Source organism: Candidatus Rokuibacteriota bacterium (assembly GCA_030647435.1).
GTDB lineage: Bacteria > Methylomirabilota > Methylomirabilia > Rokubacteriales > CSP1-6 > AR37.
This window is the reverse complement of sequence record JAUSJX010000041.1, coordinates 1-47,036: the sequence shown is the minus strand read 5'-3', so window position 1 is coordinate 47,036 and position 47,036 is coordinate 1. Positions and strand designations below refer to the sequence as shown.

Here is a 47,036-nt window from a genome sequence, read left to right as displayed (position 1 = left end):
GACCGTAGTCAACATGAAGGCCCTATGCGCCCTGGCTCCCCCGTGCCCGCACCCCCGTCCCCAGGCCATCAGGCCCCCAGCCCCGCACGCCGCAGCCCCGCTGGAGCAGCCGCAGGCACAGCGCACATGAGCCTCCTGGCGCGCCGACCGCGTCCGCCCGGCTGTGAGCGGGATGCTATGCGCCCCCACCGCCGCCGTCAACCGGCAAATGGACCGGCAAATGGACCGCCCGGATCAGCACCCATGACGCGGCGCGCCGACGGCACGACGCCCTCCGCGGCGCCCCCAATCGATCAGGGCGCGCCGGCGCCGGACTCGGGTGAGGCGGGGCCGGGGCTCTGCCGTGAGCGGGCCATCCCCAGGTGCGCGAGGAGCTTCTGGATCACGGCGGGATCGTGCAGCGTCGCGATCAGGCGCAGCCGGTCCCCACGATGGGGACACGTCAGGACGTCAATGGCAAAGAACGACACGTCCTCACGGCGGGGGACTCGGCGGGCGTCCTGCCGAGAAAGCGGCCCGCGCGGGAGTTCGACTAGCGACGTGGTAACCGTCGAGCCGGATCGCGTCACCGCCGATTCGCGGCGCCATCGCCCGCGGTCGCCTCCGCGATCATCGCGAGCAGCCTCTGGGCCGCGGCGTGCTGCCCGCCGCTCAGCGCATGCAGCCGCGTGGCTACCTCGGCCGCCAGCTCGTCCCGCTTCCGATCGAGCGGGCGCACGACGCGCTCGTACCGCTCCTCGCGCTTCCGACGCACCGCTTCGAGCGCCACGACAGCCTTCACGTAGCCGTTCACCTTCCGGCTTCCCGATCTCGGGATCACCTGTGTCATCGCGATCACCTTCCCTCGACACTGACGGTCTCGTGCCACGCCCAGCACCGGCTCCGGTACTGGCAGTCTTTGCATTGCCACCCCGGGTTCGGATGGAACACGCCGGCCTCGATCGCGTGCAACACCTCGGCCACCAGCCGGAAGAGCCGGAGGTTTGCGGCGCGATCCCGCTGCGTCCAGTAGCGGCAGAGCTCCGGCTGCTTCGTCTTGGTCAGCACGTCGAACCGGAGCCGCAGGTCCTCCTGGTCGGCCAGGCCGTTCATCGCCGTCGCGTAGCTGTAGACCGAGAGCTGAAGGGACGCGTCGGCCTGGAGGTCGGTGTACTTTCTGGCTGACGTCTTGAGATCCACGACGACGATGCGCCCCCCGGCGTCGCGCTCGATCAGGTCGAGCGTGCCGACGAGCGCGCGGTCGAGCAGCTCGCCGGTGTCGAGGTCGATCAGCGGCACGTCGAACGGCTGCTCGACGCCGACGATATCGATCCCGGGCTCCTGGTTCCGGTGGAGCACCGCGAGCATCCGGCCGGCCAGGTCGAGCAGGCTCTCCTTCGTGTCTTTCTCGCCGAAGCGGATCGGCCGGTTGCCGGTCTCGAGCTGCCAGTACGCTTCGAAGAACGCCTGGACGTCGGCGAGGCTCGGCGGCGCGCCATCGGCCGTGCCGCGGAAGAGGAAGGCCGCGGCCCCGTGGATCCCGGAGCCGAAGGCCAGCGCCGCAGGCACGAACTCGGGCTGCAGGCGGTCCACGTAGGTGAACTTGTACTTGAGCGGACAGCGGAGGTACTGATCGATTTGCGTGAACGAGACATGCGGCTGCTTGCGCATCTCGGGTGGCACCATGACGAATCCTCCCTTGAAGACACGGCAGGGGAGAGAGCGTGCGCTCCCTCCCCTGTCCGTCGGTGATGCCGGCGGCCATCAGGCCACGCGGCGCTTGAGGTTCGACAACTCCTTGATGAGCGCGGCCCCCTCCTCGTGAGTGAGGGCCTCGGGCTTGCGGTTGAACACGCGCAGGCTCATGTGTTCCACCGCGTTCGGGTCGAGCCCCTTGGCCTGGCCCACCTTCCAGATCGCGTCGAGCTGGCGGGGCGTGATGCTCGCGTTGGCGTGGCCGTTGGTCGGCCGGCCGTTGCCGGGCTGGCCGCCGTTGCCCGGCCGTGTGCCGTTGACCTGGGCCTTGGCCGGTGGCCTCGGTGCCGACATGGGCGTGGGCGGCGCGGGCACGCTGCGCGCGGCGGGCCCGCGGCCACCGATCGGCTTCTCCGCGTAGAGGTGCAAGCCCACGCCGAAGAACGTCGCGCACTTCTTGAGCGCGTCCGTGCCGGCGGCCTTCAGGTCGTCGCCGAGCGACACGAGCGCGCCTGATTCCCGCTCGCGTGTCACCTGGCTCACGCCGAAGTTCATCTTGGTGATGCCCTCGGCGGTGAGCTTGGCGAGCACGAGCACCTCGTCCTCACGGATCTCGTGCTGCATGATCTCGAAGGACCACGCGCCGTCGAGCGCCTCGTTGAGACGGTGGATGACACTGTGGCCCTCCACGTAGTCGAGCATGCCGTTGCGCCCCTTGCGCTGGCGGATCTGCGCGGGCTCGAACGGCTTCTCCAGCAGTTGCCGGTTCATGGGATCCTCCCTCCGTTGTGAGTGGTCTCGAAGGCTCGGAGCGCCTGGGCCGCGAGCTTGGTCAACTCCAGGAGCTCACCCTCGGCAAGCTCACCGGTGAGCCGGTCCACGCGGTCGGCGAGCACCTGGATGGCGGTCGTGAGGTCGCGCGCTTCCCGGAGCGCGCTCCGGATCATGCGCATGATCTCGAGCGCGGACACGCTGGCGCCGCCGGCAATCACCGCTCGGCCTCTTCGGTGACCCAGTCCGGCGCAGTCTCCCCCGCGGGCGCGGGCTGGCCGTGCGCCGAGGAGAGGAAGGTCACTCGCTGGCCCACCACCTTGAGGCGCGAGCGGCGCTCGCCCGCCTCCGTCTCCCAGGTGTCCTGCTGGAGCCGGCCCTCGACCGCGACGGCGCGGCCCTTCGTGAGATACGCGGATACCGATTCGGCCTGCTTGCCCCAGACGGTCACTTCCACGAAGGTCGTCTCCTGCTGCGCCTCGCCGGCCTGGTCCTTCCAGCGGCGATTGAGCGCCACGCCGACGTCGCACACCGCGGTCCCCGCGGGCGTGTAGCGGAGCTCCGGATCGCGGGTCAAGTTCCCAAGCAACAGCACGTGATTCACGCAGTTCATCGTTCGCTTCCTCCTCGTGTGGCGGTGATAGGTGTGGCCCGCGCCGCGCTTCGCTCGGCAGGGGCGTCATGCTGGTCCAGGTACTCGTCGACGGCGCGGCGGAGCTGGCGGGCCACGGGCACGCCCGTGCGATCCCGGACACGCGCCAGCCGGCGCGCGAGCACCTTCGGCACCTCCCAGCGGTACATGTGCCTCACCTCCTTTCCATGCTGGTCACCAACCACACCAGACCCGATCAGATCGCGGCGAGCGGAGCGAGCCGAGGGAGTGGACACACGGGAAGAAGGAACCGGAAGCCGTGGATACGGCACGCGGTGCGGGTGATCGCGGCCGAGGCGTGCGGGGTTGGTTGCACGCCGATGGCCGCGGCGCGCGTGTGGGCGTCACGTTCCGCGCGCGTGACCGGGGCCGAGCCGTGCGCTGCACCCTGCACGGCGAAGGCCCCGCCGGCGACCGATGGACCGGTCGCGCGCGCACCACCTGCGATGGCGAGCGCCTGTGCGCGCCTGACCTACGCGCGGGCCGGGGCGCGCCGCGCTTGGTAGACCGACCAGATCCGCCGCCACTCGGTGGTGGACACGGACACGGCGCTGGCGTGCTGGAGCCGGTAGAGCCGCCCGCCGAGCTGCCCGAGCGATCGCGGCGTGGCGCGCTCGACTTGCGCGAGGAGGGCTCGCGCGGGCTGCCGGAGCGTCACGGCGTGCTCGAGCGCGGCCCTGCGCAGGTGGTAGTGTGACCACGCCACGCCCGCCTGATCGTGCGTGAGCTGGAGCGCGTAGAGCCGCTTGCCGAGCGCCGCCAGCTCTTCGAGCGACGGGCACGCGTCGATCGCGCCCACGATGCCGCGGAAGCGGCCGCCCTGCCGCGCTTCCCAGGTGTCCCGCGTGCCGCACCCGGGACAGGTCGGCAGCTCGCCCGAGTCCTCATCGGCGTCGGAGACTGCCCTGCACACTGGGCAGGTCACCCGCTCGGGGTGCAGCGTTCCCAGGGCATGCCACTGCACGGTGGACTGGGCAGCCTCGCCCCGTGACTGCCCTGCGGCCTGTGCAACCCGCCCGGCCTCGTCAACCCACTCGACGCCGTCGCCGAGGGCCTCAGCGTGCTCGAGTGCGTCGGTCTCGGGCGCCTGCTCGACGAGCGCGAGGCGCGTGACCAGGTGGACCAAGTCTTCGATGACGCGCGCGACGCCAACGCGCCGCGCCTCGTCTTCGTAGTGGGCGACCACATCCGCGCCGGCATCGAGGGCCAGGAAAAGCTCGGCGAGTCCCGCGGCGTCGCGGACCTCGCACCGGAAGCGCCGCATCAGCCGGCGTGTGGCCAAGAAAGCGGGCGTGTCGGACAGCGCTTCGTGCGGCACCAGCACCGTGTCGCCGGCGAGGACGCCGCGCTCGAACCACAGCCGCTCGCCGCCGCTCAGCGAGGCGATGTGCTCGAGCTGGGCGTGGATGGGCTCGCCCTCTGGCACCTGGAACACGCGCGCAAGCCAGGAAGGCTGCGCGCGCTCCAGCGGCTCCAGTTGCCACCGGAACCCTTCAACCGCGCCGAAGCGGCACGGCGCCCACCGGCCACCCGTGAACACCGGCAGCACAGCGCCACCGCCGGCGAGGACCACTGCGGCGGGCTTCCCCGCCCGGGCTGCTTCCCGCACCGTGAACACCGAGCCCCGCGACGGACCCCAGAGGAAGGCGACCACCCCAGCCGATTCCCGCGCGAGCCGCCGGGAGCGCGCGAGGAGAGCACGCCGACCCGCCCCGGCGCCCGGGACGACACGCCCGCCCCGCGCCACAAACGCGTGAAGGGTGTGTGATTCCCTGGGTACCGCACCCGGCAGGAACACCGCCGAGCGCGCGCACGCCGACGGCCCCGCGGCCAGCACCGCGCTGAGGGCGTAGTGATCCGCACCCCGCGCGCCGCCCGACCCGATGCCCCAGCCCCGCGAGAGAAAACACCGCACCGCCTCCGCCACCTGGGGTGCCGCCGTCTCCGGCAACACCCGCGCCCCGACCACCGCCACGAAACCCAGTGCTCCAGCCATGACGCACCTCCCTGGAAGGTTGAGCCGGCACCAACGCCGGCCCCCTGCGAGCCCCGCCCGCAGACGCTCATCTGCGAGCGCCCCAGGCGGGAGGCGACCCCACATCCAGGCGAGGGCGCGCGCGCAATCGCGAAGGCGCGCGCGTGAGAGGAACGCACGGACCGAGAAGAGGCCAGAGCGCCACGTGGACCCAGTCGGGCCGCCTCCCGCCGGTTTCGCCTCCGTCACCCGCAGGGCCGGAGCGAAGCGGAGGACCCCGGAGGGCGAAGCCCGGAGGGGTTGAGGGAGGTGAAAGGGGCGATACGATTGACAGTGCTGCGGACGGGAATGTACTTGACTGGACGCGGGCCCGCGGGCCCGTCTGCTGGCGGGTGGACGCTACCGCGCTACGGGATGATCAACCTCGCGTGTGACCGCGGCCGAGGCGTGCGCTTCATCCTGCACGCCGAAGGCCGCGGCGCCAACCGTGCCAGGAACCGCGCGTGCGATCCCGCGGCCAAGGCGTGCGCAGGAGCGAGCGCGGCGGATCTATCGCTCGGCGTGCACGCCGCAGGCCGCGCCGCCGAGCATCGCTTGTCGCACGCACTTGGCGCGCGAGTTCGCGGGCCGTCCATACGAACCCGAAATGCTGGACCCGGCTCAGAGTGCCGGTGCTCGTCGAGACAATGGTGGGCAACATCAACGGTGGGCAACATCAACTTCATCGCCAAGCTAATGCAAGTAACTACTTGTTTCCAGCTGCTCTCTCGTGTACTGTGTTGCCACCCATGGCTCCTCGTCCCATGATGACAAGCATGAGCGAATCTCCTCATCCCGCGTGGACAGTCCGGCAGCTGGCCGAGTACTTGAGCGTAAATCAGCGCACCGTGTACCGGATGGCGGAACGCGGCGAACTACCGGCGTTCAAGGTGGGCGACGCCTGGCGTTTCCGGCGCCACGACATCGACGAGTGGATCGAGCGCCAGCAACAGGAGCGCGGCGGGAATGTCACCTCCACGAGGAGAAGGCGGAGCAAGTCATGAGCACCCACGCTGCGAAAAAGGCTGGCGGAAGCGATGGTGCTCTTGCTCTCGACGTGTTCTCCCTCCGCGACAGCGTCGTCGAGGAGTACAAGCGTTTCGCAACCTCTTTCACGACGATCTACGCGCAGGATATCCGCGACCAGGTCGAAGCGATCTACGCCGAGCAGCGGTACTGGCCGGAGCCACTGATTCAGATCAACCCGAGCTATAAGCGTACGGCGGACGTGAGCGCGCTCGTGAACAGCGGCGTGCTCGACCCGGGCTGTGCCGACATTTTCCAGGCAGACGGGCGGCCGCTGTCCCTCTATAAGCACCAGGAGCAGGCGATCGCACTCGCCACTGAAGGGGAGAGCTTCGTCGTCACGACCGGCACCGGTTCGGGTAAGTCGCTCTGCTTCTTCATCCCGATTGTCAGCCACGTGTTAAGCGCACGACGTTCGAGCGCGCAACGTCGTACGCGCGCCATCGTGGTCTATCCGATGAACGCGCTCGCAAACTCCCAGATGGAGGAGCTCGGGAAGTTCGTTGGAAACGTCCCGGGACGACCGCCGATCACGTTTGCCCGCTACACGGGGCAGGAGGACGCCGACGAGCGCAAGCGGGTCGCTGAGGAGCCCCCCGACATCCTGCTCACGAACTTCATGATGCTCGAGCTCCTCATGACGAGGCAAGAAGGCATCGATCGCCGGGTCATCGGCAACTGCGCAGGTCTCCGGTTCCTCGTCTTGGACGAGTTCCACACCTACCGGGGGCGCCAGGGTGCAGATGTGGCCTTGCTGGTGCGCCGCGTCCGCGAGAGGCTCCAGCCCGAGAAGCTCCTCTGCATCGGCACCTCCGCCACGATGGCCAGCGAGGGCTCGGTGGAGGATAAGAGCCGGGTGGTTGCTCGCGTGGCCTCGAAGCTCTTTGCGAACTCCATCGGCGAGAGCAACGTCATCGTGGAAACTCTGGAACGCATCACGGACTCTGCGGCAACGGCGGAGTCTGTTCGCCCACTGCTGGGCAAGGCCATTGACGCCGGCGTCCCGCAGGACATTCCGGACGCGGCGCTGCGGGAGCACCCGCTCGCGGTCTGGGTGGAGACTCGTCTCGGGATTTCCTTCTCCCAGGTCGACCAGCGCTGGGTCCGCGCGAAGCCCATGACGGAGACGGAGGCGGTCATGACCCTCTCGGCCGAAGCGGGTCGCGACGCGCCCGCGTGCCGAAGGGCGCTCCGAGATCTCCTCCTCGTCTCCAGTGTCCCCGAGCAACTTCGGACTTCAGTTCCAGGAGCGAGCGAGAAGAGTTTTTTCGCTTTCAAGCTCCATCAGTTCATCTCTGGTGCCGGCCACGCCTACGCGACCATGGAGCCAGACGGCACGCGGAAGGTGACCGTCGAAGGGCAGCAATTTTTCCCTGAACAACCTGACAAGCGCCTCTACGCTCTGCACTTCTGCCGCGAGTGCGGTCACGAGTATCACCCGGTGAGGTTGGTGAAGGAGGAAGGCGCACCGATCCTCCTCGCCCGTGACATCGACGACGCTCCTCCGGCCAAGAGTGACGAGACCGATGGCCAGGACGAACAGCCCGAGGGCGAAACCTTCGGCTTCCTAACGCCACACCCGTCCCACGATACCGGATTTACCTTCGATGACCGGGACGAAGACTATCCGGAGACTTGGCTGGAGTTCGACACCAGCGGTAACCCGCGCCTCAAGCCGAGCTACCGGGGAGCGCGCGCGCGGCGCTTCACCGTCGCTCCGGACGGCCGCATCGGTTCTGGGACGAAAGCATGGTTTCTTCCGGGCAAGTTCCGGCTCTGCCTTCGCTGCGGAGGCACGCAGGGCGGCGCAGCACGTGATAGGACACGTCTCGCGTCCCTCTCTGCCGAAGGTCGCAGCTCGGCGACCACCGTTCTGGTTTCCAGCGTGTTGCATTGGATGCACGGCGCCCAGTCGGGCATGGCACTTTACACGCGGAAACTTCTTGGCTTCTCCGACAACCGCCAGGACGCCGCCCTCCAGGCCGGCCATTTCAACGACTTCTTGTTCGTGAGCCTTATCCGCGCGGGCTTTCTCGGCGCGCTCCAGGATGCGGGCTCGAGGGGGCTCCGCAGCGACGAGCTGGGTGCGGCGCAGCAGAGCACGCTCGGTTTTAATCGGCCTGACCCACAGATCCGCGCCGAGTGGTTACTCGAGGCTTCGCTACGCGGGTTCAATCTCCAGGAGGCCGAAGGCACCCTTCGCCAGGTACTCGCCTACCGCGTCTGGTTCGATCAGCGACGCGGATGGCGATACACGAATCCCAACCTCGAGCAGCTTGGCTTGGTCCGCGTCGAATATCTAGGGCTCGCGGAGCTGGCGGCGGACGATGAACTCTTCGCCGGATCGCACCCCGTGCTTAAACAATCTAGGCCCGAAGTCCGCACGGGAGTCTATCGCGAGCTGCTCGATCATCTGCGCAAGTGGCTGGCGATCCGCAGCCAGGTGCTCGACGCTGCGGTGCTCGAGCAGTTGGTTGCGAAGTCGCACAGTCGGATCCGTCCACCCTGGGGCTTCGGAATGGATGAAAGCCCGCGCGGGGCACGCTGGCTCATGATCGTCCCGCCCACTCGCCGGGCGAGCACGCTGCGCGACATGGATCTCATCGTGCGCGGCGGTTCGCGCAGCGGGCTCGGCAAAACGTTGCGCTCCGCGAACCTCTGGGGAGGAGACACTTCCATCCGCGACGTGAAGTCCAAGGACTTCGACCAGCTCGTGAGCGACCTGCTCCGCGCGGCGGCGATACATGGCCTCGTGTCCGAGGAGAGCACGCCTTTCGACCAGCCGGGTTGGCGACTCAACGATGCGTGCGTCGTGTTCCGGTTGGGCGATCCATCGACCGACGCCAGTGCCTCCACACAGAACGTGTTCTTTCGAGACCTCTACGGGAACCTCGCCACGATGCTCCGCGCCCCGATGCACCCGCTCTTTGGCTTCGAGGCGCGCGAGCACACCGCACAGGTCGATCCCGACAATCGTGAGATCCGGGAGAAACGGTTCCGCTTCGGCGACAGAGAACGCCAAGAGCTGGCGTTAGAAGAGAAGCGGCTCCGGGACATTGGCGAGGCGAACCGTTTCCTGCCGGTCCTCTTCTGTTCTCCCACGATGGAGCTTGGCGTCGACATCTCGGCTCTGAATGCGGTTCACATGCGCAACGTCCCGCCCACGCCGGCGAACTACGCACAGCGCAGCGGACGGGCTGGCCGCAGCGGCCAGGCAGCGTTGGTCATCACCTACGCTTCCTCTCAGAGCCCACACGATCAGTACTTCTTCCGTGATCCCAAGGCGATGGTACACGGCGAGGTGCGCGCACCGCTGCTCGAGCTCGCGAACCGCGACCTGATCGAGAGCCATCTGCAGGCAATCTGGCTCTCTTGCGTCGATCAGCCACTCGACCCCTGCATCGCGGAGCTGCTCGTTCTTAACGACACGATCCGCCCGCTCAAGCCCGAGATCATCGCATCCATGAAAGAACGGCGTGTCGCAGAGCTGGCGAGCGAACGTATCAAGCGTGTCCTCGATCTTGTGGCGGACGATCTCACCTCCGAGCTCGCGCCCTGGTACACCGGGCGTGCGGACTACGCCGATGCCATTGTGGTCTCCGCGCTGGAGCGCTTCGACAAGGCGTTCGATCGCTGGAGAGACCTCTTCGCCGCCGCGGAGGAGCAACGGGACGCCGCTCGACGAACGATGGACGATTATTCTGCCCCTTACCAGGAGAAGCGGGCGGCCCAAAGCCGGCACGCACAGGCCATCGACCAGCTCAACTTGCTCCAGCGCGGGACGAATGCCCTCTCGAGCGACTTCTACACGTACCGCTACCTTGCCACGGAAGGATTCCTGCCTGGGTACAACTTTCCCAGGCTGCCCCTTCTGGCTTACATCCCAGCGACTCGGGATGGTCGCGGACGGCAGACCTACCTGCAGCGTCCGCGCTTCCTGGCGCTCGCCGAGTTCGGTCCCCGCAGCCTCGTCTATCACGAAGGGCGCGCGTACCGGGTCGTGCGCGCGCTCCTCTCTCTCGGCCACCGAGAATCCGCGACGCCGGACGCCCAGCTGCCCACGAAGGCCGTCCGGATCTGCTCGAATTGCGGAGCTGGACACTTCGGAGACGACCTGTCGATGTGTCGCGCCTGCGGTACTTCGCTCGGCACCGCCGAGGTCGTCAACCACGTCTACCGCATCGAGAATGTCGCCACGCAGCCGGCAGAGCGGATCACCGCTAACGACGAGGAGCGAACGCGACAGGGCTTCGACTTGCAGACGACCTTCGAGTGGGCCATCCGTGACCAGGAGATCGATGTGCGGCGCGCCTCGGCTTGCGACGAGGAGGGCGAGATCGTGCGCATGGCCTACGGCGCCGGTGCGACGATCACCCGGCTCAACAAAGGTCTGCGCCGTCGAGCCGACAAGAAGGTGCTCGGCTTCCGCATCGATCCGGTGTCCGGATACTGGGCAAAGAACAGGGACGAGGACGAGGGCGATGGTGGGATCGATCCCACGGCGTCGCCTCGGCAGTGGATCGTCCCCAGCGTCCAGGATCGCAAGAACGCTCTCCTCTTTCGGCCCGTCGGTGACGCCTTCTCCGAGGTTACGCTGGCCACTGTGCAGCACGCCCTCCTGCGAGGCATCGAGGCGGTGTTCCAACTCGAGGAGGGCGAGATGCTCGCCGAGCCGATGCCCACGCGTGACGTCCGCAACGGCTTTCTGCTCTACGAGGCGACCGAGGGGGGCGCCGGCGTGCTCACGCGGCTGGTCAGCGAAAAGAGCAGCCTCGCCACCGTCGCGCGCAAAGCCCTGCAGGTAATGCACCTCGCAGTCGGCGACGGCCCCCTGCCCGCGGCTCGGTCGGCACTCGTCGACCAGCCCGGCACGGCTTGCGTGGCCGCCTGCTATCGCTGCCTGATGTCCTACTACAACCAGCCGGACCACGAGATCCTCGACCGTCGCGACGAGGCCACCCGCGAGATCCTGCTTCGTCTCTCAAGCGCAGAGACGGCGTGCCTCGGTCTCCCTCCTTTGCAGGTATCGGTTCCGGTGAACGGTGCCGATGCGGGGGAGGACCGCTGGCTCGCCGAGGCAACTCGTCGCGGGATCCCAGCGCCCGATCCGGACCCACTCATCTTTGGAGAGCGGAGGCTGAACCTCGTTTGGCGCAGGCACTACGTCGCGGCCGTGGTCGACGAGGCCGACCGTCCAGGCCTGCAAGCAATAGAGAACCTCGGCTTCGACGTCATCTTGTTTGAGGACCCAGCGACCTGGAATGGGGCCTTCGCACGCCTGGCGACCGCTCTGGGGCGCGTACCGTGACCGACCTCGTCTACTCTCCCGGAAGCCTTGTCAGCGCCCGAGGACGAGAGTGGATCGTCCTGACCGGCAGCACAGCAGAGACGCTCCGGGTTCGTCCGATGACCGGCTCCGACGACGACCAGACGCTGATTCACTTGCCACTTGAGGCAGAGCCGGTCCGCGAAGCTCGTTTCCCGCTACCCGATCCACGTCAACTCGGGGGGCACGACGCCGCGCTCTTGCTGCGAGACGCGTTGCTCCTCTCGCTGCGCCGGGGGGCTGGGCCGTTTCGGAGTTTCGGGCAGATCTCGGTGGAACCGCGCGCCTATCAACTCGTGCCGCTGCTCATGGCGCTCAAGCTCGATCCGGTGCGCCTTCTCATCGCCGACGACGTTGGCGTCGGCAAGACGATCGAGGCGCTGCTCATTGCGCGCGAGCTTCTCGACCGCGGCGACATCGACCGGACGGCGGTCCTTTGCCCGCCGCACCTGGTGGACCAGTGGGTGACCGAGCTCGAAGTTCGATTTCACATCCGCGCCGTGGCTGTGACGTCGCAGAGCGCGCGCCGCTTAGAGCGGGGAATCCCCCCTGGCGTAAGCATCTTCTCGGTGTATCCCCACACGGTCGTGAGCCTCGATTACATCAAAAGCCGAGAACGACGGGACCACTTTCTCCACGCATGTCCCGACTTCGTGATCGTCGATGAGGCTCATACATGCGCCGCTGTCGGCCGGGGTCACCATCAGCGCCACGAGCTGCTCGAGGACCTGGCGAGGAGCGCGTCTCGTCACCTCGTCCTGCTCACCGCCACCCCGCACAGCGGGAACGATGCGGCCTTCTACCGGCTGCTCGGGCTCCTCGCCCCGGACTTTGAGCGCCTGTCTGAGCTCGTCGGCTCGGAGCGCGAACGCGTGCGCGAGCGCCTCGCACACCATTTTGTACAGCGGAGGCGGGCGGACATTGCCGACTGGCATGAGGGCGACATCTTTCCGCGCCGCGAGACGAAGGAGGTCACCTACAGGCTGAGCGGGGCCTGGGAGGACTTCTTCAGCAAGGTCCTCGACTATTGCGCCGAGGTCGTCGAGGCAGGGGCGGGAGATGAGCAGCGGCAGCGCCTCAACTTCTGGGGCACTTTGGCGCTGTTGCGGTGTGCAGCCTCGAGCCCTCTCGCCGCCGTACTCGCCTTGCGGACCCGTACCGGCGAAAACCTCGGAGACGAGGCTCGCGAGGATCTGCTTGATCGCATCTTCGATGGCGATATCGATGCCCTCGTCGAAGACGACGTGGAGCCCCCTGTCGGCAGCGATGATCTGGCGCTGGCGGGACTCATCGCACAGGCCCAGCAGCTCGCAGGCCAGAGCGGCGATCCGAAGCTCAAGGCGGCATCGGACCACGTCGCGGAGCTGGTCCAAGCTGGCTTCAACGTCGTGGTCTTCTGCCGGTTCATCGCGACGGCCCATTACGTGGCCCGCCACCTTCGCAAGCATCTCGGCGGCGCAACCGTCGACGTCATCACCGGCGAGATGCCTCCCGAGGACCGCGCGGAGCATGTCGCACGCATCGGTGCGGCCGAGCGCTCTCGGGTGCTGGTCGCCACTGACTGCCTGTCGGAGGGAATCAACCTGCAGGAGTACTTCGATGCGGTAGTTCACTACGACCTTTCTTGGAACCCGACACGCCACGAACAGCGGGAGGGCCGCGTCGACCGCTTCGGCCAGACGAGCAAGACGGTGCGTGCTACGCTGCTTTACGGGGTGAACAATCCGGTCGACGGAGCCGTGCTCCAGGTCATCCTGCGCAAGGCCGCCCGCATCCGCGAGGAGCTGGGCGTGCCCGTTCCGGTGCCGGATGAGGGCCACACGCTGACCCAGGCGCTGCTCAAGGCGGTGCTGCTCCGGCGGCGCGGCGGTTCCGGCGCCCTGGAGGGTCACCAGCTCGAGCTCTTCGAGACCCAATGGGAAGACGCGAAGACGAAGGCGAAGAGGAACCGGACGGTGTTCGCCCAGCGGCGCATCAAGCCCGACGAGGTCCTGCCGGAGTGGCACAAGAGCCTTGCAGCGATTGGTGGCCGCGAAGATGTCCAGCGCTTTGCCGGCCGTGCTCTCGCCCGGCTCGGCTCGGGGCTCGAGCCTCTGCGGCGCGGATTCAAGGTCGCCACAGCGCCGCTGCCGGTGGAGGTCCGGGAGCGCCTCGAGACCGAGGGCATCGCGGGCACAGTCGCCATCGACTTCACCTATCCATCGGCGCCTGGATGCCGTCCCGTCCAGCGCAGTCATCCCCTGATTGCCGTTCTCGCCGAGACGCTGCTCGGCCGTACGCTGTCGGTGGAGAACAACGACGTCTCCAGCAACGACCCCTCGATCCTGGGGCGTGTGGGCTGCTGGATCTCAGACGGGGTGCGGGTCCGCACGACGATCGCGCTCCTGCGCCTACGGCACCAGCTCCTTTCGCGCAGGCAGCGGCAGGAGACCACGCTCATGGTCGAGGAGGCCACAGCCCTCGCTTGGGTTGGCGCCGGAACCGAGGAGCAGGTCACGGGCTCGGAGGCGCTCTCGCTTCTCACGCTCCCGCCCGTTGACGATCCCCCGCGCCACGTCCGCGAGCGCGAGGCGGCGCGGGCGGTCGCCCTGATCGAAGAGCGGACCTCGGACCTCGAGGCGTTCGCCGCCGCGCGCGCCCGCGCGCTCCTCGAGGACCACGTGCGCGTGCGCGAGGCCGGCCGGGGCGTCGGAAGCACCTCCGTCCAAGCCCTCCCGCGCCCCGATGTCATCGGTGTATACGTGCTCCTCCCGAGGGTAGGCTGACGATGGCGCCCCAGCGGGGCGCCGTGCGCGAGGCGCAGCTCGCATTCGATGCCCTCTCCATCGAGGGCGGACTTCTCGGCGCGGAGTGGCTGGGCAAACTTGCTCAGCTCGAGGCCAGCGCGCAGGCCTTGGCCGACTATCGCATTCCGAAGGGCCTTCACCTGCGCGACGAGATCGCCCGGAGCTGGCGAATCGCTCAGGCGTGCTTTCAGGAGCTGGAAGCCGGTCGTGCGTCGGGCGGCAACGCTCTCGCGCTGGCCGAGCGCTTCGTCGAAGGACTCCTGCGCGACGCGTTCGGCTTCACGTCAATCGTACGCGCCGATCCAACGGTGCTGGGCGAGCGGGTGTACCCGGTCCGGTTCTTCGCACTCGGCGATCGGGTACCCATCGTCGTCGCCCCGGCAGGCGCGGGGCTGGACGCTCCGTTGCCCGAACTCGGCGACGGCAGGAGAAGACGGAGCGCATTCGGCCTGCTACAGGAGGTCCTCAACGCCCTCAGCGCTGCACGCTGGGGGCTGACGTCGGACGGGCTCGTGCTTCGGCTCGCACGCGACAACGCCAGCCTAACCCGGCCCGCGTGGATCGAGGCCGACCTCGCCCGGATCTTCACCGAGAGCCTGTACCCGGACTTTGCCGCGCTCTGGCTCCTCGTGCATGAGTCGCGCTTCGGCCGTGCCGAGGAGTCCGCCGACACGTGCCCGCTGGAGGCCTGGCGCGAGGCGGGGCGGCAGGAAGGGACTCGGGCACGGGAGAAGCTGAGCGTCGGTTTCGAGCGGGCGCTCGAGATCCTCGGTCACGGTTTTCTCTCGCATCCGGCGAACACCGGCCTCCGCTCCGCGCTGCACGCCGGCGATCTCACGAGGGACAACTACTTCGGGCAGCTTCTCCGGCTCGTCTATCGGCTCATCTTCCTGCTCACAGTCGAGGAGCGGAACCTCCTCCACCCGAAGAGCGCGCCCGACGCAGCCCGTCACCTGTACGCCGAGGGGTACACGCTCCGGCGCCTTCGCGATCGGGCCATCCGCAGGAGCGCCCATGATCGCCAGGGCGATCTCTGGGAGGTGGTGAAGATCGTCTTCCGTGGGCTCGCCACCGGCGAGCCGCGCCTCGGCCTGCCTGCGCTCGCCGGCCTATTCGCGTCGGAAGAATGCCCGGAACTCGACGGAGCGATGCTCGAGAACCGCGCGCTGCTCGGAGCACTCTTTCACCTCGCCTGGCTGCGTGAGCCCTCAGGGCTGGTGCGCGTGAACTGGCGCGACATGGGCCCTGACGAGCTCGGCTACGTATACGAGGGGCTTCTCGAGCTGGTCCCCCAGATCACCAAGGATGGGCGCTCCTTCTCCTTTGCCAGCGCGGACGAGAGCCGCGGGCACGCGCGCAAGACCACGGGCAGTTACTACACGCCCGACGAGCTCGTGCAGCTACTGCTCGCGAGCGCCCTCGATCCCGTCGTGAAGCGCGCCGTGGACGCCCATCCGGACCGGCCCGTCGATGCACTCCTCGACCTAGCGGTCGTCGATCCGGCGTGTGGCTCGGGGCACTTTCTTCTCGCGGCGGCGCGCCGTCTCGCCGATCACGTCGCGCGCATCCGCGCAGCGGGAACCCCGACGCCGGACGACTACCAGCGCGCGCTGCGCGACGTGGTACGACGGTGCATCTACGGGGTGGACATGAACCCCCTGGCCGTCGAGCTATGCAAGGTAAGCCTGTGGATGGAGTCCATCGATCCCGGCCTGCCGCTTACCTTCCTCGAGAGCCATATTCGCCGCGGCAACGCGCTGCTCGGCACCACGCGCGGGTTGATGGGCGATCAGGTGCCGGATGCCGCCTGGATCGTCCTCGAAGGGGACGACAAGAACGTCACAACATCGCTCAAGAGACGCAACAAGGAAGAAATCGCAGGACAGCGGCTCCTTCGCCTTGAGCGACGAAACGGGACGGGCGCCTTGCGTGACGCCATGCGCGCCATCGAACAGGCCCCCGACGCCGATGTCGCGGCGCTGGCCGAGAAGGAGTGCCAATGGAAGGCGCTCCTCGGCTCGCAAGCCTACGAGCACGAGAAGCTCGTGGCCGACGCTTGGTGCGCCGCCTTCCTCTGGCCCAAGGACAAGCCCGGCCCGGTTGTCGAGACCGCGCCGACCACGGCCACGTGGCTCGCGCTCCGCGACAAAGAGGCGCCGCCGTCCGAAGTGCTTGTCGAAACGACGCGACATATCGCCGAGGACTACGTGCTCTTCCATTGGGAACTTGCGTTTCCGCACGTGTTCGCGCGGGGCGGTTTCGACGTCGTGCTGGGGAACCCTCCATGGGAACACATCGAGTTGAAGGAACAAGAATTCTTCGCTAGGCGAGAGCCATCAATCGCCGATGCTCAAAACGCCGCAATACGCAAGGATCTGATCGCAGCGCTTCCGGTAACAAGTCCCCAACTCTGGGAGGAATGGCAACTCGCGAAGCGAAAGGCCCAGGGCGAGATGCACTTCGCCCGCAGCAGTGGCCGCTTTCCGCTTTGCGCTCGCGGGCGCATCAATACCTACCCGCTATTTGCGGAGCACAACTGGGGTGTGCTTGCGCCGCACGGCCGGGCCGGCTTCATCGTGCCGAGCGGCATTGCAACCGACGATATGACCAAGGAGTACTTCCAGGCCCTCCTAGACCGTAGGGTCCTCGCTAGCATCTACCACTTCGAGAACGAAGGCCTCGTGTTCAAGGGGCTTCATCACGCGTACCGCTTCGTGCTGCTAACAATCGGCGAGGCCGAGCGCGCTGACCTTGTGTTCTACGCGCGACGCGTTCTCGATCTCGACGATGAAGAACGCCACTTTGCTCTTGCTCCCGCCGACTTCGCGACGCTCAACCCCAATACGCACACCTGTCCCACTTTCAGGTGGCGCCGCGACGCCGAGATGAATCTTGCGCTCTACAGCCGCACGAACGTGCTTTGGCGTGAGGGCGATCCAGACGGCAATCCTTGGGGTCTGCGTTTCATGCAAGGACTTTTCAACATGGCGTCCGACGCAGCCCTCTTCCGCACGCGGGGAGAGCTTGTCGCTGCCGGCTGGACGCCCCAGGGCAACCGCTTCGTCAAGGACCGTGAGGTCATGCTGCCGCTTTACGAAGCGAAGATGATCCACAATTTCGACCACCGTTTTGGCACCTACGAGGGGCAAACGGAAGCACAGTCGAACCAGGGAAAGCTCCCCGAACTCGACGATGCGGCCCACGCAAACCCCCGGCGAGTGACGCTCGCGAGGTACTGGGTCACGCAGACCGAGATTGAGTCGAGGCTGGAGGGTGTCTCGGATCGGGGGTGGCTGCTCGGGTGGCGAGACATCACGGGTACCGAAAAGGTCCGGACAGTCATCGCGTGCGTGATCCCGCGGGTTGGAGTTGGGCATACATTGCCGCTCATGTTTCCGACACCTGACGCGCACACCGTTGCATGCCTCTGCGCGAACTTGGCGAGCCTTTGCTTCGACTATGCTGCGCGTCAGAAGGTCGGGGGTACCCACCTCACCTACAGCTACCTGAAGCAACTACCTGTGTTGCCGCCTTCCATCTATCCCACATGCTGCCCCTGGAATGTTGCCCAGGCGCTCCGCGACTGGTTCCTTCCTCGCGTCCTTGAACTCACCTACACCGCCTGGGACCTCAAGCCGTTCGCCGAGGACTGCGGCGACGACGGGCCACCCTACATCTGGGACCCCGAGCGCCGCTTCCAACTCCAGTGCGAGCTCGACGCGGCCTTCTTCCACCTCTACAGCATCCCGCCGGACGATGCCGGCTACATCCTCGACACCTTTCCCGTCCTCGCCCGATCCGATGAACGCGCCTACGGCGAGTACCGAACGAAGCGGATGGTCCTCGACGTTTACGACGCCTTGGCAGGGGCAGCGGCCGCGGGCAGGTCTTACGTCTCGCCGCTCGGACCGCCGACGAGGGCCTCATGACCCAGTTTCGGCTCAGCCATCTCCGGGTCGAGAACTACCGCTGCTTCGAGACGCTCGAGCTTCCGCTGGAAGAGGACGTCACCGTCTTCTTCGCCGAGAACGGTGGCGGCAAGACCGCACTGCTCACGGCCCTGGCGATGGGCCTTGCCGTGGTCCAGAAGGGGTCGCCGAAGACGCTCAAGCTCGATGCCCGCCGCGATCCCAGGAAGCGCACGCTCGATGAGAAGGGCCGGCGCGAACCGGTCGGCCGCTGCACGGTGACATGGACGGCGGCCGTGGGCGAGGTCGAATCCGTTGAGTGGTCCACCACCGTCCAGCCTGCGTCGGGTCGGAGCACGAATCGGCACCGTCCGATTCTTGAGGCCATAGAGAAGGTCCGCGTCCCCGGAGACCGGTGGCCCCTGTTCGCCTGGTACGGCGTCGATCGCATGCAGCGCAGCCGCGGGCGACCCCTCCGGGACGAGCGCGTACGGGACCGCTGGGAAGCCTACGCCTCCTCGCTCGACCCGAGGCTTGACGAGGCGCAGCTGCTCCAGTGGCTCCAGGACGAGATGCTTGGGGACGTGGCCCGGCAGCGACAAGGAGAACCGGAGCGCTTCTTCGATAAGGCTGTGATGGAGGCAGCGGTCCGAGCCACGCCGGGCGTGGTCAACGCCTGGTACGACCCGGTGGAGCAGAGCCCGATGGTGCGCTTCGAAGCCGGCCACGTGGCCCCATGGTCCGAGCTTTCCGATGGGTACCACGCATTCATCGCCCTCGTGGCCGATATCGCCCGACGGGCCGTCATGCTGAACGAGATCGACGGCGCCGACGCGCCGCAGCGCTTGGAAGGCGTAGTGCTCATCGACGAGATCGATCTCCACCTCCACCCGCGGTGGCAGCGCGTGGCGCTCGCCGGCCTGCGCACGGCCTTCCCGAGGCTGCAGCTCGTCGTGACCACGCATTCGCCGCAGGTCTTAAGCAGTGCGGAGAACCGTCAGGTGCGCCGGCTCGTCGACGGGACGCTGCAAGACCACGACGTGTTCGTGCAGGGTCGGGACAGCAACGCCATCCTCCGAGACCTAATGCGCACCGACGACCGAGGCGAGGAGGGCACTCGCGCGCTCCGCGATCTCCACGATGCCATCGACCGCGGCGACCGCGCCGAGGCCGAGCGGCTCTATGCAATCCTCGCGGCTCGTTGGGGCGAGACTGACCCTACGCTCATTCGGGTCAGGGGCTTCATGGGCTGGGGGGAGTAGATGCGAGGCGTCTCCAAGCCCTGGCCTCCGGCCGACGTCTCTCAGGATGGTCACACGCCGTGCAGCCTCCGCGATGCCGAACGCAACTACCTTGCCGCCCTTCCACCAGAAGCCGAGCGCTCCGCGCGCGCGCGCGCGAGATTCGACCAACTCGACAAGCGGAAGCTCCGCGTGGTCATGTACCACGAGCAGCGCTCCATCTGCGTCTTCTGCGAGCGCCCGATCGACGAGGGCAACCCGACGCCGCGCATCGACCACTGGCGCCCGCTGAGCGTTCATCCGGAGCATGCGCTCCACTGGAGGAACCTCTATCTGTCCTGTCCATCGGCCGAAACCTGCGACGCCGCCAAGGGTGAGCGAGCGCTTCGGTGGGGCGACACCGATCCACATCTGCCATGGCCGACCGACCTCCGGTACGAGGATCTCGTCGGCTTCACGAGCCGCGGCGACATCTACGTCAGGAAAGATCTTGCCTTAGACGACGCAGTTCGGAGGGCCCTCGAGCTTGCGCTCGACGACCGCCAGAATGGCAACCGAACGCGGCGGGCGATCCTGAACCTGAACCACCCGACACTCGTCGCCGCGCGCGCTGCGGCGCTCGATAGGGAGCGGTCGCGGCTGGAGCGAGACTTCGAGGACAGCACCGCGACGAGGGAGGCCCGGGAGGAGCGGGCGAATGAGATGCTCGCGCAGAACCCGCTGCCCGGATTCGTCAGCATTCGAGTGGCATGGCTACGAAAGAGACTCGGCCGGGGCCGTTGATGCTGACCGCGGTCACGATTACCCGTCTGGAGAAGGCAGCCAGCGACAACGGCTTCGATCTTGAGCGGTCGCCCGACGGAGACTGGCTGAGCTTCGGCAGCAGCCAAACCTCGATGCGAATCTGGCTTACGAGCGTTGGCGAGCCGTTGTTCCTGGTCGCCTTGTCGCGAGCGAACGTCCTCGACGCGCTGGCCGGGCTTGGCGTGGCATTCACCAACCCGCTTCCGAACGGCGCCGGCGGCGCTCGCAGCGTCGGCGACATTCAAGCGCTCCATCGCCTGCTGCGCCGTGCGTTCCAGCTCGCCCGAACGTTGCCCGACGAGCTCCTTCACGTCTTCGAAGGCCAGACCTCGCGTCTCCCGCGATCGACGGAGGCTGAGCGCCTGGTGCTTCAGCGGATAGGCCAGGACATCTTCCGTCGGGGTCTGCTCGAATACTGGGACGGCTCTTGCGCGATCACGGGCCTCTCGATGCCCGATCTACTTCGCGCGAGCCACATCAAACCATGGGTTGACTGCGGGAGCGACGCCGAACGCCTTGACGTCTTCAATGGGTTCCTTCTCGCACCGCACCTCGATGCCGTCTTCGATGCTGGTTTCATCAGCGTCGCGGAAGACGGCTCCGTGCTGCTCTCCAATGTGCTCCCAGCCGACGCCCGGGCGATCCTTGGACTCGAACTCCCGTTGAAGGTACGCGGCCTCCACCACGCTCACGAGCGGTACCTCCTATGGCATCGCGCGAAAGTTTTTCGGAAGGCATCGTGTCTGTGATCGCGTGGCGACGCTTCGTCTTGGCCGCGCCGGGGCCGGTTGTGATGCTCGACCGCCACCGACGTCGAGAAGGGATCGCTGCTCATGCCGATGCGCTCGATGCACATCGTCCACGATCGACCGGAAGCCTTTGGCTCACTAAGCTGGCGGTTGGAATCGCGCCGCTGATGGGCGAAACCGTGACTTCAGCGGCGCAGGACCTCCGCCTCGATGAGAGAAGCTGCTAGTCCGATAGACACCCGTGGGAGAGAGAGCTGAAGGTCACCCATGGGTTGTTCTGGATGCTCGAGCCCGAATGATCCAGGTCATAGCCGCGGCAGCGCAGGGTGGCGGGGAGCTTTCGATGATCCGGCGATATTGCTACTCGCCACCCTGGCGTGCGTGCCGCCTTACCCCTTCGTCGCGAGGCGGTGCCGCTTCACGTACTCCCAGAGCCGCTTCGTCATGCCGGACGGCGGCATCGGAGCGCTGCCGAACAGCGACTCCAGCGTGTCCGTGCACCCCTTGAAGCAGACTTCGTACCCGCCGAACGGGACCTTCTTCGGCGGCCTCGACTTCCCTTTCGCCTTGGTCTTCGCCATCGTCTCCTCCTTCGCTGTGAATGGTGGAATGACCTTGCCGTTGCCGCGCGTCGCCTCAGGGCGACTCCGAGGGCGCCGGCCATGGCGGAGACCGCCCCCGCGGACAGAACCGCCCCCAGGGAACGTAGATCAACGCCGAGCTCGCTTCCGGCGGGACTCCGCCGACTTCCGGCCGGCCGCCCGCGCCGCCGCCCGCTTCTCCGGCGACGTCACCCGACACCGCGCACACACGTACGACGCGGGCTTGAGGACCGCGAGGGGCCACCGCTTCTCGCCGCAGGAGGTGCAGATCACCTCCCAGGTCCGCGGCTGGGGGTGGACCGGGCACCCGCAGGTCGGGCAGGTCGACCTGGCCGGGCCTGTGACCACGCCCTTGGTTGATTTCATCGGCCCCGCACCTCGACGATGTCGCCGTCGATGGCGCGCTTCGCGAGGGCGACCGTCCGGACGGCCGTGAGCGTCTGGTCCGACAGCGCCAGCAGTTCTGCCAGCTCGCGCGCCGCCCACACTCGCCCCCGGCCCACGCCGTCGCGCGTCAGCGCCGCGGCATCGCGCTCATCAGGCACGAACCAGAGCGGCTCGGTGTGCCAGGCCACACGGATCTCGAGGCCCTGGCCCTCGCGCGCGAACTGGTCGAGCGGCATGGCCAGGATCCCCGACAGGTCGACCATGCCCGGGGCGCTTGGGCGATCCGCGATCTCTTCCGGAACGCGTGGGGGCGCTGGACGCGCGCCGAGCCTCTCGGCCAGCGCCGCGAGTGACGAGGTCAGGTCGCTCATCCGCCTCCTCCGTGCCCTCGTAGCTGCCACAAACCGTCGACAACCGTCGCAGCGTCGACGGGCCTTTCTTTTCGCTGGCTTACGAGACGCCCCCGCACGGCACAGCCAGCCAGCTCGAAAGGGGCGCAAGTAGCTGGATTCACGGGGCTGTCGACGCTTGTTGACGGATGTCGACGCTCTCTAGCGGTTTGGACAGGGATGGAGGCTCGTTCTCGCCGGGCGCGCCGACCGCGGGGTTGTAGCGGCGGGCGAGGTCGGCCAGCACGCCAGAGTCCAGGGTGTAGAGACGCACTGGGCGCCCGTTCTCGCGGCCCGGGCGAGCGACGAGCCCGAGCGGCGCAAGGAGCCCCGCGAGCCTCCGCGTGCTCTTCACCCACGCGTAGCCGTTGTCTTGGAGCGCTTCCAGCAGCCGCGTGGGCGTCGCCGCCATCCCGACATCCGCGACGACCTTCTGGAGCGCGGTGATCAGCCGCGCGGCCGACCCTGCCTCGTCGTCCGCCTCGCGCGCATCGCTCAACGCGCGCGCGGCGTCGAGGATCCGCTCGGCCCGAGCACCGCCCGCCTCGGCGTCGGCGACCATCGCCAGCGCCAGTAGCGGCGCCCAGAGGTCCACCGCCCGGTCGTCCACGTCGCGGCTGTCGAGCACCTTGGGCGCGAGCTCGTACGCCGCGACGATGTCCCCGATGCGCGTGAGGCACGCGAGCGCGCAGGCGTCCCGCAGCTTCTCGGCCTCGGCATCGGTCTCCCGGCCCAGCCGCGCCACGGGCTCGTCCTTGCGCCGCCGGAACATCACGAGCGTGAGGCTCCGGTCCTCGAGCGTCTCCTTGAGCCCGGCGATCCCGGCGAGGATGCGGGGCGCGTACACCTCGTGGAGCACCTCGACGAACCGCTCGCCGCGCTTCTCCTGCCGCGAGACCGCGCCGCCCTGCTCGAAGCCGACGTTCAGCACGGCGATCAGCGTCGCCAGCCTGTCCTTGTCGCCGCCGCCGCCCCGGAGCGACTCCATCTCGTCGAACGCCTGGAGTCCGCTCCGCCGCGCCGCCTCCCGGTAGAGCTGGGCCTCGGTCGGGTGTGTCGTCGGCGGGGAGGCGTTGAAGGCCGCGCGGCAGAGGAGACGCATCAGCCGGCTCTTGCCGCACCGGCGCTCGGCCGAGCGCACCGAGAGGTAGGGGTAGACGCGGAACGCGCGATAGCACCAGGTGCCGAGCGTCCACGCCGCCAGCCAGCCGGCCGTCCCCGCATCCCGCAGCGCGACGTGGCGCCCCAGGAAGTCCGCCAGGCCGTCGAGCGCGCGCGCGACGGAGCCCTCGGTCGAGCCGGCCAGCCACGCGGCCGCCGTCTCGTGTCGGACCGAGGACGGCCCCGGATCGGCGTGGCGGAGGGCCATGCCGGACGGGAGCGTCTGGGGCGTGAACCCCTCGCGCCGGGACGTGACGATGGTGAGCCGGTCGCCGACGGGAATGCCGTAGGAGAGGACACCGTCGACGACGTCGAGCCCCGGGTGAAGGAACCGCGTCGTCTCGCCTCGCTCGAGCAGCTCGAGCACGGTGGGCTCGGCAGCCGGCGGCTGGGCGTCCTTCCGCTTCACCCACTCGCGCCACCAGGCGCTCGCGCGCCCGAGGGCTGCGTGCTTCAGCGAGAGGCGCGGCAGCGTGTCGAACGCTTCGCGCGGGTGCGCGCAGAGGTAGTCGTCGAGGCCGGTCTTGGTGCCGTTCCGGACCGACGGGAGCTTGAGCACGGCGACCTTCGCGCCGCGCCCCTCGAGCTCCTTGCCGAGGGCGAAGACCGGCTGCACCAGGTCCGGGCGCGTCCAGACATCGGAGTCCGGGACGATCAGCATCTCGCGCTCCACCCAGTCAATGCGGTCGAGGTCGGCGATCGGCCGGCCGCCGGTCTGCCAGTTCCAGAGCCCGCCGACCGCGAGGGAGGCGAGCCCCTCCTGGTTGGCCTTGAGCGCCTTCTTCTCGCCCTCGGTGATGAGGAGCGGGACGGCCGGATCGCTCAGGGCCGCTCGTGCCGGCCCAGGGGCGTAGAGGCGGGGTGGCGTGCCCGCGCGCTGGTAGTAGCGGACCGTGTGGCCCTGGCCGTCGCTCACCGGAGGGAAGAGCTTGCAACGGACGAACTCGTCAGCCCGCCGCATCGGGATGCCGTGCGAGGCACTGTCGTAGGGGAAGACGAGGACGTGGCGGACCTTGTCGACGAGGCGTGGGCTCAGCAGTCGCGGGAGATCGCCGGGCGGCGGCGTGTAGAGACCGGCCGCCGCGATCGTGGCGTCGGAGAGGCCCGACTTCCGGAGGTCCTCCACGGCTTCCTCGTGGAGCGGGAGCGTCACGCGCCACTCCAGAGCCCCCGCCCCGCCTCGCGCGCCTCGCGCTGGAGCTTCAGGAACAGCGCCTGGTGCCTCAGATTCGGCGGGATCGTCATGACCTGCGCGTAGCCGCGGCGGACCATCTCGGCGTTGGCCATCACGCGCTTCCTGGCCCGCATGACCCACGCGTAGGCCAGGAGCCTGCCCCAGCGATCGCGGTGCGAGACATCCAGCTCGAGACGCACGGCGTGCCTGGCCACGAGCGCGCGATTGACCGCGCTCGCCCGGTGGCCGCCCTTCTGCCAGTAGCGCACTTGGTGCGGGACCTCGGGCGCGTTGACGCCGATGTAACGCACCTTCTCGACGCGCTGGCCGAGCCGGACGTGGATCGTGTCGCCGTCCACGACCCAGACCACGCGGCCCCTCACTTCGTGGTGACCGAGACCGCCCCGTCGCCGGCCTTCACCTCGCTCGCGCCCCCCACACGGCACGCCGCGCCCTTGCCGTAGATTGTCGTCACGCTGACGCAGACGGCAGCCGGGTCCTGGCCGAGCGCCCGGACCAGCTCCGTCGCGCCGACGCAGCCGGTCGTGAGCAACGCGATGCTCAACGTCGTGATGGCGAGCGGAAGCGAGACAATCATGTGCCCCTCCTTGTGGTTGTGTGTGAATCTCATCATCGAGCGTCGCCACGTCTTCCCGTGCCGAGGTAGGCGTCGAGCAAATCGGCCCAGCGCGTCGCCCGCGCGAAGTCCAGCTCGCGATAGAAGGCGGACCGGTCCAGGAACAGCGGGAAGTAGATCGAGAGGCCTCGCGCCGGCGCCATGGGCGCGCCGGCGTGCGCCTGGGCGATGATCGGGCTCCGGACCTCGTCGCCGTCGATGATCCGCTGCACGTCGCGGCAGGCATCCGCGATGAGGCTGTTGCCGGCGGTGGTCGCCAGGTTGGCGGCCAGGTGGTAGAGGTCCACGTAGAGGCCCTCGAAGAACTGGAGCGTCTTGCGGCGCGCGGCGAGGAGGGAAGCAATAACCGCCGCGCTCTTGAGGCCGGCCAGGAGCCGACGGGCCAGCACGTCCACCGCCTCGACCAGGTCGTCGAGCCTGCCCAGGTTGATCGCGGACTGGGTGGCGTCCTCGCCGCCGTGCCGGTAGGACTCGACGTAGCGCTGGACGACGGCGGCGCCCAGCTCGGCGCCGGTCATCGCGGGGTGCTTCGTGAGGTCAGCCAGGATCGCCGCATGCGGCCAGCCCGGGCCGGGCTCCACGTCCTCCGAGCCCACGAGGACCTGCGCGTGGTCCCGGAGCTGGTAGGCCACCTCGATCATGGTCATGAGGCAGGCGTCCATGCCGACCAGGTCGACCTTCCGCCCGAGGGCGCGATGGGCGGTGGCGAGCACGCGTTTCAGCTCCTGGTTGTCGAGGCAGTCGGATGCGCCGTCGTCGTAGGCGATGCCGCGGTCGGCGGGCGCGGTCTCCCGCAGGCGCTCGCGCGTCGTGTGGAAGATCGGCGGCCGGCGACGCCGTCGGGCCCGGGGCGTTGACGCCTCATGCGCCGCTCTCGCGTGAGCCTGCATGTCGGGCGGCACGTAGAAGCCGGAGCCGTGGTTGAGCAGCACGAGCGCGGTCGCGCGCGCGGGATAGCGGAGCGCCCCGAACCGGATGTAGCTCTCCAGCACGCCGGGATCGCCGGTGTTGGTCGGGCCGAGGTCAGCCAGGACGCGCGAGCTGATCTTCCGCGGGTCCGTCCCCCGCGTGACGTAGTAGCGCCGGCTGCCGTGCCAGTTGCCCTTGGAGGCGTCGTTCCCCGGCGAGCGATCCACCTGGGCGAGGATCTCGACGACGCCCGGCGTGGAGCCCACGCGCTCCATCTCGGCCAGGTCGGCGAGGAGCTCGCCCTCGAGGTCGTTGTCGGCGGCGAGGTACTCGAGCACCAGCCACTGCGCCTCCGGCCCCGGGGGCGTAATGACCTTCGCGTGCGGGTCAGGCAGCACGGCGGGCTCATGGGTACGCGTGTCGGGCATGACATTCCTCCTCGTCAGGAGACGCTTGTGAGTGAAGGCCGCCGCGCACGGGGGCCGCCCGGGCCTCCGGTCAGCAGGCCCGCGGCCAGGAGCACGAGGGTCGCGATCTCGTCGTGGTAGATGTCGCGATGGGCGCCGATCAACCACTCGTCGTGGGTGACCACACTCGATCCGTCGACGGTGACGACACCGTGGGGCAGCCCGGCCGTTTGCGCCGCGACCAGCTCCATCTCGGCGGCGCCGACGCCGAGCGCGCCCACCGCCCCCATCGCGCTCCGCGCCACCACCTCGCGCACGTGGGTGAGCCGGCCCCGGTTGGCCGCCGCGCGCTCCACCTGGGCCCCCCAGGTCACCGAGGGGTAGAGTCGGCTGAGCGCCCGGTCGTGATCAGAGCGGAGCGCGACGATGCGGTCCGCCACCATCCGCCCCGTGATGACCGGACGGTAGGAGCCCGGCCGCTTGGCTCCCGGCACCTCCTCGGCGAACGCATACGCGGAGAATGCGGCCAGGAGCAGCACCAGGCTCCGGGGACGGAGGCCCGCGAGGACCGCCGCACTCACGAGCTTGGCGCCAAACGAGTGGCCGACCAGGTGAAGCCGCGGGGCCCGATCACCGAGCGCGCTCCACGCCGGGGCCAGGAGCTCGCGGCCCAGTCGCTCGCCCACCTGCCCCGCCCGCCGCTTCATGAGCCAGAAGGAGAGCGCGTAGAGCGGCGAGAGCGTGCCGTCGCCCCGCTCTCCGCCCTGATCGGCCAGGCGCAGGAGCGCATCCAGCTCGATCTCCTCCTCGGCGCCCAGGGGCACCTCCGCCTCGCAGAGCGCCGGGATCAGCCGCGCGAAGAGACCCGGCTGCCGGCGCCCCAGCTCGCCGAGAGCACCGAAGAGCTCCGGGGATGGCGCGCCTGGCGTCCCGCCGCGCTCTGTCTCTCCGTTCGCGAACGGCTTCGACGGCCAGTGGATGGCGACCCGGAGCGGAACCACGCGCTCGCCCAGCGGACGGAGCGCCACGTCCAGCCGCGCGAAGAAGCGCTGCGCCCCGTCGCGCGCCTCGACGGAGTCGTTCAGCCAGCCGTGGCAGAAGACGAAGCAGTCCGTGGCCGAAAGGAGGCGCTGCTGGAGCGTGTCGAAGGGGCGTGGATTGGTCAGGCGGCCGTCGCGGGTCAGCGAGAGCAGCAGGAGATCGTTGCGGGCGAGCATCGGCTCAAAGCCCCACGCGGAGCGTGCGCGCGATCTGCTCGAGGAGCTGGATGATCCGGTCGAGCTTGATCCCGAGCCACGCCGTGACCCACCAGACGAGGTAGAGGGAGATCGCGCCGGGCACGCCGACCAGCCCCAGCAGGCGCACCCAGCCGTTGAGGCGGCCATTCGGCGGCATCTCGGCGAGGCTCAAGGCTCGCCAGCCCCGACGCTCGTGAGGATGGCGAGCCCGAGGGCGCGCAGGCTGTGCTCCGAGAGCGCGATCCTCACGCAGTCCTGCCCGTGCGTGAGCGACAGAATCGGCTCGCCGTCGTCGTCGCGCGTGATCGCGGGCTCGGCCAGGCCGTGGCGGAAGACACACTCGATGCGCATCGCCATGGGGAGACTTACACGCAGCGCCGCGCTCGACGGAGCTGGCACAGCTCGTCGGGCGTGAGCCTGAGCCTCAGCGACAGCGCCTGCTGCCGCAGCCCGGCGGCCTGGTAGCGCGCCGACGCGATGCGAGCCATCGTGGACTCGTACCTCGCCTGCAACGTGGCCGCGCGTCCCTGGAGCTGCAGGATCCTGCGCACCTTGGCCGATCGATGCTCCAGCATGGTGGGCCTCCTTCATGTGCGAGTGGTGGTGAATGTCCGGTCCGGTGGCGTGGATACGGGAGCATTCCCGACGCCAGCAGCGTCGGGACGCCCCCGGCGCAACTCCCCGAGCTGCGTGCCGGTCAGCGAGGACTCGAGGACGGACGCGTTGTCGAGAAGGGCGCGCGCCTGCGCCATCGCGTGCGTAGCCCGGGCGAGCGCCCGCTCGTAGCGCGTCAGGAGTCGGCGCGCGCGCGCCTCGAACCGAAGGATCTTCCGCACCTTCCGCGAGGGCGCCGGGGCGCCGGCCATCGCGCCAGCTGACGTGGCCACGGCAACTGACGTGACCGCGGCACGTGACGTCCCCGCGGCGCGCCGGCTAGCCAAGGACGCCCTCGAGCGTCTCCGCGTCGCCGGCGAGGATCCCGTCGCGCATCCGGAGCCCCGCCGCCTCGATCCAACCCCGCACCTCGGCGAGCTTCTCCTCGGTGAGCGCGGTGAGCTTCTCGGGCACGCGGAAGCCGTGCTCGGTCACCGCCGCCCGCTGCCGGCCGACCACGAACCGCCACTCCGCCCATTCCTCCCAGTGATCCACGCGCGCCGAGACGATCACCCAGCTGGTGTAGCGGGGCAGCCCCGCGCCCTCGACCGTGCTCTGCATCATGGCCGCGACGCGCACGCCGTCGACCTTGCCCTGCTCCTTCACCTCCGTGAGCAACGCGCTCAGCGAGCCATGGATGATCTTCATCGCGCCTCTCCTCTCGTGGGCCGCGGCCTGCGCTCCCGCGACTTGGGGAGAGTGCGAGAGCAGGAGTGATGCCATCGATCGCACGGCGGCGCGCGCGCCTTGGAACTTCGCGACACGCCAAAGGAATTCGGCCGCGCCGCATGACGGACGGACCAGCAGGATCGGCGCGGGCCGCCGGGCGCGGCGATGTCGCCTGGAGTTTCCTTGCGGTTTCCTTGCGGATTACCGGGACGCGCGCGCGGCAACCCTTCGATTTTCAAAGTGGCAGCGCAGGCAGCGCCCGTTGCCGCCCTTGCGGATCACTTGCGGTTTCGGTTGGCGATGACTCGCACCCGTACATGGCAACTCTGCGATCCGTAACGCCAGTTGTCGTTTCGTGTCGTTTCGTGTCGTTTGTTGCGCTTTCCGCGGCCGATTTCGCGCGCTTTCGACGTGGAACCCTTCGATCTGCAAGGCCAGTTGTCGTTTCGTGTCGTTTCCCGGAACGTCGGAGGGAGGGGATAGCCATCAGCGCCGCGGAACGCCGCGATTCACCGAGCCCTTCCGCATGACGGCGCGTGACGGCCGCGGTCTTGCAGTCAGCAGCGCGCAAAGATGAACGTGCTCGCGCGCATTCAGGCGGGTGGTCGAGCGATCGCGTGCGGTCTCGCGACCACGGAGGAGGAGCGGGCCGCCATCCTGGCGCAGCGCTTCCGCGTCTACCAGCGCAAGGGCTACTACCGGCCGGGGCTCCAGGTCGATTGTGACGTCCACGACGACACGGCGGCCTTCTTCCTGGCCACGCTCCGGGATGGCGATCTCGGCCGCGTGCTGCTGGGCAGCGCGCGCTTGATTCTCGGGGAGTCTCGCGCCGGGTTCAGGTTCCCCTGCGAGATGGCCTTCGAGTTCGAGCTGCCGGCGGCGATCCGGGACACCGCCGTGTCCCAGCGGGTCGAGATCAGCCGCGTCGTGGCTGAAGCCACTCGGGGCATCGTCATCGGCGGGCTCCTGGTACCGCTGGGCCTCATCCAGGCGATGGCCGGGCACACGCGGCCGCTGGACGTCCGCGCCGGCTTGGCGATGATCAAGCTGCGCCTCCTGCGGGCCCTCCAGGGCCTGGGCGTGCGCCTGTACGAGATTCACCCCGCCCGGCTGATCTACCCGATCGACGGCCCGATGTCGGGCTACTGCCATCACCATCCGGATCCGGTCGTCCTGGTCTACTGGCTCACCGACGAGATCGTCCCGTCGATCGAGCGGGCGATCGAGCGGTATCACGAAGCTCGGGAATGAGGGACCGATCACTCGTAGGAAGGCGTGGCTCGCACCGAGGATGAAGCGTCTGATCTGTTGACGAACCGTCCAAGAACGCGGAGCGAATCGCCGGGCGGGCAGAGCGCTCCGGGGAGAACGCAAATGGCCGACGAACTTCTCGATCAACGCCAAGCAGCCACTCGGCTCGGGCTGCCGTCAGCTCGCACCCTCGAAGCCTGGCGTCTCCGCGGCTACGGGCCTCCATTTCTCCGTCTGTCGCCCCGCCTCGTGAGATACCGGGCCAGCGACATCGATCAGTGGCTCGCGGCGCGTGTCGTCGGGGCTCATGGCGGCGCCGGGGACGAGAGTGAGTCCGCCGCCCGCAGAGCAAGAGGACGCACGTCACGAGCAAAGCGATTATCCAGCGGTCGACGACGCGCGAGGTCCTCCTCCTGAATGCCGCAAGAGCCCCGGCGTCGCGTCAGCAAGAACTCGCGAGAGCGGCTGCTACCGCCCCGTCCTCTCTCGCCATCGGGCCTTCAACGTCTCAAGGCCTTCCACGAGCCGCTCGCACTCCTCCTCCGTCGATGTTACGAAGTCGCTGAACCTGTCAGCCCGGATCCGGCGAATCACCGCGATCCAGGTGAACGCAGCCCGGGTCCCCGTCGAGCCTCGTCAGGATGGCGTGGTAGGCATAGCCGACCACGTCGGTCTCGAGAAGGGGCGTGAGCCTCCGCTCGACATACGCCCTGCAGCTCCTGTTGAACCCACCCTCGACAAGTGCCAAAGGGCCCGGAACCTGTCAACAGGAATGAGACACAGGGTTCGTGAGTTTACTGTAGCGGGATCGGCTCAGTCCTCACGACGCACCGGCAGTGTGAACGTGAACGTCGAGCCTTGCCCGGGCAGGCTCTTCACCCAGATCCGGCCCCCGTGGAGCTCGATGAACTTCCGGGAGAGCGCCAGCCCAAGTCCCGTGCCCTCGGCCTTCTTGTCTGCCGTCCCCACCTGCCGGAACTCCTCGAACACCGCCTCCTGATCCCCGGGCGCGATGCCGACCCCGGTATCCGTCACGGCAATCTCGGCGACACCGTCATGCTCCGCGGCGCTGACGTCGATCCGGCCCCCCTCGGGGGTGAACTTCAAGGCGTTGGACAGGAGATTCAGGAGCACCTGCTTGACCTTGCGCTCGTCCCCGCGCAGCATCCCCAAGTGCTCGTCGATCGTGCGCCCCAGGGTGATTCCCCGTCGGGTTGCCCGCTCCCGTACCAGGATCAGCGCGTTGTCGATGGTACTCGGCAGGTCGAAGTCGGTCGCCTCCAGCTCCATCCGCCCCGCCTCGATCTTGGAGAGATCGAGAATGTCGTTGATCAGGGACAGCAGATGCGCACCCGACGCGTGGATGTCCTTCAGGTACTCGTCCTGCTTCTCGTTCAGCTCGCCGAACATCCGATCGACCAGCACCTCGGAGAATCCAATGATAGCGTTCAGCGGCGTCCGTAGCTCGTGCGACATGTTGGCGAGAAACTCAGACTTGTGCCGGCTGGCGGCCTCGAGTTGGGCGCTCTTGTCCGCGATCTCCCGGAAGAGCCGGGCGTTCTGGATCGCCAAGGCCGACTGGGTGGCGAAGGTCTTCAGGACCTCCACGACCTCCGGGGGGAACTCGCCGGCCGCCTTGCGGGTGAAGGACAGGCTGCCGATGATCTGGTCCTCACGGAGCAGTGGCACGGAGAGGACCGCCCGGTACCCGAACCGGATGAGGGTGTCCCGGGCGCTGCTCTGGTAGGCCCCGGGCTGGGTGATGTCGGGGACCTGGACAGGCTCCCGCATCTCGACCGCGCGCCCCATCAACCCTTCGCCCTTCCGGAGGGGCGCCGCCCGAAGGGCCTCGACAAACCCCGTGTCGTCGTTATGGGTGGCGCGCAGCTCGAACTGCTCGGCGGCTTCGTCGTACTCGAAGATCGAGCAGCTGTCGGCTCCGGCGAGCTGGCTGGCGCGGGAGACGATCGTGTTGAGCACCGTCTCGACGTCCAGCGTCGAGTTGACGGCCCGGCTAACCTCGCCCAGCGCTGTCAGCTTCTCGACCGACTGGGTCAGCTCGCCCGTCCGCGCCTGCAGCTCCGTGAACAGCCGCACGTTCTCGATCGCGATCACGGCCTGGTCGGCGAACGATCGCAGCAGCGCGATCTCCTTCTCGTCGTATGGGCCCGCCGTGCTCCGGGTGACGACGAGCGCCCCGATCCCCTGGCCTTCGCGAAGCAGCGGGACCATCAGCCCGGCCCTGATGCCGAAGGACCGCCCGACGACGCGTTCGTGCTCGGGAACGTCGTCGGCTTCCCAGTCGGGGACGTGCACGATCTCTGCGTCCAGGATCGCGCGCGACGGGAAATTCTGCTCCCGATCGAGCGGGGCGGCGCGAACCTGGTCGGGAAGATCCGCTATTGCCGGTCCGGCGTACGCGCCGACCACGAACTGCGGGTCGCGGCGCAGGAGAAGAACCGTGGATTTTCCCGCCATCAGGCGTTGGGTGCTGTTGACGATGGCTTCGAAGACAGGCTGGGTGTCGGCCGGCGTGCTCGAGATCACGCGCAGGATCTCGCTCGTCGCCACTTGCTGCTCGAGCAACTCCGTGGCCTGCGCGTGGGCTTCGGTCAGCGCGCGATCCTTCTCCTGCAGGATCTCGCGTATCGCTTTCTCCCGCTCCTGGCTCTCCGCCAGGCGCTTCTCCAGATCGCGCCGCTTGGAGGCTTCGTTCTTCGGCCACGTGCGGACGACCGGTCGCCTGGTTTCACCCTTCGCCTTCCCGGGCTTTGCCCCTCGACGCATCAACCTCTCCTTGCCTCTCACAGGCGTGACGACGGCGCACCGACCGAGGGCAGGCTACGCGAAGGGGCCCCCGTGGGCAAGTCGGAGGGCCGGGTCCTCAGTGTGGCGTGCGAGTACCCCAGGGTGTGGGGTCGGTTGATCCAGACCTCCGTGGGGCACGCCGGCGGTTGGGGGAGCCCGCCGGGGAAGCGTTCGGGGTGCCCGCCATAGGCCGTGGCCAGTACCGCCGCTCGCGCCGCCACGCGCTGGTCGGCCAAGCCGTGATGCACGTCGGAGGGTGTCAGCAGTCCAAGACTGCTGTGATGGTGCTCGGTGTTGTACACGGGAAGAAGACGTGGCAGTGGGCGCGGGCGTCCTGGATGGAGCCAAACCGTTCCGGGAACGCCGGCCGGTACTTCAGGGTCTTGAACTGCGCTTCCGAGAACGGGTTGTCGTTGGAGACATGCGGCCGGCTGTGGGTCTTGGTGATCCCCAGGTCGGCCAGCAGGAAGGCGACGGGCTTCGAGGTCATCGCCGGCCCCCGGTCGGCATGGATCGTGAGCTGGTGCCGACCAATCCCCTGGCGGGCGCAGGTCTCGTGGATGAAGCGCTCGGCCAGCGTCGCGCTCTCCCGGTGGGCCACCATCCAGCCGACGACGTACCGGCTGAAGACGTCGAGGATGACGTACAGGTAGAAGTAGGTCCACTTGGTCGGGCCGAGCAGCTTCGTGATGTCCCAGCTCCACAACTCGTTGGGGCGGCGGGCCAGCAGCTCCGGGGCGGCATAGACGGGATGACGGAGCTGATCCCGCCGCTCCCGCACCTCCGCATGCTCGGCCAAGAGGCGGTACATCGTGCGCTCGGAACAGTGGTAGTGGCCTTCGTCGAGCAGGGTGGCGTAGACCTCGGCGGGGGCCAGGTCCACGAAGCGGGGCTCGTGCAACACGTCCAGCACCGCGGCCTGCTCCCCGGCGCTGAGGGCACGGGGCGACCGCCCCCGCGCCGGCAGGGCACGCTGGGGCCGCCGCCGTCGGTAGTAGGTCGCACGCGGCAGCCCGAGCGCGGCGCATGTGGGTGCAATACCCAGCTCCGGCCCGACCTGGGTGACCGTCGCTATGACGAGGGCTCGTCGGTCAGCGGCGTTCCCAGCAACGCCGCCACTTGTTTTTGCAGTGCCACCAGGGCCTCAGCCCGGGCAGCGCGCTGCTGCCACCGGTTGATCTCTCGCGCTTGCTCGGCGAGCTTCTTGTCGCGGGGATCGGCCACCCGCCGCACGGGGCCGCGCTTCTTCGGCGCCCCGGCCAGCTCCCCCCGCTCCCGCGCCGCGCGCCACGTCGTCAGATGGGAGGAGTACAGCCCCTCCCGCCGCAGCAACGCCCCGACCGCGCCCGGCGTCTTACAGGCGTCGGCCTCCCGGACGATCTTCCGTTTGTACTCCACCGTGAACCGCCGCCGCGTCGCCTTCGCCACCACCTCGATCACCGGCCCACCCAGGGCCTGCTCCAATGCGCTCATCACGCTTCAATCCTGTCTCGCCCTCGACTCTAAACTTCCAGGGGGTCACTGTCTCACGCATATTGGCAGGGAGGGGCCGGCAGGTGTCCAGACCTTGTCCCCGTAGATCACCGGAGCCACTTGTGCCCCGATCACTCGAATGACGTTCGAGACGGTCGTGACTGTCTACATGGCGTCTACACGAACCAACGGGCACCTCCGAAGTGTCTCGGAAGTGCCCGTTTTAGTGGTGGGCCGTGGAGGACTCGAACCTCCGACCCGCTGATTAAGAGTCAGCTGCTCTACCAACTGAGCTAACGGCCCGCGTGCGCGGGTACCACCACGTAAGAAATGGTGCGCCCAAGAGGATTCGAACCTCTGACCTTTAGCTCCGGAGGCTAACGCTCTATCCAGCTGAGCTATGGGCGCACGCGTGAACCTTCGACCCCTCACCCTGCCCTCTCCCCAGAGGGGAGAGGTGAACGTCAAAGGCTGGGGTGACCGAAGGGAATCGAACCCTCAACCCCTGGCGCCACAGGCCAGTGCTCTAACCAATTGAGCTACGGTCACCGTCTCCGGACGACAGCCAAGTGCTTACTCTACTTCATGTTCCCGGGCTGGTCAACGTGCGGACGGCCGCGCTCGAGGAACTCCCGCATGGCGTGGAGCCCCTCGGCGGGCGATCTGAGCCGCGTCTTGAGTTGCACCTGGGCTTTGACGACCTTGAGCCCGCCGTCGAGCGGCCGGGCCGCCTTCTGTCCGAGCGCGGCCGTCGTGACAGCGCTGAGACGGGAGGCGTCGAGGCCGAACTCCTTGCAGACCAGGAGCGCGAAGGCGTAGCGGTCGAGCACCTCGGGCCCGGCGATGTGCCAGAGGCCGGCGAGCCCGCGCTCGCACAGCTCCACGCTGGCCGCGGCGACGTCGGGGTTGTACGACGGGCTCGCCCGCTGGTCGACGGCCAGGCGGAACCCCTTCCCCTCGCGGCAGGCGCGGATCAGCTGGTAGACGAAGTTCTTCTCCTGGCGCTCCGGGCCGTAGACGACGCTGGTGCGGATGACGACGGCGCGACGGCAGGCGATCAGCACGGCCTCCTCGCCCTCGTGCTTGCTCCTCCCGTAGACGCTCCGCGGCCGCGGCGTGTCGTCCTCGCCGAAGGGCCCGGCGACCCCATCGAAGACGTAGTCGCTCGAGTAGAAGACGAAGCCGGCGCCCGCGGCCTCGGCGGCGCGGGCCGCTGCCGCGGGCCCGTCGCGGTTGGCCGCCATCGCCTCGTCTACATGATCCTCGCAGTAGTCCACGTGGGACAGCCCCGCGGGGCAGAAGACCCAGTCGGGGCGCGCCGCGGCGACGGCCCGCGCGACGGCGGCGTGGTCGGTGAGCTCGAGAGGGTCGAGGTCCGGCGCGGCGTGGTGTCCGTAGGTACCGCGGACTTCGTGGCCGCGCGCGCGCAGCGTGGTCAAGAGCGAGGCGCCCACCTGGCCGGAGGCGCCGATGACGAGGGCGCGCATCAGCAGGCGAAGCGTGAGAGCGTGAGCATGACGTCCGGACGATACCGGAGCTTGGCGGCAAGAGCAACCGGAGGCTATACTCGCTCCTCGTGAGAGCGGCGCGGGTGGCGAAGGGTGCGATGATCCTCGCGGCGAACCTCAAGCCATGACCACGCCAGTCGCGCTCCGGTTTCTGGGCTCGGGCGACGCCTTCGGCAGCGACGGGCGCTTCCAGACCTGCATGCACCTCTCGGGGGCGGGCGGGGCCCTGCTGATCGACTGTGGGACTTCCTCGCTCATCGCCATGAAGCGGGACGGCGTCGATCCGGGCGACGTGGACGTGGTGCTGTTGACCCACCTTCACGGTGACCACTTCGGTGGCGTGCCGTTCCTGATCCTGGACGCCCAGTTCACCCGGCGCGCCCGGCCCCTCCTGATCGCGGGGCCGCCCGGCGTGCGGGCCCGCGTTGAGACAACCATGGAGGCGCTCTTCCCCGGCTCCACGGCAGTTCAGAGGAAGTTCGAGGTAGGGTTCATCGAGCTAGCGGAGCGCCGCACGGCTCGCGTGGGCTCGGCCACCGTCACCGCATTTCCCGTCCTTCACGCGAGTGGCGCCCCACCTTATGCGCTCCGCGTGGACTACGGCGGTAGGATCATCGCCTACTCGGGCGACACGGAGTGGGCGGAGAGCCTGATCGAGGCTGCCCGCGGCGCCGATCTCTTCGTCTGCGAGGCTTACACGTTCGACAGACACCTCAAGTTTCACCTCGACTACAAGACGATCGAAGCGCAGGCCGAGCGGCTGGGCGCCCGGCGCATCATCCTCACCCACATGGGGCGGGACATGCTGGCGCGCGAGGCGGAAGCACGCTCCGAGCGCGCCCACGACGGTCTCGTGGTGATGCTGTGAGCCGGAGCCTCGGCGCCGCCCTGCCGCCGGCGCTAGAGAAGCGGCTCTCCCAGAAGGACCTGCAGCGCCTTCTCGGCCGCGGGCTGCCGCTCCTGACAGTGGACGACCGGGGCCGCCCGCACCCGATGTTCTGCTCCTATCTCGAGGTCTTGGCCACGAGCGCGACGAGCATCCGCATCGCCGTCGGCGCGCGAAGCAGCACGCGGCGCAATCTCGAGGCTCGAGGCGGGGCGACGCTCCTCATCGTCGAGCCGGACGTCACGATGTACGTGAAGTGCCGCGCCGCCGGCGCCCCGCTGATCGCCGGCGAGCTGGCGCGGTTCGACCTGGTCGTGGAAGACGTGCTCGAGGACGCAGCCGCTGAGGGCGAAGAGGGCGCGCGCATCACGGGCGGCGTGACCTACGCGCCCGTGCCCGCGCTGGACAGCGACTGGGCGCGCGCTACGCTGGCGGCACTCCGCCTCGAGCGTTCTTAGCCCGCATGACACGCGGTTCTCGGGGGCTCCTCGCTGGCACGGAGGGCACCACCCAATGGGTGACGCGAAAGCTGGCGCGGTTCGCCTCTCGTTCAACCCCCAACTCCGCGTCGAGTTCCATGGCGCGACGGTGACCTCCGACTCTGGGCTGCTGTTGTCACGCGAGTTGAACGAGCGGCTCGGCCTGAGCGCCCTGATCGAGCGGACGGGACACGGAGGGAGGGAGACGAGGAGCGGATCGATCCCGGCGGGGGTGTCTCTGCGGTGGGGTGGGCACAGGTGGCGCGCCCCGGAGCACGCGGGGGCAGCAGGGCAGGAAGCTCGAGAACCCCCCGGTCATCTATTCTGACTGGGCGACATGCTTGGTTGGAGGGCGCGCGGCTCACTCAGCAGCGTCAGAGGGAGGAGAAAATAGGTCCATATCGAAAATCCCAGTTTACTTGCCTCGCCCACGGCCCTTGCCGTGGCCCTTGCCTTCTCCCCTGTCGCGATCGTCGTCCCGTTCGTGTTCCCGTTCTTTCCATCCCCGCTTGTCCGCCCATTCGCGTCCCCACTCGTTACCCCATCGCGGAGGCTGCTGCTTCTGCCACTGCTTCCAGTGCCCCGGGGCCACGCGGTAATAGTTCACCGGCACGAGCAGGACGGGCCGGGGCACGAACTGCGGGGCGACGACGATCCACGGGCCGTTGTATCCGACGCTCACGTGCCAGCCACCATTGGCAAAGGCCCAGTACTGGTTGCTGTAAAAGAAGAGATTGGCGGGGGCAGCCGGCACGTACTGGACCGCTCGGACCTCGGGGACGATGACCAGCCGAGGGGGCGCCGGGAGTTGGATGCCGATGTCGACGTACACCTGAGCGTGGGCCGGCGTAACGAGGACGACTGCCAGCAACGCGAGGATAACCACGTACATGAATGCTCCTCCTGTCATCCGAGGCCGGAACGGCAGCGAGGCCGACGCGCTGTCATTCCTCCTCTTTTGGGTCCCGTAACTTGTCCTTACGTCGAGTATACCCGTTAAGCCCGTAAAGACCGTTATCTCGGTGATCTCATTACCAAGGACCACGCCAACAATCTCGCCCTGAAAGGCACGCACGGTGAGGGTTTCCGACTCGATGTCGAAACCGAAGGGATAACCGAATGCTCTGACCTGATCGAGGAGAGCAGGGCGCTTGGTACTCCACCCGAACTTCTTGCCAAATGAGACGCCGACTTGGAGAACGGCCACATTCACCGCATCGAAGACGGTTGCATCGATGATCTTCCGGATTATCCCCGCTTCGGATTCGTTCTGGTTCATCGTGCCAAGCCCAATCCCCTCTTAGACCCCCTCACCCTGCCCTCTCCCCGGGGGCGAGGGAATCGGAAGAACCCCCTCTCCTCCACCGAGGGGGAGAGGGGATCAAGCACGGGTCAGACCTCGAGGAGATCTTCGCCCACGGTGACGGGGCCAGCGTAGTGGCGCTTGGCCGCCGCTTCGAGCGCGGCCGGCACCGAGGCCGGCATCATGTGGGTGATGACGAGCTTGCCGGGGTTCGCGGCCTTGGCCACTCGGCCGATGTCCTCGGGCTGGGTGTGGTAGGAGGCGAGGTCCTTGATCTTCTCCTCGATTGTCGGCCAGCCGCAGCCGGGAACCCACGAGGTCTTCGCCATCTCGCAGCATTCGTGGATCAGACAGTCCACGCCCTGGCTCCAGCGGATGAGGTTCTCGGACGGCCGCGTGTCGCCTGACACCACGACGCGCCTGCCGCCGCCCTCGAAGCGGTAGCCGAAGGCGGGCTTGACGGGGCCGTGGTCGACGCTGAAGGCGCTCACCGTCACGCCGCCGGCCTCGAGGATCTTGCCTTCCTCGATCTCCGTCACCGCCACGCGCGGGCGCTCGCGCTTGACCATGTGGCCGCGGCGGATCTCGATGTCCCAGTCGAGGTAGTCGAGGAGCTTGTCCATCTGCCGCTTCGTCCCGGCCGGCCCCCACACCTCGAAGGGCGCGTTCTGCCCCACGATCCAGCGCGTGATCAGAAGATGGCCGAGATCGATCATGTGGTCGGAGTGGTGGTGGGTAATGAGCACGCGCGGCCAGTCGTAGGGGCGCACGCCCGCCTGGACGAGCTGGACGCCCACTCCCGAGCCCGCATCCACGAGGAACTTCTCGTCGCCCAGCGCCAGCAGGGTCGCGGGGCCGCGGCGCTTGGGGTTGGGAGGCGGCGAGCCCGTGCCGAGAAGGACGGCGCGCATGGCGCGGCTAGCGGGAGGCGGAGCCGGCGGCGGGCACGTCGAAGCGCTCGTCATTGCGCTCGATGACGCGCCCATCAGAGAGGAAAAAGCGCGCGATCTGCTCCTGGGCAGCGCGCGCGATTGCGGCGACCTCGGCCAGGCCCGTCCAGAGGATGAAGCTGTGGGGGTTGGCGAAGCGCGGGGGCAAGGTCGCGACGATCGTGTCGTGACGATAGATGGACAGGAACGGCTGGAGATCGCCGGCGCGGATCAGCTGCTCGGTCGTCGGGTTCGGCACCGTGCGATCGCCGACGGCCATCTGGAACAGCACGGGCCGCGGCCCGGCGGCCGTCAGCGGCGCGGTCTTGAGATACGGCGCGAACGCGGAGGGGTCGGCGCCCTGCTGGAGCCACTCGGCGCGGTCGAGGTACGCCTGGATGGCGAGCGCGCCGGGCGCGGGCCCCGTTTCCGGCGCGGCGCCCCAGAGCGGCAGCGACTCTGCGAAATCCTTCTCGCCGTTCACGAGCGAGGGTTTGCGGACCCTCAGCTGTTCCATTACCAGCGGGCGGAAGACCGGCGCCTGCCGGGCGATCTCCGCGATAGGCGCGCCCGGCACGTTGAGCACGCCCGCCCTCGGGAGCGGGTCGACAGCCATGAGCAAGGTCCCGTAGATCCCGCCGAATGACTGACCGGTATAGTAAATGCGGTCACCATCGAGATCGGGGCGGCCGGCGCCGTCCACGTCCACGCCAAAGCGGATGGCGCGGATCAGCTGCATCAGGTCGGCAACCGTCTGGCGCAGGCCGTCGCGGCTCGAGACCAACGTCAGCGGACCGCGCTGCGCCGTGGCCACACCCTCGGTGAGGCCGATCTTGCCGTCGCCGTCGATGTCGAGCCCCCGCCCGCCGGCCGGCAGGACCTCCACCTCTTTACCGCTTTCCTTGATCGCCAGCGTGCCCTCGGGACCCCCGCCGTGGCCCACCACATTGATGGCCGCGGTCGCGAAGCCGCGGCGCGCGAAGGTGCCCGCGACGAGCGGCGGGATCGCGTTGCGGTCGTTGCCGAAACCGTGGCCGAAGATGACGACGGGCCAGCCCGCGGCAGGCATGGCGCCTGCAGGCAGGAAGATCGTCACGTGCACCCGCTCGGCACCCAGCACCGCGGGCGCCTTCGAGCTCGGGCCGCGCGGGATATGCCGCGAGCCCGAGAGAAAGGACGCGCTGTCGAAGGCGCCGACGGCAATCGTCCGGACCTCCGCCGCAGGCACCGCGGCGAGGTTGAGCGCGACGGGCGCCGCGAAGCGGTCGGCGCCGACCGTCGCGGCCTGTCGTGTGAACACGATGCTCTCGAGCCCGGCGCGCGCGTAGACGCTCTTGGCGCTCCCCGGGGCGAGGGCGAAGCGGATCCGCGGCGCCGGGCGCGCGTCGATCTGCTCGCGCATCCGCTCGAGCCCCGCCGTCACCGACTGGGTGGTGAACACGGCTGAGGCGACGATCTCGCTCGCGGGAATCCCCAGCGCCTTCAGGCGATTGACCAGGCGCGGGTCGAGAGCTGCGCGCGCGCCGGCCGGAGCGCGCAGCGGCCCGTCGTCGGCGGCGCGCACGCGAGATGTCACGACGAGGGCGTGCGCGCGGCCCTGGCGCAGCACGCGCTCGGGCTTGGCGTAGAGCGTCGTCGTCCCGGCATCCCACACGAGCCGGGAGAGCCCGACGGGCTCGGCCGCCACGTCGGCGCCGAGCGGGAGCACAAAGACGCTCGAGCGCGTCACGCTGGCGAGCGCGATGGGCGCGGTGAAGGCCAGCGTCATCCGCGGGTTGACGCTCCAGCCGTCGAGCCCGTTCAGGAGGCCGATCTCGTCGCAGGACGACGGCGCCGCGAAGCAGTTGACCACCGAGAGGCGCACGCGGCGGCCGGTCAGCTGGCCCGAATCGGCTTGGGTGAGCCGGTCCGTCGGGAACAGCATCCTGACCTCGGCCGCCCCCGCGGCGCCCGCCGACGCCGACGACGTCAGGAAGACCAGCCCGAGCGCCGAGGCGAGGGCGGAGCGGCGCGCAATCACTTCGGAGCGGGAGCCGGCGGCTTGGGCGCGGGCCCCTCGGGCCCATGCGGCGACACCGGCGCGCGGCGCGGCTGCGGGCGCGACGCGGCGGCCTGGTACAGGCCGACGGTCACCTCGAGCTCCTGCTCCTTGCCGCCGCGTATGACGTACAGCTTAACGGCCCGGCCGACCGGCGTGCTCGAGATGATGCGCTGGAGATCGCGCGGGCCTTCGATCTGCTCGCCGTCCACGGCGAGGATCACGTCGTCGGCCTTGACGCCGCCCCTGTCGGCCGGCTGGCCCGCGACCACGTTTCGGATCAGCACCCCGCGCTGCTCCTTCAACTGGTACTTCGGTACGTCCTCGTCGCCCACCTCCGCGATGCCGACGCCGAGCCAGCCCCACTCGACCTTGCCCTTGGACGCCAGCTGGGGCAGGAGGCCCTTGACGATGTTGACCGGGATGGCGAAGCCGATGGTGCCGTTCCGCGCGGCCATGCTGTTGATGCCCACGACCTCGCCCGCCATGTTGACGAGCGGCCCGCCCGAGTTGCCCGGGTTGACGGCGGCGTCGGTCTGGATGAAATCGAAGCCCGGCGAGGCCACCTGGAGCGGCGCGCCTTTTCTGCTGACGATGCCGAAGGACACGGTCTGCTCGAGGCCGAAGGGGTGGCCGAGTGCCAAGACGAACTCGCCCACGCGGAGCCGATTGGAGTCGCCGAGCGGCGCCACGGGCAGGCCGGTCGCCTCGATCTTGACCAGCGCCAGGTCCACGCGCTCGTCCTTGCCCACGAGCCGGCCTACGAAGCGGCGGCCGTCGGCCAGCTTGACCTGAATGAGGTCGGCATCGGCGACGACGTGCTCGTTCGTGATGAGGTAGCCGTCCTGGCGGATCAGGAAGCCGGACCCCGAGCTGCGCCGCTCTTCGGGCGTCTCCGGCGTCGCGCCCTCTGCCTGGGGCTCGGCGGCGCGGCGCACACGCAGCTGGACCAGGGCGGGCTTCAGCTTCTCGGCGAGGCCGTTCATGTGGTCGTTGAGGCGGGCGATGTCGGCAGGCACCTGGGCGCCGCCGCTGTCGCTCCAGAGCGGGCCCGAGGGCGGGGTCTGGGCCGCTCCGGGGCCGGCCAGTACCACGCAGAGCAGAAGCGCCATCAGGATTCGCGTCGCGTGCCTCGCCATTTCCACTCCTCCGTGGTTCCAGTGTCGGTCGTACCGCGTCACGAGAGACTGCCCGCCAGTATACCGCGTGAGGCTAGCGCCTGACCTCGCGGATCAGGTGCGGCAATTCCGGGATGATGAGCTTCTCCAGCGCGAGCCGGCAGGCGTTTGGCGAGCCCGGCAGGGAGAAGAGGACGCGCCCCTGGACCACGCCGCCCTGCGCGCGCGAGAGCATCGCCGCCGCGCCGATCTCCTGGTAGGAGAGCATGCGGAAGAGCTCGCCGAAGCCCGCGAGCCGCTTGTCGAGGAGCGCCTCGATCGCCTCGTACGTGGAGTCGCGGCTCGTGATCCCGGTGCCTCCCGTGAGGATGAAGGCCTCGACAGACGGCGCGGCGCAGCCCGAGCGAATGACCGCCGCCACCTGCTCCGGGTCGTCCTTGACGATGGCGTGGCCCGTGACGCGGTGGCCCGCCACGCTCAGAAGCTCCCGGATCAGCGCCCCGCTCGTGTCGGTCTCGGGCGTCTTGGAGTCCGAAATGGTCAGCACGAAGCAGCCGACCGAGGCTGGAGCGTGCGCTTTGTGCTCCTCCGGGACGGCGTCCTTCATGCGGGCTCCTCGAGATAGATGGCGCTGTCCTCCACGCTCACCACGAAGCGCGGCACGGACTCGCCCGGGATCGTCATGCAGGCGCCCGAGCGGAGATCGAACTCCCAGCCGTGGAGCGGGCAGGTGACGATGTCGCCCTCGACGCGGCCATCGCAGAGATTGCCGCCCTTGTGGGCACACTCGTTGCCGATGGCGAAGATCTCGTCGCCGCGGCGGAAGAGCGCCACGTCGAGGCCGTCCGCGACGACCAGCTCGACGCCGCCGTCCGGCAGCGCCGCCAGATCAAGGACCTTGGTCCGCGCCATCGCCCCCTCACCCTACCCTCTCCCCCGATGGGGGCGAGGGTTCTGGAGGAGCTAGTTTCCCTCTCCCCTCTGGGGAGAGGGTAGGGTGAGGGGCCTGAGGGTGAGGGGCCTGAGGGTGAGGGGCGTTCCGGTAGGACTCGTCGAGGAGCTCGACGAGGTGGAGCACCTTGACGGACGCGCCCGCGGCGTCGAGCCCCTGGACGATCTGGATGATGCAGCCGGGATTGGCCGTGACGACGGCCTCCGCCCCTGTCGCGCGGATGTGCGCCACCTTGCGCTCCTGGAGCGTCCGCGCCATCTCGGGCTGGGTCAGGTTGTAGGTGCCCGCCGAGCCGCAGCACCAGTCCGCTTCCTTGAGCGGCACCACGGTGAGCCCGGGGATCTGGGCCAGGAGCGCGCGCGGCGGCTTCGAGATCTTCTGGCCGTGGACGATGTGACAGGGGTCGTGATACGTCACGGTCTTCTTCACGGTTCCCAGTGGCCCGCGCAGCGGCTCCTCGACGAGGAACTCGGAGAGATCGCGGACGCGCGAGGCGAAGTGCCGTGCCCGCTCACGCCAGGCGGGATCATCGGCTAGGAGAGTCCCGTAGGCCTTCATGTGGGCTCCGCACCCGGACGTGTTGACGACGACGCAGTCGACCTTCGCGGCCTCGAAGACCTCGATGGCGCGCTTGGCGAGAGTCACGGCAAGGTCGTGCTCGCCCGCGTGCGCGTGGAGCGCGCCGCAACAGGCCTGCTCAGGCGGCGCGACGACCTCCGCGCCGTTCTTTGCCAGCACGCGCGCCGTCGCGCGGTTCTGAGAGCCGAAGGCGATCTGCTGGATGCAGCCGGTCAAGAGTCCCACGCGAGCGCGCTTCGTGCCCGCAGCAGGCGTGAGGGCGGGAAGCGGCGCGCGTTCCGCGGCGGGCGGGAGCACGGGCAGGAGCGGCTCCCACTCCCCGAGTGGTGACGGCAGGAGCTTGAGCAGACCCAGCGCGCGCACGAGACGCTGAACCCCGCTGACCTGGTAGAAGCGCAGCCCCGCCGCGGCGAAGCCCAAGAACCGCGGGTTCGGCAGCAGGACCGCGAAGTTCAGCCAGCGGAACAGGCGCCGCAGCGGCCCGCCCGGCCGCTGGCGCTCGATCTCGGCGCGCGCGGCTTCGATCAGCTGGCCATAGGGCACGGCCGAGGGACAGACGGTCTCGCAGGCGCGGCAGCCGAGACAGAGGTCGAGGTGCGAGACCGTCGCGTCGCTGAGGGCGAGGCGTCCCTCCGCGAGCGCCTTGACGAGGAAGATCCGGCCGCGCGGCGAGTCCATCTCGGTGCCGAGGATGGAGAAGGTCGGACAGTAGGCGAGGCAGAGGCCGCAATGGACGCAGCGGTTGACGCCCTCGACGTCGTGGCCGTGGAGCGTCAGCGGCCCGGCCGGTGGTAACGAGAGCGTCATCCCCTCGTGAGCCATGACCTAGTGGGACTCCCACGAGCATTGCCTAGCACTCACGCGTGATCCCAGAGTGCCGGGCCAAATGGCGAGCCAGACGAGGCCCGAGGGAGGCAGCAGCCCGAGGCGTACGTGAGTGTACGTTGAGGGCTGCTGCCGACCGAGAACGTGGCAGTTCGAGCTGAGCGGCCCTGCCGCGAGGCGAGGGCTGAGTCGATCTGGCGAAGTCAGTTGGCCCGGCACTAGATGCCTCCGACGAAGCGGCCGGGGTTCAGAAGACCTGCCGGGTCGAGCTGGGACTTGATCCGCTGCATCATGCGGAGCGCCGGGCCCGGGTCGTCCCAGACCGGCACGCGCTCCTTGACGGCGAGCGGCGCCGACTCGACCAGCGCCTGGCCGCCCGCGGCGCGCACGAGCGCCCGCCATTCGGTCAACACACCCGCGACCGCCGTCGCGTCGCCGCCTCTCCCACCCGACAGCACGGCCTCCACGACGCCGACTCCCGCGTGAGCCGCCAGCGCCGCAGTGAGCCCCGCGCGCTGGGCGACGGCGGCCCCCTGCTCCATGACATCGGCGACCTGGGCGGGCAGGACGACCCATTTCATCACCGCCGCCGTCTCGGCGAAGGCGCCGCGTCCGAGCCCGCCGCGCGCACGCCAGGCCGCATCGCGGGCGTCCCCGTCGAGCACGCGGGCGTCCGCCAATCCCTGCAGGCGCAGGAGGCGTTCGACCTCGGCGCACTGCCACTCGACCTGCTCGGGAATCCCGTCCACGCCGATCAGGAGCGCCGCGCCGTCGGGGCCGCCCAACGCCAGCGCGCGGAGCGTCTTGCCGTCCACAAGATCGAGGGCCGAGGGCAGGAGGTCCGAGCCCATGACAGCGCGAGCCGCCGCCCCCGCCTCCTTGAGCCGGGCGAAGCGCGCGACCACCAGCCGATCGGCGTCGGGGCGAGGCCGGAGCTTCACGGTCGCCTCGACGACCACTCCGAGCGTCCCGAATGCGCCGATGAAGAGCTTCGGCAGGTCGTAGCCGGCGACGTTCTTGACCACCTTGCCGCCGCCCTTGACGAGCGCGCCCGCTGCCGTCACCACGGTCACGCCGATGAGGAGATCGCGGCACGATCCGTACAAGTGACGCCGCGGACCAGCCGCATTGCTCGAGAGAATGCCGCCGAGCGTCGCTTCGTCGGGATGCGCAGGGTCGAGGGAGAGCCACTGGCCGCGCCCGCCGAGCTCGCGCTGGAGCACGGCCAGGGTCATCCCCGCCTCAACGGTCGCGGTCAGATCGCCCGGCTCGTGCTCGAGAAGCCGGTTCAGCCGCTTCAGCGCGAGGACAAGGCCCCAGCGCTGGGGCGGGGCGCCGATGCCCATCTTGGTCCCGCCGCCCCACGGCGTCACGTGCATCTCCGCCTCGGCGGCGACGAGGAGGACGGCCGCGACTTCCTCCTTGGACCCGGGAAGCGCGACGGCTTCAGGCGTGCGGCCGTCAACGACATACGGCCCGCAGTCCACTCCGGTGAGAACGTGGGCGGGGCCGACAATACCGCGAAGCGCGTCGAGGGGGGAGGCAGGCACTGGCGTCGTCCCTGCCCCGCTAGCCTGCTCTTCCAAGTAACATCATCACGCGGGTGAACCGGCAGGGGGTGAGACGTCCGCGGTTTTGGTGAGGGTGTAGCCGAGTTCCTGGGCCCGGCGCATGAGCTGGGAGACGACACGGCTCTGGTAGCGGCGCTC

The 47,036-nt window shown here is 68.8% G+C and carries 40 protein-coding genes, 3 tRNA genes and 1 pseudogene; 10 read left to right on the top strand and 34 right to left on the bottom strand.

Annotated features, from left to right (window positions below):
- Positions 1 to 293: 293 nt before the first annotated feature.
- The 8 genes from Q7W02_07690 to Q7W02_07655 form a co-directional block, all read right to left on the bottom strand.
- Entirely contained in the window at positions 294 to 470 is a 177-nt protein-coding gene (locus Q7W02_07690; protein MDO8476068.1) for a hypothetical protein, read from the bottom strand.
- A 95-nt stretch (positions 471 to 565) separates the two neighbouring features.
- A complete protein-coding gene (locus Q7W02_07685) occupies positions 566 to 829 on the bottom strand; it encodes a hypothetical protein (protein MDO8476067.1) in 264 nt (87 codons plus the stop codon).
- 5 nt (positions 830 to 834) lie between these two features.
- On the bottom strand, positions 835 to 1,665 hold the full coding sequence (locus tag Q7W02_07680; protein MDO8476066.1) for a PD-(D/E)XK nuclease family protein: 831 nt from the start codon (positions 1,663 to 1,665) through the stop codon (positions 835 to 837).
- 78 nt (positions 1,666 to 1,743) lie between these two features.
- A complete protein-coding gene (locus tag Q7W02_07675; GenBank protein ID MDO8476065.1) occupies positions 1,744 to 2,445 on the bottom strand; it encodes a Rad52/Rad22 family DNA repair protein in 702 nt (233 codons plus the stop codon).
- Positions 2,442 to 2,666: a hypothetical protein gene (locus tag Q7W02_07670; protein ID MDO8476064.1), complete on the bottom strand. Its 225-nt coding sequence runs from the start codon at positions 2,664 to 2,666 to the stop codon at positions 2,442 to 2,444. The genes Q7W02_07675 and Q7W02_07670 overlap by 4 nt, the downstream gene beginning before the upstream one ends.
- The gene (gene ssb, locus Q7W02_07665; GenBank protein ID MDO8476063.1) at positions 2,663 to 3,058 is read right to left on the bottom strand and encodes a single-stranded DNA-binding protein; all 396 of its coding nucleotides are present in this window, start codon (positions 3,056 to 3,058) and stop codon (positions 2,663 to 2,665) included. Before ssb ends, Q7W02_07670 begins: the two co-directional genes overlap by 4 nt.
- A complete protein-coding gene (locus Q7W02_07660; protein MDO8476062.1) occupies positions 3,055 to 3,246 on the bottom strand; it encodes a hypothetical protein in 192 nt (63 codons plus the stop codon). Before Q7W02_07660 ends, ssb begins: the two co-directional genes overlap by 4 nt.
- A gap of 323 nt (positions 3,247 to 3,569) precedes the next feature.
- On the bottom strand, positions 3,570 to 5,093 hold the full coding sequence (locus Q7W02_07655; GenBank protein MDO8476061.1) for a DNA-processing protein DprA: 1,524 nt from the start codon (positions 5,091 to 5,093) through the stop codon (positions 3,570 to 3,572).
- A 794-nt stretch (positions 5,094 to 5,887) separates the two neighbouring features.
- Here Q7W02_07655 and Q7W02_07650 point away from each other — a divergent pair.
- Genes Q7W02_07650 through Q7W02_07620 form a run of 7 tightly spaced genes read left to right on the top strand, consistent with a single transcriptional unit; the run spans position 5,888 to position 20,951 of the window.
- Entirely contained in the window at positions 5,888 to 6,115 is a 228-nt protein-coding gene (locus Q7W02_07650) for a helix-turn-helix domain-containing protein (GenBank protein ID MDO8476060.1), read from the top strand.
- Positions 6,112 to 11,445 (top strand): DEAD/DEAH box helicase, encoded by a 5,334-nt coding sequence (locus Q7W02_07645; GenBank protein MDO8476059.1) that lies wholly within the window; start codon positions 6,112 to 6,114, stop codon positions 11,443 to 11,445. The genes Q7W02_07650 and Q7W02_07645 overlap by 4 nt, the downstream gene beginning before the upstream one ends.
- Positions 11,442 to 14,228, top strand: a complete 2,787-nt coding sequence (locus Q7W02_07640; protein MDO8476058.1) for a helicase-related protein — start codon at positions 11,442 to 11,444, stop codon at positions 14,226 to 14,228. Before Q7W02_07645 ends, Q7W02_07640 begins: the two co-directional genes overlap by 4 nt.
- A gap of 2 nt (positions 14,229 to 14,230) precedes the next feature.
- Positions 14,231 to 18,178 (top strand): N-6 DNA methylase, encoded by a 3,948-nt coding sequence (locus Q7W02_07635; GenBank protein ID MDO8476057.1) that lies wholly within the window; start codon positions 14,231 to 14,233, stop codon positions 18,176 to 18,178.
- On the top strand, positions 18,175 to 19,419 hold the full coding sequence (locus Q7W02_07630; protein MDO8476056.1) for an AAA family ATPase: 1,245 nt from the start codon (positions 18,175 to 18,177) through the stop codon (positions 19,417 to 19,419). The genes Q7W02_07635 and Q7W02_07630 overlap by 4 nt, the downstream gene beginning before the upstream one ends.
- The gene (locus Q7W02_07625) at positions 19,420 to 20,181 is read left to right on the top strand and encodes a hypothetical protein (protein ID MDO8476055.1); all 762 of its coding nucleotides are present in this window, start codon (positions 19,420 to 19,422) and stop codon (positions 20,179 to 20,181) included.
- On the top strand, positions 20,181 to 20,951 hold the full coding sequence (locus Q7W02_07620) for an HNH endonuclease (GenBank protein ID MDO8476054.1): 771 nt from the start codon (positions 20,181 to 20,183) through the stop codon (positions 20,949 to 20,951). Before Q7W02_07625 ends, Q7W02_07620 begins: the two co-directional genes overlap by 1 nt.
- 389 nt (positions 20,952 to 21,340) lie before the next feature.
- On the opposite strand, the gene Q7W02_07615 is transcribed toward Q7W02_07620, so the two are convergent.
- The 12 genes from Q7W02_07615 to Q7W02_07560 all read right to left on the bottom strand — a co-directional run bounded on the left by Q7W02_07615 (position 21,341) and on the right by Q7W02_07560 (position 29,157).
- Positions 21,341 to 21,532, bottom strand: coding sequence for an SWIB/MDM2 domain-containing protein (locus Q7W02_07615; protein MDO8476053.1), 192 nt, complete (start codon positions 21,530 to 21,532; stop codon positions 21,341 to 21,343).
- A gap of 383 nt (positions 21,533 to 21,915) precedes the next feature.
- On the bottom strand, positions 21,916 to 22,311 hold the full coding sequence (locus Q7W02_07610; protein ID MDO8476052.1) for a hypothetical protein: 396 nt from the start codon (positions 22,309 to 22,311) through the stop codon (positions 21,916 to 21,918).
- Positions 22,312 to 22,450: 139 nt separating this feature from the next.
- Positions 22,451 to 24,643 (bottom strand): DUF3854 domain-containing protein, encoded by a 2,193-nt coding sequence (locus tag Q7W02_07605; GenBank protein MDO8476051.1) that lies wholly within the window; start codon positions 24,641 to 24,643, stop codon positions 22,451 to 22,453.
- Positions 24,640 to 25,035, bottom strand: coding sequence for a thermonuclease family protein (locus Q7W02_07600; GenBank protein MDO8476050.1), 396 nt, complete (start codon positions 25,033 to 25,035; stop codon positions 24,640 to 24,642). Before Q7W02_07600 ends, Q7W02_07605 begins: the two co-directional genes overlap by 4 nt.
- 8 nt (positions 25,036 to 25,043) lie before the next feature.
- The gene (locus Q7W02_07595) at positions 25,044 to 25,262 is read right to left on the bottom strand and encodes a hypothetical protein (protein MDO8476049.1); all 219 of its coding nucleotides are present in this window, start codon (positions 25,260 to 25,262) and stop codon (positions 25,044 to 25,046) included.
- A gap of 32 nt (positions 25,263 to 25,294) precedes the next feature.
- Complete coding sequence (locus tag Q7W02_07590; protein ID MDO8476048.1) at positions 25,295 to 26,638, bottom strand: clostripain-related cysteine peptidase; 1,344 nt, start codon at positions 26,636 to 26,638, stop codon at positions 25,295 to 25,297.
- Between the two features lie 14 nt (positions 26,639 to 26,652).
- Positions 26,653 to 27,834, bottom strand: a complete 1,182-nt coding sequence (locus Q7W02_07585; GenBank protein MDO8476047.1) for a hypothetical protein — start codon at positions 27,832 to 27,834, stop codon at positions 26,653 to 26,655.
- A 4-nt stretch (positions 27,835 to 27,838) separates the two neighbouring features.
- Positions 27,839 to 28,027 (bottom strand): hypothetical protein, encoded by a 189-nt coding sequence (locus tag Q7W02_07580; protein ID MDO8476046.1) that lies wholly within the window; start codon positions 28,025 to 28,027, stop codon positions 27,839 to 27,841.
- Positions 28,024 to 28,212: a hypothetical protein gene (locus tag Q7W02_07575; protein ID MDO8476045.1), complete on the bottom strand. Its 189-nt coding sequence runs from the start codon at positions 28,210 to 28,212 to the stop codon at positions 28,024 to 28,026. The genes Q7W02_07580 and Q7W02_07575 overlap by 4 nt, the downstream gene beginning before the upstream one ends.
- 8 nt (positions 28,213 to 28,220) lie before the next feature.
- Positions 28,221 to 28,430 carry a hypothetical protein gene (locus Q7W02_07570; GenBank protein ID MDO8476044.1) on the bottom strand — a complete coding sequence of 70 codons (210 nt, stop codon included), beginning with the start codon at positions 28,428 to 28,430 and terminating at the stop codon, positions 28,221 to 28,223.
- 12 nt (positions 28,431 to 28,442) lie between these two features.
- Positions 28,443 to 28,742 (bottom strand): hypothetical protein, encoded by a 300-nt coding sequence (locus Q7W02_07565; GenBank protein ID MDO8476043.1) that lies wholly within the window; start codon positions 28,740 to 28,742, stop codon positions 28,443 to 28,445.
- Between the two features lie 46 nt (positions 28,743 to 28,788).
- Positions 28,789 to 29,157, bottom strand: a complete 369-nt coding sequence (locus Q7W02_07560) for a hypothetical protein (GenBank protein MDO8476042.1) — start codon at positions 29,155 to 29,157, stop codon at positions 28,789 to 28,791.
- A 594-nt stretch (positions 29,158 to 29,751) separates the two neighbouring features.
- Here Q7W02_07560 and Q7W02_07555 point away from each other — a divergent pair.
- Entirely contained in the window at positions 29,752 to 30,429 is a 678-nt protein-coding gene (locus Q7W02_07555) for a hypothetical protein (protein MDO8476041.1), read from the top strand.
- 813 nt (positions 30,430 to 31,242) lie between these two features.
- On the opposite strand, the gene Q7W02_07550 is transcribed toward Q7W02_07555, so the two are convergent.
- The 6 genes and pseudogenes from Q7W02_07550 to Q7W02_07525 form a co-directional block, all read right to left on the bottom strand.
- A complete protein-coding gene (locus Q7W02_07550; GenBank protein MDO8476040.1) occupies positions 31,243 to 33,216 on the bottom strand; it encodes a GAF domain-containing protein in 1,974 nt (657 codons plus the stop codon).
- A 128-nt stretch (positions 33,217 to 33,344) separates the two neighbouring features.
- A pseudogene (locus Q7W02_07545) lies at positions 33,345 to 34,710 on the bottom strand (IS3 family transposase).
- Positions 34,711 to 34,937: 227 nt separating this feature from the next.
- Positions 34,938 to 35,013 (bottom strand) — tRNA-Lys (locus Q7W02_07540).
- A 28-nt stretch (positions 35,014 to 35,041) separates the two neighbouring features.
- A tRNA-Arg gene (locus Q7W02_07535) sits at positions 35,042 to 35,118 on the bottom strand.
- Positions 35,119 to 35,182: 64 nt separating this feature from the next.
- A tRNA-His gene (locus tag Q7W02_07530) sits at positions 35,183 to 35,259 on the bottom strand.
- Positions 35,260 to 35,288: 29 nt separating this feature from the next.
- The gene (locus tag Q7W02_07525) at positions 35,289 to 36,197 is read right to left on the bottom strand and encodes an SDR family oxidoreductase (GenBank protein MDO8476039.1); all 909 of its coding nucleotides are present in this window, start codon (positions 36,195 to 36,197) and stop codon (positions 35,289 to 35,291) included.
- A gap of 145 nt (positions 36,198 to 36,342) precedes the next feature.
- Here Q7W02_07525 and Q7W02_07520 point away from each other — a divergent pair, with 145 nt between their 5' ends.
- Positions 36,343 to 37,086 (top strand): MBL fold metallo-hydrolase, encoded by a 744-nt coding sequence (locus Q7W02_07520; protein ID MDO8476038.1) that lies wholly within the window; start codon positions 36,343 to 36,345, stop codon positions 37,084 to 37,086.
- Entirely contained in the window at positions 37,083 to 37,562 is a 480-nt protein-coding gene (locus Q7W02_07515; GenBank protein ID MDO8476037.1) for a hypothetical protein, read from the top strand. Before Q7W02_07520 ends, Q7W02_07515 begins: the two co-directional genes overlap by 4 nt.
- 436 nt (positions 37,563 to 37,998) lie before the next feature.
- On the opposite strand, the gene Q7W02_07510 is transcribed toward Q7W02_07515, so the two are convergent.
- The 8 genes from Q7W02_07510 to Q7W02_07475 form a co-directional block, all read right to left on the bottom strand.
- The gene (locus Q7W02_07510) at positions 37,999 to 38,862 is read right to left on the bottom strand and encodes a hypothetical protein (GenBank protein MDO8476036.1); all 864 of its coding nucleotides are present in this window, start codon (positions 38,860 to 38,862) and stop codon (positions 37,999 to 38,001) included.
- A gap of 113 nt (positions 38,863 to 38,975) precedes the next feature.
- Complete coding sequence (locus tag Q7W02_07505) at positions 38,976 to 39,797, bottom strand: MBL fold metallo-hydrolase (GenBank protein ID MDO8476035.1); 822 nt, start codon at positions 39,795 to 39,797, stop codon at positions 38,976 to 38,978.
- A 7-nt stretch (positions 39,798 to 39,804) separates the two neighbouring features.
- Positions 39,805 to 41,835, bottom strand: a complete 2,031-nt coding sequence (locus Q7W02_07500) for a hypothetical protein (protein ID MDO8476034.1) — start codon at positions 41,833 to 41,835, stop codon at positions 39,805 to 39,807.
- On the bottom strand, positions 41,832 to 42,992 hold the full coding sequence (locus Q7W02_07495) for a trypsin-like peptidase domain-containing protein (protein ID MDO8476033.1): 1,161 nt from the start codon (positions 42,990 to 42,992) through the stop codon (positions 41,832 to 41,834). The genes Q7W02_07500 and Q7W02_07495 overlap by 4 nt, the downstream gene beginning before the upstream one ends.
- A 73-nt stretch (positions 42,993 to 43,065) precedes the next feature.
- Positions 43,066 to 43,578, bottom strand: coding sequence for a molybdopterin-binding protein (locus tag Q7W02_07490; GenBank protein MDO8476032.1), 513 nt, complete (start codon positions 43,576 to 43,578; stop codon positions 43,066 to 43,068).
- Positions 43,575 to 43,883: a Rieske 2Fe-2S domain-containing protein gene (locus Q7W02_07485; protein ID MDO8476031.1), complete on the bottom strand. Its 309-nt coding sequence runs from the start codon at positions 43,881 to 43,883 to the stop codon at positions 43,575 to 43,577. The genes Q7W02_07490 and Q7W02_07485 overlap by 4 nt, the downstream gene beginning before the upstream one ends.
- 7 nt (positions 43,884 to 43,890) lie before the next feature.
- Positions 43,891 to 45,324 (bottom strand): heterodisulfide reductase-related iron-sulfur binding cluster, encoded by a 1,434-nt coding sequence (locus Q7W02_07480; GenBank protein MDO8476030.1) that lies wholly within the window; start codon positions 45,322 to 45,324, stop codon positions 43,891 to 43,893.
- Positions 45,325 to 45,545: 221 nt separating this feature from the next.
- On the bottom strand, positions 45,546 to 46,877 hold the full coding sequence (locus Q7W02_07475) for an FAD-binding oxidoreductase (GenBank protein MDO8476029.1): 1,332 nt from the start codon (positions 46,875 to 46,877) through the stop codon (positions 45,546 to 45,548).
- Positions 46,878 to 47,036: the final 159 nt, after the last annotated feature.

Coding starts and splice junctions, on each gene's coding strand:
- Q7W02_07685 (MDO8476067.1), bottom strand. CDS start 829: ATGACACAGGTGATCCCGAGATCGGGAAGCCGGAAGGTGAACGGCTAC.
- Q7W02_07680 (MDO8476066.1), bottom strand. CDS start 1,665: ATGGTGCCACCCGAGATGCGCAAGCAGCCGCATGTCTCGTTCACGCAA.
- Q7W02_07675 (MDO8476065.1), bottom strand. CDS start 2,445: ATGAACCGGCAACTGCTGGAGAAGCCGTTCGAGCCCGCGCAGATCCGC.
- ssb (MDO8476063.1), bottom strand. CDS start 3,058: ATGAACTGCGTGAATCACGTGCTGTTGCTTGGGAACTTGACCCGCGAT.
- Q7W02_07660 (MDO8476062.1), bottom strand. CDS start 3,246: ATGTACCGCTGGGAGGTGCCGAAGGTGCTCGCGCGCCGGCTGGCGCGT.
- Q7W02_07655 (MDO8476061.1), bottom strand. CDS start 5,093: ATGGCTGGAGCACTGGGTTTCGTGGCGGTGGTCGGGGCGCGGGTGTTG.
- Q7W02_07650 (MDO8476060.1), top strand. CDS start 5,888: ATGAGCGAATCTCCTCATCCCGCGTGGACAGTCCGGCAGCTGGCCGAG.
- Q7W02_07645 (MDO8476059.1), top strand. CDS start 6,112: ATGAGCACCCACGCTGCGAAAAAGGCTGGCGGAAGCGATGGTGCTCTT.
- Q7W02_07635 (MDO8476057.1), top strand. CDS start 14,231: ATGGCGCCCCAGCGGGGCGCCGTGCGCGAGGCGCAGCTCGCATTCGAT.
- Q7W02_07630 (MDO8476056.1), top strand. CDS start 18,175: ATGACCCAGTTTCGGCTCAGCCATCTCCGGGTCGAGAACTACCGCTGC.
- Q7W02_07625 (MDO8476055.1), top strand. CDS start 19,420: ATGCGAGGCGTCTCCAAGCCCTGGCCTCCGGCCGACGTCTCTCAGGAT.
- Q7W02_07620 (MDO8476054.1), top strand. CDS start 20,181: ATGCTGACCGCGGTCACGATTACCCGTCTGGAGAAGGCAGCCAGCGAC.
- Q7W02_07615 (MDO8476053.1), bottom strand. CDS start 21,532: ATGGCGAAGACCAAGGCGAAAGGGAAGTCGAGGCCGCCGAAGAAGGTC.
- Q7W02_07610 (MDO8476052.1), bottom strand. CDS start 22,311: ATGAGCGACCTGACCTCGTCACTCGCGGCGCTGGCCGAGAGGCTCGGC.
- Q7W02_07595 (MDO8476049.1), bottom strand. CDS start 25,262: ATGATTGTCTCGCTTCCGCTCGCCATCACGACGTTGAGCATCGCGTTG.
- Q7W02_07590 (MDO8476048.1), bottom strand. CDS start 26,638: ATGCCCGACACGCGTACCCATGAGCCCGCCGTGCTGCCTGACCCGCAC.
- Q7W02_07585 (MDO8476047.1), bottom strand. CDS start 27,834: ATGCTCGCCCGCAACGATCTCCTGCTGCTCTCGCTGACCCGCGACGGC.
- Q7W02_07575 (MDO8476045.1), bottom strand. CDS start 28,212: ATGGCGATGCGCATCGAGTGTGTCTTCCGCCACGGCCTGGCCGAGCCC.
- Q7W02_07570 (MDO8476044.1), bottom strand. CDS start 28,430: ATGCTGGAGCATCGATCGGCCAAGGTGCGCAGGATCCTGCAGCTCCAG.
- Q7W02_07560 (MDO8476042.1), bottom strand. CDS start 29,157: ATGAAGATCATCCATGGCTCGCTGAGCGCGTTGCTCACGGAGGTGAAG.
- Q7W02_07555 (MDO8476041.1), top strand. CDS start 29,752: ATGAACGTGCTCGCGCGCATTCAGGCGGGTGGTCGAGCGATCGCGTGC.
- Q7W02_07550 (MDO8476040.1), bottom strand. CDS start 33,216: ATGCGTCGAGGGGCAAAGCCCGGGAAGGCGAAGGGTGAAACCAGGCGA.
- Q7W02_07525 (MDO8476039.1), bottom strand. CDS start 36,197: ATGCGCGCCCTCGTCATCGGCGCCTCCGGCCAGGTGGGCGCCTCGCTC.
- Q7W02_07520 (MDO8476038.1), top strand. CDS start 36,343: ATGACCACGCCAGTCGCGCTCCGGTTTCTGGGCTCGGGCGACGCCTTC.
- Q7W02_07510 (MDO8476036.1), bottom strand. CDS start 38,862: ATGAACCAGAACGAATCCGAAGCGGGGATAATCCGGAAGATCATCGAT.
- Q7W02_07505 (MDO8476035.1), bottom strand. CDS start 39,797: ATGCGCGCCGTCCTTCTCGGCACGGGCTCGCCGCCTCCCAACCCCAAG.
- Q7W02_07495 (MDO8476033.1), bottom strand. CDS start 42,992: ATGGCGAGGCACGCGACGCGAATCCTGATGGCGCTTCTGCTCTGCGTG.
- Q7W02_07490 (MDO8476032.1), bottom strand. CDS start 43,578: ATGAAGGACGCCGTCCCGGAGGAGCACAAAGCGCACGCTCCAGCCTCG.
- Q7W02_07485 (MDO8476031.1), bottom strand. CDS start 43,883: ATGGCGCGGACCAAGGTCCTTGATCTGGCGGCGCTGCCGGACGGCGGC.
- Q7W02_07480 (MDO8476030.1), bottom strand. CDS start 45,324: ATGGCTCACGAGGGGATGACGCTCTCGTTACCACCGGCCGGGCCGCTG.